Source organism: Acinetobacter sp. YH16044 (assembly GCF_013417145.1).
Lineage (GTDB): Bacteria > Pseudomonadota > Gammaproteobacteria > Pseudomonadales > Moraxellaceae > Acinetobacter > Acinetobacter amyesii.
Window position 1 is genome coordinate 57672 of sequence record NZ_VPEK01000006.1, and the last position, 57671, is coordinate 115342.

Consider the following 57671-nt stretch of genomic DNA (forward strand, 5'->3'; position numbering starts at 1 on the left):
TAATACTTACGCTGCAGAGTAGCTTCGCAATAATTTAAAAACGTACAAAATGCACAATTTTTAACGAGTTGGCAAGTAAACTTTACTTGAAAGCTTTCTTACGTCCCTGCCCGATTAAAAACACTTCTTTAGATCGAGCACGTGAAGCCGCCGGTTTTGCTGTTTTCAGCACATCAAATGTGTCTACAACTTGCTTACGGTATTCATCAAATCCAACACCTTGGAACACTTTAACAACAAATTGTCCATTTGGTCCAAGAACCTTTTGAGCAAAGTCGATTGCTAATTCACAAAGATAGATCTGACGCGGTTGATCTACAGCCTTATTACCTGATGTATTGGGGGCCATATCTGAAATTACAACGTCTACAGTACGTCCATCTAAAATTTTTAACAATTCATCGAACACTTCTTGTTCACGAAAGTCACCTTGCAAGAAGGTCACATCGGGTAAAGCATCCATGGGTAAAATATCAGAAGCAATGACCAAACCTTTGTCGCCAACAAGTTTACCGGCAATTTGCGACCAACTACCTGGTGCAGCACCTAAGTCGACAACGGTCATGCCTGGCTTGATCAATTTGTATTTTTCTTGAATTTCAAGCAATTTATAAGCGGCACGCGCACGATATCCTTCCTTTTGTGCTTTTTTCACAAAGGGGTCATCAAGATGCTCACGCATCCAGTCACGACTACTTTTGGATAATTTCTGGTTAGTAATGCGGGTAGCCATAACTCTCTAAATAAAAAAAAACTTCTCAGTCTTGATTGTACGTGAAATTCAGCACTTTTGCAGTAGACATGTGTATCTAAAAAGCATCTTAAATCATGTTTTTTTCAATAATCTTCATCGAGAAAATGCCGATTAAATACAGCGCTTCAACTTTGATTTTGCTATACTAGGTCGTTTTTAAAATTAGGTTATATTTATGGCGGCTTTATCTATTCAAGAACGTAAACGCTTACGTCAAATTGGTCACACCCTAAACCCAGTTGTAATGGTTGCGGACAAAGGCTTATCAGAAAGCGTTATTGAAGAATTAAACCGTGCGTTAAACGACCATGAGTTAATTAAAGTGAAAGTTGTGGCAGAAGACCGTGAAGCTCGTGCTGCAATGATTACTGAAATTGCGACTGTTTCAGGTTCTGAAGTTGTTCAAACGATTGGTAAGATTGCTTTGATTTACCGCAAAGCGGCAAAACAAAATGCAAAACTGTCTAACCTTGTTCGCTACGCACACCTGTCTAACTAAGCATTTATGGCAAGTTTCGAACTCAGCGCTTTTGATCGTCGCTTTCAGGCTGTATCAGTCGTTGGTGCTATCGAACAACAAAGCCCATATACTTTAAATGTGGGTTATTGGATTCGAGACCCAAACCAACTGATTCAATGGCCAGAATTGGTATCAGCTCACCCACGAATCGATTTTTTGTGGGAACAGACCTGCTTAGAAGTTTTTATTGGTGTACGCAATGAAGACTTTTATCGTGAAATCAACCTCTCCCCTTCACAAGCTTGGCAGGCTTACCAGTTTGAAGAATATCGCTATCCAGAAGATATGCCGCCACAAGCTGCTTACGATATTGAACTGAATCAGTTGAAACGGACGCACTATGGCTTAAATGTCAGTCTTGATCTGACAGAATTTATGCTGAAGTACAAACTTAAATGGGAAGATCTCTATATTGGTCTAACTGCAGTACTGAAAACCCCTCAAGGTGAACAGTACTATGCCATGCAGCATAGTAGTCCAAATGCTGACTTTCACAACAAACGTGATTGGCTACATCAGTTCTAAACTTTTTAATGTTTTGATCTTCGATAAAAAGCAAAAGTGCGATCTTTTGCTTTTTTATTGCCTGTCTATTTTTAAATAACTGCTTTGGACTTAAATGTACTATTCACAATAAGGGAGTCATTAATGACTCCCTTTTGCATATTTAGCGCTAACTTGAAGTTTAATTCGCTCTCACCTAATCCAGCTCCCTGGAATGACTGGACTTAGCTCAAGTGTTTTAAAATTCATGTCATTCACAATTAACTTTTAAGATCTGTGGTTTGATCCGTAACATCAGCTTTCACTGGTGAAACTTTTTTCCACGCTTCCAAAGTATGTTCCTTAGAACGCTTAAATGTTTCTGTTAAATGATCTTTGTGCTTTCCTGAAATTTGAGTCACATCTTCTTTCAGCTCTTTTCCAAGTTTTGAAAGATCATCGATGACCGTATTAAATTCAGTTTTCACAAACTCTTTGAGTTCAGTGAAATCTTTTTGCGATGAACCAAACTGAACTTTTAACTGATCAAGTTTATTCAATACATCTTGCTTCAACTGACGCAATTGATCTTGCACACTGGCATTCAACTGCTTTGCCTCTGCTCCGATCTTTTCTTTGCTTTCAGTAACCGCTTCTGTGGCTTGAACACTTGCTTCTTTTGCAACTTGTTCAAGCTTTTCAGCACCTTCGATAACGACTTCTTTCAGGGAGGTTTTAGCCGCTGTTTGTTTTTGTTGTGTTGCCATGACTTTGTACCTATAGTTTTTGCTGACCGACCCACATTAGCGCTTTTTGATAAATTTTAATTTATGATTTGTCTGACAATAATTAATTGGTTACATTTTTCTAAGATTTTGCAAAACCAAACTTTATTCTAAAATGCAAGCGCTTTATCTGCTTTATTCCTGATATTTACGATGGACTTTCAGTGGCTTTCTGCGTATAATGCCGTGTTAAGTTCAAGCGAGCAGATGTAAGGAGGGTAGGTTTTTAAGCAGCCTTCCTTTTTTTTCGTCTTCTCGCTTTTTTACAGCCTAAATTTCAGGAGCTTTGGTTTGAGCACCCCAGCAATTTTAGCCCTTGCCGACGGAACTATCTTTAAAGGTACTTCTATTGGCGCATCGGGTAGTACGACTGGTGAAGTCGTTTTTAATACAGCAATGACTGGCTATCAAGAAATTTTGACTGACCCTAGTTATGCACAACAACTTGTGACACTAACTTACCCACATATCGGTAACACAGGTTGTAATGATGAAGACGCTGAGTCAGGTCGAATTCATAAAGTATGGGCTAACGGATTGATCATTCGTGACCTACCTTTATTGCATAGCAACTTCCGTGCTGAGCAATCACTTGGTGATTACCTTGAACAACACAATGTTGTTGCTATTGCAGACATCGATACACGTAAATTAACGCGTATTCTGCGAGCAAAAGGTGCACAAAATGGTTGTATCCTTGCTGGCGAAAACATTACAGAAGAAGAAGCTTTAGCTAAAGCACGCGCTTTTGGTGGTTTAAATGGTTTAGACCTTGCAAAAGAATGCTGTGACCCTGAAGGCTTTGAATGGACTGAAGGTTCTTGGACATTAGGTAAAGGTTTCTCTCAGCCTGAAGCTAAATTCCATGTTGTTGCATACGATTACGGTGTCAAAACCAACATCTTACGTATGCTCGCAGACCGCGGTTGTAAATTGACTGTCGTGCCTGCGCAAACTCCTGCTGCTGACGTACTTGCATTGAATCCAGATGGCGTGTTCTTATCGAACGGCCCCGGCGATCCAGCTGCATGTGACTACGCAATTGAAGCTGTAAAAACAATTGTAGAAGATGCTCGCAATGTACCAGTATTTGGTATTTGCTTGGGTCACCAAATTCTTGCACTTGCTTCAGGTGCAAAAACTGTGAAAATGCCTCACGGCCACCACGGTGCCAACCATCCTGTTCAAAACATGGAAACTGGTATTGTGATGATTACTTCGCAAAACCATGGCTTCGCAGTGGATGCAGAAACTCTTCCTGCAAACTTGAAAGCTACGCACAAATCACTGTTCGACCAAACTCTTCAAGGGATTCATCGTACAGACAAACCTGCGTTCAGTTTCCAAGGCCACCCAGAAGCAAGCCCTGGTCCACATGACTGCGCACCACTGTTCGATCATTTCATCGAACTTATCGAAGCATCTAAGAAGTAATTAAGGAAGCATCATGGCTAAACGTACAGACATTAAAAGCATCTTAATTATTGGTGCTGGTCCGATTGTGATCGGTCAGGCATGTGAGTTTGACTACTCAGGTGCGCAAGCATGTAAAGCCCTTCGTGAAGAAGGCTACCGTGTTATTTTGGTGAACTCTAACCCAGCGACCATTATGACAGACCCTGCGATGGCAGACGCAACTTACATCGAGCCGATTACTTGGCAAACTGTAGCTGCAATCATTGAGAAAGAACGCCCAGACGCAGTTCTTCCTACAATGGGTGGTCAAACAGCATTGAACTGCGCCCTTGCACTCGATGCCAACGGTATTTTAGAAAAATACAATGTTGAATTGATTGGCGCGACGAAAGAAGCAATCGAAAAAGCGGAAGACCGTAAACTTTTCGATATCGCAATGCGCAAAATCGGTTTGGAATGCCCTCGCGCTGACGTTGCAGAAAGCATGGAACACGCACTTGAAATTCAAGCGCGTTTCGGCTTCCCTGTCATTATCCGTCCATCATTCACTATGGGTGGTTCAGGCGGCGGTATCGCATACAACCGTGAAGAATTCATTGAAATCTGTGAACGCGGTTTCGATCTTTCTCCAACTAAACAATTATTGATCGATGAATCATTAATTGGTTGGAAAGAGTACGAAATGGAAGTTGTTCGTGACAAAAACGACAACTGTATCATTGTATGTACCATTGAAAACTTTGACCCAATGGGCGTGCACACAGGTGACTCAATCACTGTTGCTCCTGCACAAACATTGACTGACAAAGAATTCCAACTTTTACGTAATGCATCTTTAGCTGTACTTCGTGAAATTGGTGTAGAAACTGGCGGTTCGAACGTTCAGTTCGGTATCAACCCGAAAGACGGCCGTATGGTTGTGATCGAGATGAACCCACGTGTTTCTCGTTCATCTGCCCTTGCTTCTAAAGCAACTGGTTTCCCAATTGCGAAAATCGCGGCGAAATTGGCTGTCGGTTATACCCTTGATGAATTGAAAAATGACATCACTGGCGGCACAACTCCTGCATCTTTCGAACCTGCGATCGACTATGTTGTAACCAAGATTCCTCGTTTCAACTTCGAGAAATTCCCGCAAGCTGACGCAACTTTGACGACTCAGATGAAATCTGTAGGTGAAGTCATGGCCATTGGCCGTAACTTCCAAGAGTCTGTGTCTAAAGCACTTCGTGGTCTTGAAGTGGGCGCATGTGGTTTTGACGAAAAAATCGCTGTGGGCACTGAAGGCGCACGTGAGAAAATTCTTGTTGAATTGAAAGTGCCAGGTCCAGAGCGTATTTGGTATGTAGGCGATGCATTCCGTCACGGTTTCACCCTTGATGAAGTATTTGAAGCAACCAAAATTGACCGTTGGTTCTTGATTCAAATCGAAGATATCATCAAAACTGAAAACCAAATCAAAACTTTAGGTTTTGGTGATTTGAATGCGGACAACATCCGTTCGTTCAAACGCAAAGGTTTATCTGACCTTCGCATTGCGGACTTGATGGGCATTTCACAAAAACAATTCCGTAAACACCGTTGGAACTTGGGCGTAACTCCAGTTTACAAACGTGTAGATACATGTGCTGCAGAATTCGAATCTGACACAGCTTACATGTACTCAACTTACGATGAAGAATGTGAAGCGAACCCATCGAACCGTGACAAAATCATGGTCATTGGTGGCGGTCCTAACCGTATTGGTCAAGGTATCGAATTCGATTACTGCTGTGTACACGCGGCTCTTGCAATGCGTGATGACGGTTATGAAACCATCATGGTGAACTGTAACCCTGAAACGGTTTCTACAGATTACGACACATCAGATCGTTTGTACTTCGAACCAATTACTTTGGAAGATGTACTTGAAATCGTTCGTATCGAGAAGCCAAAAGGCATTATCGTTCAGTACGGTGGTCAAACTCCGCTTAAATTGGCTCGTGCTTTAGAAGAAGCTGGTGCACCAATCATCGGTACATCACCAGACGCAATTGACCGTGCGGAAGACCGTGAACGTTTCCAACAAATGATTCAACGTCTGCAACTTCGTCAACCAAACAACAGCATTGTAAAATCTGCTGAAGAAGGTATGGCTGAAGCTGCAAAAGTTGGCTACCCACTTGTGGTACGTCCTTCTTATGTCCTTGGTGGCCGTGCGATGGAAATCGTGTACAACGATGACGAATTGAAACGCTACTTACGTGATGCGGTTCAAGCATCGAACGAAGCACCTGTACTTCTTGACCACTTCCTAGACGATGCGATTGAAGTTGACGTGGACTGCGTATCTGACGGTAAAGACGTTGTGATCGGCGGTATCATGCAGCACATCGAACAAGCGGGTATTCACTCAGGTGACTCAGCATGTTCTATTCCTCCGTACTCTTTATCTAAAGAAGTTCAGGACGAAATGCGCCGCCAAACCATCGCTATGGCGAAAGAGCTTGGCGTAATTGGTTTGATGAACGTACAGTTTGCGGTTAAAGGTACTGACGTATACATCTTAGAAGTGAACCCACGTGCATCACGTACAGTTCCATTCGTATCTAAGTGTATCGGCGAATCTTTAGCAAAAGTTGCTGCACGTTGTATGGCAGGTCAATCTCTAGAATCTCAAGGATTCACTACAGAGATTATTCCTGAACACTTCTCTGTAAAAGAAGCGGTGTTCCCATTCAACAAATTCCCTGGTGTTGACCCAATTCTTGGCCCTGAGATGAAATCTACAGGCGAAGTGATGGGTGTAGGTAAAACATTTGGTGAAGCGTTCTATAAAGCTGTGTTAGGCTCTAATGACCGTTTACCAGGCCTACCAACGGAAGGCGAAGTAAAACATGCATTCTTATCTGTTCGTCATTCTGACAAGCCTCGTGCTGTTGGTATTGCGAAACAGTTGACAGATCTTGGCTTCAAAGTGATCGCTACTGGCGGTACTTATGATGTGATTAAAGATGCTGGTATTGAATGTGAACGTGTGAACAAAGTGACTGAAGGCCGTCCTAATATCGTAGACCGCTTGAAAAATGGCGAAGTTCACCTCATTATCAATACAACTGAAGGCAAACAGGCTCAAGAAGATTCATTCTCGATCCGCCGCTCTGCATTACAAGGTAAAGTGTATTACACAACTACCCTTAACGGTGCTGATGCAGTATGCCAAGCTTTAGCAATCAAATTGCCAATGGATGTATACCGCTTACAAGACCTTACTAAAGGTTAATTAAGTTACCGAGAAGTCCCGCCACCTCTCGGTGGCGGGCTTTTTTTCATTTCTAGGTCAGTAAAAATTTTACTGATTTTTTCTTTTTACAAACATGAGGGACAACAATGCAACGTTATCCTATGACTCCCGAAGGCAAAATTGCCCTAGAGAAAGAATTACAGCAACTTAAAAGTGTTGATCGTCCACGTATTACTGCAGCAATTGCTGAAGCGCGTGAACATGGGGATTTGAAAGAAAACGCTGAATACCACGCTGCTCGCGAGCAACAAGGTTTCTGTGAAGGCCGTATCCAAGATATCGAAGGTAAATTGGGTGCTTGCCAAGTGATTGATGTTAAATCACTTGAGCAAAATGGCCGTGTGGTTTTCGGTGTGACTGTGACCATTGAGAACTTAGATACTGAAGAACAAAAGACTTATAAAATCGTTGGTGATGACGAAGCAGATTTTAAAATCAACAAAATCTCTGTGAACTCTCCAATTGCTCGTGGTCTTTTGGGTAAAAATGAAGGCGACGATGTAAAAATCAACACACCACAAGGTGAAGTTGAGTACGAAGTTTCTAAAGTTGAATATCTTTAATTCATTAAGATAGCAATTTTAAGCCCCTCTTTTGAGGGGTTTTTTATAATCAGATAAATAATTATTATACCCCTGCTCTATCCTTCTTTTAATAATCCTGATGCAAAAAGTTGAAAGGCATGTAATGCTTCTGACAACACCTGCTCAGGATTCTTGCTAGAAGCCACCCAAAGCGCCGCATTCATGGCTGCTCCATTTAAAAATATGGCTGCCGCTTCAGAATTCACTGCTTTAATTCGGTCTGCTGCCAATAACTGTTCTACGCATTCACGTGTAGACTTCAAGCATTTGTTTTGACTCGGCCAATGCGCAGGATCACCCAATACCGCAGGTCCGTCGCGTAATACAATTCGCTGAAACTCAGGATTCAAGGCATTTTCAATATAGGTTTTCCCCTCAAGCATCAACCCCTCCCAAAGATCTTCGGGTTGCTCCAGATACTTCTGGGCAGATAAAGCCATTTCTGAATCAATTTGATTAACCACAGCAGCAAATAAGCCCTTTTTATCGCCAAAATGATGGTACAGCGCACCACGGGTCAGCCCTGCTTCTGCCGTGAGTTTATCCATTGAGGTGTCTGCATAGCCATACTCAGCAAACGTACGGCGTGCCACTTCAATCAGTTTCTTGCGGGTTGCCGCCATTTTTTTTTCACGAACAGACATTGCTTTGATTACCTCATCATCACAAAAATTTTAATTGACATACCAGGCGTATGTCAATTATGTTGACATACGATACGTATGTCAAAAATAAAGCTGCTTTCCCCCCACTTTTAAAACCAGATATTGAATGAGAATAAACATGACTAGAATTGCAATATTTCCCCAAAATCGCCATGCCTTGTATGAACAGCATGGTTACTCTGCTGCTATTAAATCGGAAAATTTACTCTTTGTATCAGGCCAGGTCGGTAGCCGTGAAGATGGCAGTCCTGAACCTGATTTTGAGAAACAGGTAAAACTAGCATTCCAGAATCTTAGCCATACTCTCGCTGCGGCAGGCTGTACTTTCGATGAAATTGTCGATGTCACCACCTTCCATACAAACCCTGAACAGCAATTTGAAGTCATCATGAAAGTTAAAAATGAGGTGTTTACACAAAAGCCTTATCCAAACTGGACAGCAATAGGTGTTAATTGGCTTGCAGGTTTTGATTTTGAAATTAAAGTCATTGCTCGGATCCCAAACCTCCCTACAAACACTTCGGTCTAGCGATTGATTTTTAATAGGGATGAACGACGCATGACATCAGTTCAATTGGTTATAATGGTTTACCCTTTTTAAGTTGTACTGTTTATGTCTGAAAAATTGATTAATTCACCTGTAAATCATTGGTGTGAATTTGAGTTCATCTCTAAAACAGTGAAGAATCCTAATATTCACATCAAAGGTAATTATTCATATTATTCTGCATATTGGGATCAGGGTTTTGAGCGCTGTGTGGTGCGTTATTTGCACGACAAACCTGCGACCCCAGAGAGGCCGATAGACCAGCTACATATCGGTAATTTTGTCTGCTTTGGCGCAGAATGCGTGATTATGATGGGCGGTAACCAACTCCACCGAACAGACTGGATTTCAGCATTTCCGTTTGATACACGGAGTTTTGTCCCTGCGGGTGATACAATCATTGGTGATGGCTGCTGGATCGGCTCACGCGCCATGATTATGCAAGGCGTTACACTCGGTGAAGGTGCTGTGGTGGCTACAGGCGCTGTGGTAACTAAAGATGTACCACCTTATGCTGTTGTCGGCGGCGTGCCTGCTCAAATTATTAAATATCGTTTCCCTCTGGAAGATATCGAAAAACTACTTTCACTTAAGCTCTATGATTTAGATGAAAAGCAGTTTTTAAAGATGCGGGAGCAGTTGCAGACAGATGATATTGAAAAATTATTCCTGTACTTCAAATAACCCTGTTTTAATGTATTGCTTCCAAATATCCTTGAAATTCTTTCTATTTATTTTTGTACCAACACAATATTGATTTAAAATCCGACTCATAGCACTCTCTTTTTGTCCTTGTTGACCTTGAGTTTTATAATTATTTTCTAAATATTGAATTGCATCATATATTTCACAGATTATAGAATTTTTGATATTTGTGTGTTCTACAATCTTTTGATTAATAAAATAGCTTTTTGTCATATACATATCATCAGTACCTTCAAAATAATTATATAAATTATGAATTTGCTTTGTAAGATATGGATAAGTCACTTCAAATAACCCATCAAAAATAAATCCACATAAAATTAAATTTAACTTCGGATTATCAGTCCTTAAAAGTGCGTATTGGTTAATTTTTTTTATCAACTCCCTAGAATTATATTTTTTAGTCATTTGAAAATTAATAATCCAAAAATACAACTCGGAATCACCTTCCTTCGTTGAAATTTCCCCAACTCTAAACAGCTGATCTTTTATTATTTTTTCATGTGATACAGAATTATCTAAATTTGGAAATTTAAACGTAAAATCCACAAATTTTTCAAGATAATCTCCATTCATCTCTGAATCATAGCCATAGTATGATTTGACTGATTGTAATAATTGAGGCTTATTCATTACCAAAACAAAAACAATTTTTGGAATATCAAAAAAGTGCTTAATTCTTTCAATTAGACGAATTGCAAAATCAGGACGACATCGATCCAATTCATCAATAATAAAAACTAAAGGTTTATCTAATTTTCCAGCTAATACAGCAAGTTCTTTCTTAAAGTCATGAATTGTTTGTTTCTCAACCTGATGATTCTCAATTTTCTTTTCGATTTTCTCCTTAACTTTTGCAGCTATTTCCTCACTTGCTGTGTCATACAACGCTTTTCCTTCTTCATATACCTCTTTAAATGCTTCTCCAGCTCCACCCAAGCCAATCCAATGCATGCCCGCTTTAGCCGCAATCATTGGTATGACAGCCGCCAACGATATTAATACTGAAGCAGTCTTAGCATTAAAATCTTTAATTTCATCATCATCAATTTCTTCTGACTCTTTAAAAGTTTGACTTATTTCAGCTGCAATCGTTAAAAATGGATCTTCCAAATAATCATTAGCAAATGCATCCAAATAGATCACGTTATGCTGAGTATCATCTAAATGCTTCGCCCAATGACGGACAAACCACGTTTTACCCTCACCCCATCGTGCATCCAAAGCAAGAACAGCACCGCAGTTTAAGCGATCAACATACCTTGTAAGCTGCTCTCCTAAACGACGGCGATGCCAAAGATCACCTTCCCATGCAGTTTCAATATTCTCAAAATTATCTTTAGCCCAGTTCAATTGATTATCTATCATTTCTATTTATATTCATCAAGTTAACTATGTATTGAGTATAGCAGTAGCGCTATAAATTAACATTTAACCCATGAGCATCTCGTAACTTGTCATAGCCTTTTCCCCAAATAAAGACTATAAAGAACACATAAAATAAAAAGACCCACTTTTCAGGATGAATGATGACGAGAACCACTCAATTCTCAGGCATATTTATACTTGCCCTGCTGGCAGCTGTCGTCGCAACTTTTTGCGATGCGATTCATGTCTATACAAAAACACTTAGTTATCCCAACCCATTATTTTTCCATCAGGCTTGGTGGGTATTCCCCGGCTTTTTTATTGCCTTTGCTTTCATGGCATTTAGCTATATTCAACTTACACAACTACTTAAACACTATGTGATGACTCAGCTCAGTTGTCATCATGACGGCACTGCGCCCCTCGTCGAGAGCCTAATACTATTTGCCATCGTCTACATACTCAGCGGATTTGGTAATTTTCATCCCGAAGCACTTTGTTGGATTTTTTACCTGAGCTTTTTTATTCGCTGGCTATTTAGCTATGAGCGTACATGGCTACTGATATTGGCCATCATGCTTGCCATTGGTGGCATGTTCTTTGAAGGACTATTGGCTGAGTTTACTTTAGTTAAATATCACCATGAAGATATTTACAATGTGCCGTATTGGCTCGGTGGCGTATATATGCATGGCGCATTTGCCTTACGTGCAGGTATGCGTCGTTTTGTCTATCGATGATATTTAAGATCTGATGTTACGCCTTTAAAATAATGACGTATTTTTTTAAAAAATGATTTTTAAGCCTATTCGACGGAGTCTTACATCTAGGGTTTAAATAAAGGGATTAGCCTTCAGCTGGAGGTACTCTTACGAAACGTTGTTTCTCATTCGGCAAAATGAGAAGCGTGCTTCGCAAGGAAACCATATTGCGGTGCAATGCACCTCACCGACAAAACTCGTTCACTAGCGTCAAATTATTCAAAGTATCGCAAAAAATATTTTTGAATAGATATAGTCTTGTCTCAAACACTTGCGGATGACCTTACCGCGTATCGTTCTTTTATTTGAATCAAATAGCGCTTCTGATATTACTGCACAACATCATTTATGATGATAAAACTTTCGATTTTAAAACATCAAAACAAAAAAAAGACCACTCAATCGGAGTGGTCTTTTTTTGAATATGGTGGCTATGACGAGACTTGAACTTGTGACCCCCGCATTATGAGTGCGGTGCTCTAACCAACTGAGCTACATAGCCTTAAACTGTGCGCGCATTATGGAGGGATATTTAAATATCGTCAAGCCCATAATGCGCGTATTTGATCAAAATTTGTTGAAGTGAACCGATAAGCCGGGTTCTGTCGAGGACGATCATTCCTCTAGGCGTACAATCACTCATACGCTCAAGCGACCTACCCGGATCCAGCATGGGCCATGCCTAAAGGATCCCTATTTGGTCTTGCTTCCGGTGGGGTTTACCATGCCATGAACTGTTACCAGTCATGCGGTGCGCTCTTACCGCACCCTTTCACCCTTACCTCCGATTTCGATTGCTCGATACCATAATGAAGGCGGTCTACTCTCTGCTGCACTTTCCGTCGGCTCACACCGCCCAGGCGTTACCTGGCACCTTGCCCTATGAAGCCCGGACTTTCCTCCCCTGCTTTAGTCACGGAGACCTATACACAGCAGCGATCGTCTGGTTCACTTCGGGGCGCATTCTAACAAATCTGACAACTAATTGCTTGATGTTTTTTGAGCAGTTAGTTTTTCGTACTTTTGTTGAAGCTGTTCCTGAGTTTCAGGATGAGCCGGATCCAATGGAATACAATCCACCGGACAGAACAACTGACACTGCGGTTTATCGTGATGCCCAACGCATTCCGTACACAAATCAGAGTTAATCTCATAAATGAGTTCCCCCATGAAAATCGCCTCATTGGGGCATACAGGTTCACAGACATCGCAGTTGATGCATTCATCAGTGATATATAAAGACACTCTACCAACCTTGCTGTTGTTTACGCTTAAAGGCTTCCACGACAGCTTGTGGTACAAACTGAGTGACATCACCATTTAAACGTGCAATTTCACGCACGAGCGTAGATGAAATAAACGAATATTGCTCTGATGGGGTTAAGAATACCGCTTCAAATTTACTATCCAAACGGCGATTCATATTTGCCAATTGAAATTCATATTCAAAATCTGAAACTGCACGTAAACCTCGTAATACGGCTGTTGCTTTTTGCTCGTTAAAGAAATTGACCAACAGCCCATCAAAACCTACAAACTCAACATTTGACAAATGACTTAAAGACTCTTGCGCTAGTGCAACACGCTCTTCCAGACTAAACACAGGGTTTTTGTGATGTCCAATTGCAATTGCCACGACAACTTCGTCAAACATGCGTGATGCACGTGTCACTAAGTCGATATGACCATTAGTAATTGGATCGAATGTGCCCGGATAAATTACACGAGTTTTAGACATCCAGTTGTACTCTGTTATTTTGTAGATGGGTATTTTAACAAAATCTTGATTTATAGGTGAAGTCAGCTTGTAAATTTAAAAACTTCATCTTATTCAAAGTTCGGGTACAATAGTGCTAAGTTTGGAAGTTTTTGATTATGACGAAAGCAGTAGTTAAAAAAAATAGTAGCAGTACGATTGCCCTCAATAAACGTGCGCGTCACGATTATTTCATTGAAGAAAAATTTGAAGCGGGTCTTTCATTACAAGGCTGGGAAGTCAAATCAATGCGTGCAGGTCGTATGACCATCGTAGAAAGCTATATTACGTTTAAAAATGGCGAAGCATTTTTATTCGGCGCTCAAGTGCAACCTTTACTGAGTGCTTCAACGCATGTGGTGCCTGAAGCGACTCGTACTCGTAAATTATTGCTGAACCGCCGTGAAATTGAAAAACTACAAGGTGCGATTAACCAAAAAGGTTATTCATGTGTGCCTTTGGCATGTTACTGGAAAGGTCCTCATGCCAAACTTGAAATCGCCCTAGTAAAAGGTAAGCAGCTTCACGACAAGCGTGCAACGGAAAAAGACCGTGATTGGCAGCGTGATAAAGCCCGTATTTTTCATAAATAAGTTCAATAAAAAACCTCCATTTTGGAGGTTTTTTTATTGATACATTGCACATTTAGCAGAATTTCAACCCACCAAAACAGTTGGTCCGAACTTCCTGGTTCCCCAAGACTTGATTTTTTAAAGTTAAATTGGCCGCACCAGCATTGCTGAGGTTAATTGAACCGACATTTTTATAAATCGGTAAACCAAATGCAGCACCAACAGCAGAACCTAAGGGAATATAAATCGGTTCATTGGTTAAAATTTGCGATACTTTTTCTGCAACTTGTGGCAAGACGCCTGAAATATCTACTTCAGATGTTGGATTTAATTTACCAATATTGATCGGGTCTTTAAATGACATCCACCAACCTGTACGTGCAATATCATCTGCATTGGCATCTGGCCAACTGATATCTTGAGATTGAAGCGATAAATAACCGGCTGTGCCATTTAATGGAATGTTATGAATCATATTTAAGGCTTGCTCAAAGGTAATGTTCATTTTCAAACCATCAATTGACGAACCTGAATCCATAAAGAACTGCGCCCCTTCTACCCATAACAAATTACGGTCAAGTTTGACCTGTAAACTACCACTATCACGGTTGAGTTGAATCGATGGCACTGTCGCACTGATATTTTTGGCAACGGCTTGAGTTTGTCGTTTTCCGTTGATGGTAATTTCAGGGACGGTAAACGGCACATTCATTGAAGGAATTTTTAAACCCTTACTATTTTCAGGTTGGCTGACAAAGCTACGATCATTGTTCCAAATCGTATTAATCACCAAGTTACCGGATAAAGTCTCGCCACTGCTATCCCCAAAGATCGCTGCTTGGGTCTTTGCTGTCCCTGTAGTCGGTGCAATTTTCATATAACCGCTCAGTGACTTAATCCCGTCTGTCGGCGCACCCGTGTTTTGAATACCAGTGGTCAGTAAACCTGTAATTGATTCAGCACTGACACGGAAGCCTTTAACTTCTCGTAAAGCGGCTTGTTTTGGGTTTTTAATTGCAAATTCAATAAACGGATTTTTCAGTTCGGCACTTGTCGACGCTCGATCACCATTAAAGACGGGATTACCATTGGCATCGGTTGAAGTAGCATTACCACTCAGCGCTAGATGACGAATATGAATATCACAGCCATTTGACCCGTTTACCCCACCACAGCCGAGTTGCAAACTTTTGACATTGACGTTCAGATCCATAACCGCATCTAAACTGAGTTTGTAGAAACCAATATTTTCATCGACCATTTGTTGGTTGACTAAAACAGGATCGGTATAGGACATATTCATCAATGCCGCACCATTGATGGCAGATAATTCTTCATCGGCTAATCCCACCAAGCCTTCTGCTGCAAAAACAACGTCAGAAACACATAAGGTCAATGCCATTACTATTGTTTAATCCTTTTTAATATTTACCACTCATCCAGAGTGAAATTTATGAGAAGATTAAATCAATAGCTTTGGCGTAAATGAATAGCAATTTGTGACACGCATCACAACTCAATTATACAAAATGCCAATTTTCACGAATTTTAGGCCAATAAAAACCCCAGTAACATTTCCATCACTAGGGTTTTCAAAGATTTATAAATGATAGTTCAAACGATTTATTTACAAATTAATTAACTTTATTTAACAACAGCCCCAGATATTCACCAAACCAAATGGCAGTTTCTAAATCACCCGCAGGTGGCGTGACTTCAACAGGCGCATTATCCGATTGTGTCATTAAACCTAAAAAGCTCGACATCCGATTTAAATCTGTTGTGCTTCGTCCAGTTGGCATCAATGGAAGACCGCTCCACAACATGCCGTGCTGCATGGCGAATAAATTGATTTGCTGCAATACTGCCAATTTATCTCCACTTAAGCCGCCACCATTGGTAAAACCAGCGGCTAACTTGCCTTGCCATGTCCGTGCTAACCAGCGTTTAGATGATTGCTCCATGAATAATTTCATTGCCGCACTCATACTGCCCATATAGGTTGGGCATCCAAAAACGATGGCATCTGCACTGTCCAATTCATCCCAATCCACATGCTCTACATTCATGAGATGGACTTTTACACCGGCTTTTTCTGCACCTTGTACAATGAAATTCGCCACTTTGGCAGTGTGCCCATAGGGACTGTGGTAAACAACAGCAAGAGATTTAGCAGTCAAAGACATAACATTTAAAAGTCGATAGATTCAGTCAAGTTTAGCATTTTCAAAGCATAAAGACGAATGTTGCCATACGTCCTGTTTTCGCTTCTCGGCGATAAGAAAAATATTCTTCAGCTTGCAAAAAGGTACATTGGTCGCCACCGGTTACAGCTTTAACCCCATGTAATGCAAGAATATAACGCGCTATCGCATAAAGATCAGCATAATATTTGCCTTCCTTTACACCAGCTTTAAATGCACTTTCAAGTTCTGGGTATTTGGAACAAAAGGCAGCTTTGACTTCTGCGCCAATTTCAAAACTCTCTTGGCAAATGGCTGCCCCCAACCAAGCCCATGTTGGCTGAGTGTGCATGGCTGCAATGGTGTTTTCCACAATACCATTTGCCAAGCCCTTCCAACCTGCATGCAGATTGGCAACTTCAGTCCCGTCAGCATTACCCAAAACCACGGGTAAGCAATCTGCGGTCATCATCATCAGGGCATGGTGTTTAGACTGCGTGACCATACCATCGCCTTCGGGTGCAACAAAGTTGATCTGTTCATCAATGCGATGGCATAGCGTACTGTGCGTTTGGTTCATCCAGCTGATTTTATTCACGCCATATTTAGCAAAGTCTTTGAGCAATTGCATCCGGTGCTTTTGCACACGCGCTGCATCATCTCCCACATGCAATGCCAGATTAAATCCTGCCAGTTCAGGTTGTTCAGCGGGTTGCGTCTGATCATGATGAACTCGAGTTTGTCCCACAAAAACACCCTGTGGAAGTCCCTGAACAAATTGCATGTTGCCGTCCTTTTCTATCTATGGCGTGTAAATCAGTTTAAAACTTAATAAGCTTTGTTTTCGCTACGTAAAACTTCAACCAATTGGTTAAAGTCTTCAGGCCATGGTGCTTCAAACATCATGTCTTCACCTGTACGTGGATGAACGAGACCCAATTTAACCGCATGTAAAGCCTGACGTTTAAAGCCACGTAAAGTATCATCTAATAACACCGACGCGCCTGCAGGCATACGTACACGTGGTACATACACTTGATCGCCCACAAGACCATGACCGATATAAGTAAAATGCACACGAATTTGATGGGTACGACCCGTTTCTAAACGTGCTTGAACGCGGGTAAAGTTTTGGAAACGTTCTTTCACATTATAGTGAGTCACCGCATCTTTACCGCCCGGCAAGACAGCCATTTTAATGCGATCGACAGGATGACGTTTAATTGGTTCATCGACTGTACCGCCGGCAATAATGTTGCCATATACAATCAAATCGTAAATACGGTAAACCGATTTCTTCGCCAATTGCTTACTTAAAGAAAATTGAGATTCGAGGTTTTTCGCCACAACCAACAGACCTGAAGTGTCTTTATCGATACGATGCACCAAACCTGCACGGGTCAACTCTGAAGATTTTGGGTAGTGATGCAAAATTGCATTCACTAACGTTCCACTACTATTACCTGCACCCGGATGTACTACCATACCGACAGGTTTATTAATCACCATAATATCGTCATCTTCATAGACAATATTGAGTGGAATATCTTCAGGTAAGCTACGTGTTTGTGCTTCTAACTCGACCTCTAAAGTCAATAACTCTGTGCCTTCGCATTTGTACTTTGGTTTCACAGTGTTACCATTGACCAACAAATGGCCCTCTTTGAGCCACTGTTTTAGCTTTTCGCGAGAAAAATCAGTCCAAACCAGTGCTGAAACCTGATCAATACGTTGTCCTAAATAGCTTTCATCCAATTGAAATTGCAACGATAAACGTGTTGCAGTTGAGTCTGAAGTATGGTTATCTGCATCCTCAGAATCTTCAAGTAAATTGAAATCAGTTTCAGGGAAATTAGAATTGGAAGATTGTGCTTGACTCATTTGCTCATTCAGACAAAAGTGGTTTAATAGTTCAATTGTAGCTCATTGCCCGTATTAACAGAGGAATTTTTATGTCGCTACCAAAATATAAAATGACAATGCTTGCTCTAACAATAGGCATTGCATCGGCAATGGTAGGCTGTAGCAGTAATCCAAAGAAAGAAGTGGTCGACACAGGTCCACAATCAAGCGAACAGATTTATATCGAAAAAGCACAAAAAGCGCTTGAACGCAACCAATATACAGATGCAGCAAAACACCTTGAAGCTCTAGAGACCTACTACCCTACAGGTAACTATGCGCAGCAAGCACAACTTGAACTATTGTATGTAAAGTTTCAGCAAAAAGACTATGAAGGTGCGATTGCACTTGCAGACCGTTTTATTCGTATGAACCCACAACATCCGCAAGTTGATTATGCGTACTACGTGCGTGGTGTTTCAAACATGGAGCAAAACTACAACGGTTTGCTTCGCTATACTTCTTTAAAGCAATCGCATCGTGATGTGAGCTATCTCAAAGTGGCTTATCAAAACTTTGTCGACTTTATCCGTCGCTACCCATCGAGCGAATATGCAGTCGATGCCGCACAACGTATGAAGTTCATCAGTCAAGAATTGGCTGAAAGCGAAATGAATGCGGCACGTTTTAATGTGAAGCGTAAAGCATGGTTAGCTGCTGTTGAACGTTCACTTTGGGTGATCGAACATTATCCGCAAGCGCCACAAGTTCCAGAAGCTCTAGCGACTGTAGCCTATGGTTATGACAAACTTGGTGATAAAACCACGTCTCAGCAATACATTGAAGTACTTAAACTGAACTATCCAAAACTTGTGAAGTCAGACGGTACAGTCAATATGCGTGCTGCACGTAGTGAAGGCAGCTTCCTTAACCGTGCAACTTTGGGTATTTTCGGTAAAGAAGCACAGACGATGTCTGAGCAAACCTCTACAGATGTAGTTGAAAATGATGAAGAAAAACGTAGTTTAACTAATCGTTTAAGCTTTGGCTTACTCGATCGTCCAAAAGATGAAAAAACACAATCGACCGAAGCAGCTGAATAATATAGTCGCAACGAAGGTCGATTTTTCACAAAGGGCAAGTTAGAATACTTGCCCTTTTATCTTTTCAGGATCTACAGATTCGGTTAGATTAAAAGGTATACAATAGTTCGATGGACGATGCTGTACGGCATCTCCACCTGAACTTACAGCATTGCTGATTTCAACATATTTCACGAACTGCCCAAATTCAATAGATAGACAGATAAAACAGCATGGCCATTCCTCAACATACAATTGATCAAATTTTAGATCGCACCGATATTGTCGATGTGATTGGTCAATTTGTGAAATTGAAAAAGACTGGACGCACCTACTCAGGATGCTGCCCATTCCATCAGGAAAAATCGCCATCTTTCCATGTCTATCGTGATAAACAATATTTTCACTGCTTTGGTTGTCAGGCCAATGGTAATGCCATCCGTTTTTTAATGGATATTGGTAGCCGTAACTTCATCGAAGTAATGAAGGATTTATCTAGCCAAACGGGTATTGAACTACCGAAAGACAATAACGATTCCAATAAACTCAAATATAAACGCGAATCTAAACCCAAACCTGTACAAAAACCTCCAATCGAAGCAAAAGCTCTGCCACCCAAAACAGGCGAAACCGACACAAATCCTGCTGCAGTAAATTTCGAACACGACCCATTTGCTGAGTTTCAAAATAACGAAGATGCCTTTTATGGGAACGATCCGTTTGCTCACTTTGACCAAGTTACCAATGGATTTGAAGATGTGCCGCAAGACGGAAACTTATATGACTTGCTGGAAAATGTCGCACAGTTTTATGAGCAACAACTTCCGCTCAGTCCAATTGGGCAAGCTTATTTTAAACAACGGGGTCTCAGTGCAGACACCATCGCCTATTGGCGCTTAGGCTATGCCCCTGAAGATTGGCAACATCTGGAAAAAGCCTTTCCACAAGATATCGAAGGACTCAAACTTCTCGGTTTGATTCGAACTAGTGATAGTGGTCGTGACTTTGACCTACTGCGTGAGCGGGTGATTTTCCCGATTCGAGATGCGAAAGGTCGTGTGGTCGGTTTTGGTGGTCGTGCCCTAAATGATGAAATCAAACCCAAGTACATCAACTCCCCAGACTCTGAAGTTTTCCATAAAAACCAGTTACTTTATGGTTTATACGAAGGCCGTAAACAAAAAGCCCAAGATTGGTTAATGGTCGAAGGTTATATGGATGTGATTGCCCTACAGCAATATGGCATTCATGGCGCTGTAGCGACTTTAGGGACTGCCAGTAATACTGAACATTTAAACATTTTATTTAAGCAAAATAGCCGCATTACCATTGCATTTGATGGTGATGCCGCAGGTCAAAAAGCAGCTCGTCGTACGCTCGAAATTGCCCTTCCATTACTGAATGATGGACGTGAACTTAAATTTTTTGTTTTGCCGAATGACCACGACCCAGATTCATTGATCCGCCGTGAAGGTATTGAAAATTTTCGACGGTTACTGCACACCTCACCGCTTCTTTCTGAATTTGTTTTTGCACATTTAACGCAAAATCATAATGTTGCTTCACCTGAGGGTAAAAGTCAGGTGATGGGCGAACTCAGACAGCTCACTGAACTGTTGCCGAAAGGTGGTTCATATCGTTATTTGCTACAACAATATTTCCGTGAAAAATTAGGGTTTAGCCGAAAGTGGCAGCCTCAAGTTAATAATGATGCATCATTGAGCTTTAGTACAAAAATTGATGCTGAAGAATATGTGATTGCGATTTTAATCAATCATCCTTATCTTTACATTCATTTTGAGCCTTTACGCGCCTTAGTTTCACAAGATCTCTTGCTTTATCACGTTTTAAATATTTTCAATGTGATTTTTGATGAATTGCCTGATGACCCAGAGTTATCGACCTATTATGTACTCGGTGCATGTGCAGCTCATCATCATGAATTACAACATATTTTAGAACATGCCAATATCAGTGACTATACGTCATCACCTGAACAAGCAGATAAACTTGCAGCAGATTTATCGACAAAATTGCAATATCAATTCTTACAACTCAAGATCAAGTCGAATAAGTTTTCTAGCCTTGCTGAAATGCGTAATTTAAAACAACGTATTTATGATATTGATAAAAAAAGATCGCTCACCCTCCTTGAAGATTAAGTTTTAACTTCAAATTCAAGCTGTGAATGACCTTTATTTAATGAATAAGTTTATTTATTTCTTTGGTTTACGGCGATTTTCAGCCACATTAACTAAATCTTGTTCTAACATTTCAAAATAAGCAGGGTCTTCCGCCATTGCTGCATTTCGCAGCACGATAGAAGTTGGATGCAGCAACTTTTGGGTTAAACGATGTGACATTTCTTGCATAATCTTCGCAGCATCTTCGCCCTTTTGTAGACGATTCAGCGCCAAAGCCAGTTCTTCTTGACGCAATGACTCACCATGTTCACGGTATGCATGAATCGTCGAGCCAGCCAAATTCACTTTTTGCTGCGTGATTAAATCTGTCGCAAGCTGATTGACCATGACTTCGGCTTCAACTGCCGCCTGACGACGCTGAGCCAAATTTTCTTCAATGACAGTTTGCAGGTCATCGACACCATATAAATAAACGCCATCTAGACTTTCAACTTTGGCTTCAATATCACGGGGTACCGCCAAATCGACCAACAACATTTGTTTATAACGACGTTTTTTCAGTGCTGCTTTGACATCCGCAAAATAAATCACTTGATGCAAGCTTCCGGTACAACTTGAAATTACATCTGCACGATGTAAATTGTCTGCCAAATCTGCAAAATCAATAATTTCAACTTCTACACGATGAGCAATCTCTTGCGATAAAGCTTCGGCACGGGCACGTGTACGGTTACAGATAATAATTCTGCCCACACCCATTTCGGCCAAATGCTTTGCAACCAAGCTATTCATTTCACCAGCAGCAACAATCATCACCGTCAATTTTTCAGGCTGACTAAAGACCTGTAAAGCGAGCTGAGCAACAGCATAGCCCATCGACACCGCATGACTTCCAACGGCTGTTTCAGAACGCACACGTTTTGCCGCATAAAAGGCATATTCAAAAATACGGTTTAAATTTGGGGAAACGGTTTCGGCATCTTTGGCTAAGGACAAAGCCGTTTTGACTTGACCTAAAATTTGAGGCTCACCAAGCATGAGCGAATCCAAGCCGCTAGCCACACGCATGAGGTGTGTCACCGCTTGTGCATTTTCATAACGATACACATGATTTGACAATTGCTTTACATCGATACCATTTGATTGGGCGAGCCAATTCAATACCACGTCTGCATTTTCAGACATCGCATAGACTTCGGTACGATTACATGTAGACACCACCACCATGTCATTGAGTTCAGGCGTATGGCTTTGCTGTTCAAGCAGTGCAGTTAACTTTTCAGGGTTAAATGCAATCTGTTCACGCAGCTCTACAGAAGCGGTTTGATGGTTGACACCCAATGCAAAGAAAGACATATCAGATCATCATTTCGCTAAATTTATGCTATTGTGCAACATCGATGTCATAAAAAGCATTACTTGGATCAAGAAAAATTGCGTCTAACAAATAGCCGACTGAACGGCCAGACAATAAAGCAGTATTCTACCACATTCTTACTTGTTGGTAGCATGGCTTCTACTGCCCCAATTCGGGCCGTGGGAGAAGTTTACCATGCAAATTCAGGATATGATGCAATTAAACAAAGTATGATTGCGGAATTTGCCTTAGCCTATAACGACATTCCAACCGCGCTTCATAACTACACCGTGCTTGCAATCAAAAGTAAATCCACCATGGTCAAACAACGTGCTTTAAACGTTGCAATTGAGCAAAATGATCTACAAGCAGCTTTAGACATTGCCACACATTGGGTCGTCCAAGAACCTGAAGATGTCCCGGCATTATTTTATTTATCACATATTGCCCTGAAAGCCCATGAATATGAGCTTGCCGCAGAAACACTTGATAAAATTTTAATCATTGACCCGAATGCAGATTTAGAACAAATTTTGGCGGGTATTTCCCCTGAATCAGAGGAAGATCGCGCTTATCTGATTCAAGCACTGACCGCTAGCAAGGAAAAAACCAACCCTTCTATTTTGGTCTTAGTCGCAGGTTTACAAGCTCAAAATGGTGCCTTTGCTGATGCCTTAGACACCATTAATTTAGCACTGAAAAAACGCCCGAAAGTGACTGGCTATATCTTAATGAAAGCCAATTTACTTATGTCGTTAGGTGATGAAGAAGAAACCTTAAAATGGTTCGAAAAATCCAGCCGTAAACACCGCAACAATATGGAAGTTCGCTTAGCAGAAGCAAAATATTTAATTAAAATCAATCAGTCAGAATTAGGTCTAGAAAAACTCGAAGATATACTAAAGAAATGGCCATCTGCTGAAGAACCGCTATTTATGGCAGGTTTGACCAGTATTGACTTAGAGCTTTATGAAAAAGCCGAAAAGTATTTGGTGGAGTTACGTTATTCGAGCAAATACCAAAATGAAGCGTATTACTATCTCGCAGTAAATGCTGAACGCAAACAGCATTATGAAACGGCAAAAGCCTATTATCGCCTTGTTGATGGCAGTCTTTATACAGTTTCACGGCGCAATATGATCAGCATTTTTAGCCAGCAAAATAAGCTGCATGATGCACTGCGCTTTTTAACCCAAGAGCGGGTTAATTATCCTCAACATGCCAGTTTTTTATATCTTGCTCAGGCAGATATTTTAAAACGCATGAACAATAAAAAAGCAGCAGTCCGTTTGCTTGATGAAGCGGTAAGAAACTTACCTGAAGATCCTGAGCTCATTTATGCCGAAGTTCTACTGCTCGACGCCCATCAAGATAAAGATAGACTCGACCAATTACTAAAACAATTACTTGAAATTGAACCCAATAGCCCGACCTATTTAAATGCATATGCCTATACCTTGGCGGTACAAAATAGACGCTTAGATGAAGCCCGAAAATACGTCGAACATGCCTTAGAATATGCTCCTGAGCAAGCCTCAATTTTAGATACGTTCGGTTATATTTGTTATTTGCAAAATGATTTTAGTACATCTGCATCTGTTTTGGCCAAAGCGTATGAACTGAGTAATAGTTTAAAAATTGGCATTCGCTATGCACGATCAGTCTTCATGCAAGGTGATATGAATAAATTTGACGCGTTGTTACAACAACTCCAACAAAAACATCCGAATGATCCGCAATTAGAGCAACTACATTCGTTATTGTTACCCCAACCCATGAAAAAGAGTTAGAAAGACTTTATGCAAATATCTTCAAAATTTGGGGTATCTGCCCTGACCTGCTGCGCTTTATTTTTTACCGGTTGTCAGCAATATGTTAAAACACCCGATCAACCCAGCCCTGAAGAAGTCGCTGCAAATCAATTCAACTTACAAGGTAAGATTGGTGTGCGCACGCCACAACAGTCAGGAAGTGCTTTTTTTACTTGGGTTCAAGACCGCAATGAATATGATATCGAACTGAGTGGCATATTAGGTGTTGGAAAAACTCAAATCAGCGGTAAACCCGGTCAAGTTCAACTCAATAGTGCAAAAACCGGTTTGATTGAAGCAGCAACACCAGAAGAATTACTCGAACGTGCTACCGGTTGGCAAGCTCCCATTACCCACCTCATCGACTGGGTACAGGCGCGCCCTGCAACCACACAAGCAAAAATTCAACGCGATACTGCGCAGCGCCCACAACAGATTATTGAAGATGGTTGGACGGTTGACCTAAGCTATAACGAGACTGCGACGGTACCGAACAAGTTAATTTTAAAACAAGCACTTGAATCCGGTCAGGAAAACCGTATTACAATGGTGATTCAAAATCGTTAATTTGCCTAAAAGCTGAGCTATGACTTCTGTGATTCGTGTACCTTCTCCTGCAAAACTCAATTTGTTTTTGCACATTACTGGCCGACGTCCTAATGGATATCACGAATTGCAGACGATTTTTCAGCTCATCGATTTATCTGATTGGATGGAATTTCACCCACTTGCAAATTCTGCTGATGAAAATTTTATTCAAATTGAGGGCTTAAACAGCGTCAATCTAGAGCAAAATTTAATTTATCGTGCTGCTCAAATACTCAAACCGTTTGCTAAAGCACTGACTGCACAAAAAATCCACATCGAAAAAAATATTCCGATGGGTGCAGGGCTCGGTGGTGGTTCATCCAATGCAGCCACCACCCTAATCGTGCTCAATCAATTATGGAAATGTGGTCTAAATACTGAACAACTAGCAGAACTCGGCTTACAACTTGGGGCAGATGTTCCCGTGTTTGTACATGGTCTAAATGCATGGGCTGAAGGCATCGGTGAACACTTAACATTCATAGATTTAGCTCAAAAACAGTACATTGTGTTAAAACCTGACTGTTTTATCAGCACTCAACTGCTTTTTTCACAAAAAACGTTGACAAGAGACTCAAAGCCCACTAAATTTTGCGGCTATCAGGAAACGCCATCTGATTTTGGAAATAACTTTGAGCCTGTGGCACGAAGCTTATATCCCGAAGTCGATGAAGCAATGCGGTACTTAGATCAGTTCGGTATAGCAAAGCTTACAGGTACAGGTGCTTGTGTATTTACTGAAGTGACTGAAAATATGAATATTGATGACATATTGAAAAATGCACCATGTAAATCTTACTTGGTTCGCAGTTTGCAAGAATCACCATTACGTCATTTTGAAGTTTGATATAGGGGCGTCGCCAAGTGGTAAGGCACCGGGTTTTGATCTCGGCATCCGTTGGTTCGAATCCAGCCGCCCCTGCCATCATTTTTCACCTGTAGATGTAATTGCTGTAAAGTATTAGGGGCGTCGCCAAGTGGTAAGGCACCGGGTTTTGATCTCGGCATCCGTTGGTTCGAATCCAGCCGCCCCTGCCATTTACTTTATTCGCTATTTCATCAATTTAGGGGCGTCGCCAAGTGGTAAGGCACCGGGTTTTGATCTCGGCATCCGTTGGTTCGAATCCAGCCGCCCCTGCCATTTACTTCAAAAAAGACAGAGCATAATTTGCAGTATCTTTGTTGTTTCAACTTGACAAAATACCGTAAAAATATTAAAGTTCTGCCGCATTAGGGGCGTCGCCAAGTGGTAAGGCACCGGGTTTTGATCTCGGCATCCGTTGGTTCGAATCCAGCCGCCCCTGCCATCTAATTCTCCAATTTGCCAACCGCCAAGGGTGCTTCATGCCCAATCTTGTCGTTTTTAGTGGATCTGCACATCCACAATTCGCCCAAAAAGTCGTTAGCCACCTTCACATCCCTCTAGGTGCTGCATCTGTAGGTCAATTTTCTGACGGTGAAATCGCTGTCGAAATTACTGAAAATGTTCGTGGTAAAGACGTATTCATCGTACAACCAACTTGTGCTCCAACTAACGATAACCTTATGGAAATCTTAGTTATGGCTGATGCTTTGCGTCGAGCAAGTGCTGGTCGTATCACTGCTGTCATTCCTTATTTTGGTTATGCTCGTCAAGACCGTCGTCCACGTTCAAGCCGCGTGCCAATTACAGCAAAAGTTGTTGCAGATATGCTCACAACTGTTGGTATTGACCGCGTTGTCATGATCGACCTTCATGCTGACCAAATCCAAGGTTTCTTCGATATTCCTGTAGACAACATCTACGGTACTCCTGCACTTTTAGCAGATCTTCGTCAACAGTCACACGACAACTTAATGGTTGTTTCTCCTGACGTTGGTGGTGTAGTACGTGCGCGTGCTGTTGCTAAGCAAATGGGTGATATCGATCTTGCGATCATCGACAAACGCCGTCAAAAAGCGAATGAATCTCAAGTAATGCACTTGATCGGTGACGTTAAAGGCCGTGACTGTGTCATCGTTGATGATATGGTGGATACAGCAGGTACATTGTGTAAAGCTGCTGACGCACTAAAAACTTTTGGTGCTCGCAAAGTTGTTGCTTACGCAACTCACCCAGTACTTTCTGGTAAAGCTTTAGAAAACTTGAAAAACTCTGTGATTGACGAATTGGTTGTAACAGACACCATTCCGCTTTCAGAAGAAGCTCAAGCTCTTGGTAAGATTCGCCAAGTTTCAGTTGCAAGTATGGTTGCTGAAACAATTCGTCGTATTAACAACGAAGAATCTATTAGCGCAATGTTCGATTCTTATCTATAATATAGCGCTAAATTTAAAAGCCCTGCCTTTTGGTGGGGCTTTCTATCACTAGACTGGTCGAAGGTCTAGTCAATTAAACTTAAATAGGAATGTCTATCATGGCAAACTTCGTATTAAATGCAGTAGCACGTGAAGAAGCAGTACAAGGGAAAGGTTCGAGCCGCCGCCTTCGTCTTCAAAATAAAGTACCAGCAATCATCTACGGTGGTGCAGCTGAACCTGTAGCAGTTACTTTAGAACTTCGCGAACTTGTTAAAGCTTTAGAAAGCAACGCGTTCTTTGAAGAAGTTGTTGAAATCAACATCGACGGTAAAGCTGAAAGCGTTAAAATCCAAGCTTTACAACGTCACCCAGCTAAAAACACTCCTATGCACGCTGACTTCAAACGCGCATAAGTGTTAAATGGTGTAAATGAGTGAGCAAACTTTCACTGATTGTTGGTTTGGGTAACCCAGGTTCTGAGTATGCCCAAACCCGCCATAATGCAGGCTTCTGGTTTGTAGAACGCCTTGCAGAACAATATGGCATCCAACTTAAAGCTGATCCTAAATATAAAGGCATCAGTGGTCGTGGTAATATCGAAGGTCAAGACGTTCGTCTGCTGTTACCCACAACCTTTATGAACCTCTCAGGTCAAAGTGTTGTTCCCTTCGCCAAATTCTATCAAATTGCTCCTGAAGCAATGCTTATCGCACACGATGAACTCGATATGAACCCGGGTGTCATTCGCCTGAAAACGGGCGGTGGTCATGGTGGTCATAATGGTTTACGCGATATCGTCCCGCATATTGGTCCAAATTTCCATCGTTTACGTATTGGTATTGGTCATCCTGGTTCTAAAGAACGTGTCTCAGGCCATGTTTTAGGTAAAGCACCAAGTAGTGAACAAGGTTTAATGGATGATGCAATTGCACATGCCTTATCACGTACTAAATTGTTGGTAAGTGGTGAGATTCAGCAAGCCATGAACCAGATCAATGCTTACAAATAGAACTGACAATTCCACAAATTGTTGAACAATACTTATTGCCATCTGAATGATTTCAGAGCAAAATGCGCTTGCATTTGACTGCTCACCCAGCATTCAAGAGATTGTTCCACCATAAGATACGATCTTAGGTCTACCAAGGAGACGCTAGCCATGCTATCTCGTTTATTAAAAGCTAAAATCCACCGTTGCGTCGTTACACAAGCAGAATTACATTATGAAGGTTCTTGTGCAATTGACGGTATTCTTCTAGATTTAGCCGGTATCCGTGAATATGAAGAAATTCATATGTGGAACGTGACTAATGGTAAGCGTTTTACCACTTATGCCATTCGTGGTGAAGAAGGTTCTGGCATTATCTCTGTAAATGGCGGTGCTGCTCACCAAGCAGATATTGGTGATTTGATGATTATTGCAACTTTTGGCGATTTCACAGAAGCTGAAGCAAATGTACATAAGCCACGTTTAGTCTATGCGAACCCAAATAACACAGTGAACCACACAGCGAACTGTATTCCAGTTCAAGTTGCTTAATTCAAGCATTCAAAGATTCTAAATGCCCGCAAATTTGCGGGCTTTTTTATGCGATCAATCACATAATCCGCTTTTATTCACTTCGTGGCCCCTTCCACCAAACTTTCTTCTGCTCACACAGAAGTGACTGCAGGTTTTCACCCACTAGACCCACCAATAAGGGCTGACCATTTTCCTGTACTTTCAGCTCTGCAAATTGCGCATCGCGATAGCACGGTTCCAAGCCTTCGGCAAACAAAAAGCTGCTTGCAGCGGGATATAAACCCTCAAATCTATTGTCAGGATTTTTGAGCACCAGTTTTGTAGATGAGCTTGGATACTGCACTAATAACTTTGGATTGAAACTGGTTCGAATCACTCTACGCTGTGCATCAAGCTGCACATAACTCACAATACTTTTTTGATCTACAAAATAGTCACGGTGTACATTTTCTTCTTTGTTCGCTTTGGCAGCCTGCCCATTAGCAGATTGCTCTTCAGAAGGCTGACCACCAAAATAGAGCTGATAATTCAAGGCCATATAATCTCCTTGAATCAAAGAGCGAGGATCGACCGGTTGCAGCTTTACATAAATACTCTGACTGTTTGCCAGATGCCATTCATGCCGTGCAATCATCAGTACAAATAAAAGAATACTGAGTACAGCCAAACCAATAGGAAGCATTTTTTTATTGAGTATGTTCATCATGCTCCTTCCCCTTGTTTATGCTGTATCGCAGTTAACATTTTGGTGATGCCAAGCAGCAAAAGACCAGAGATCAAAATCGTTAAACTTTTCAGTAAAAAGCTCAACCCTAAATTGTAATACAGCATCCATAAGCTAAAAATGATCAACACGATGCAAAGGGCTTTAACCAAAGATTGCTGATAGACCTGCGCCCATGCCAATAAAACCAATAACAAGAAAATTTCAAAATAGCCCATCGCAATCAGCACAAGGCCCAATAGCAGTAACAGCCATTTTTCGCGCCCCGTCTGTTTTTGCTGATTTGCGATGTAAAGGCCAAGCCAAACCACAGGCAGTAGATAAACGATAAACAGGTCAAGAACACCATGTTGGGTCTGTTCAAAATGTAGAACGTTATTTGACAAGGTCTGCAACACCACACCCGCCAATACGATGCATAACATCCACAACACAACACTTTTTCGATACATCGAGTGCAACCAAGCTGTTGCACTCCCGAGCAAGAAAATCAGTAGAATATAATTCAATCCAATCACAGCTAAGATGACATGTTCATCGCTCATAAAAAGATCGGCATCAAATAGTGTGGCCACTGCAAGGCCATATCCTGCAATGAGTTGAATAAAAACAATAAACCAATGCATTCGACTAAACAAACAGAGCAAGATAACGCCAATTTGTAATACTAAAATAAACCCAATGCTATCGGTCAAGCTCTCTGTATGTATGAAGACCGCAGATTGGCCACATACCCATAAGCAGTAAGCAAATTGGCGACTAAAGATACTTTTAGCTCGTCGAATCAACCACCAAGCCACAGCCACAAAAACTAAGCCCATGACGATTGAAAACGCCTTCCAATAGGTCAGCAATAAGCTCGATAAAATAATGCCTGCGAACCATGCCCCAATCGCTAAAGGAATAACCGCAAATTTAGTCTGTGGCAGAAATTTCATCAGTGCCCAACTGATCACCGCAAACCAAGCAAATATCAGCAAGGCAAAAACCAACAATCCTGCACTCGAGTCAGATAAAATATGTTCTGCCCATTGGAAAATCAAAATACTGAAACTCGCGGCGAGACCTGCAGCTTGTAAACTGGTTTCTAATGCACGATGTTGTCGATAAAAATAGATAATCAGATAAATTGGAAGCAACAATGCAAAAATTAAATATTGCCATTGATACTGCTCTGCCCCATTTCCGCAGTATAAAAACATGCAATACATCGACATTAGTGTAATAAATGCAACAAATACAAAGCGCAGTGCAGCATAATATTTCAAACACAAGGTCACACATATTGCGGTCAATACATTCATGCAGAGTAAATACCACCATGAATGATCAACGATTAAATAGCTTTGTTTAAAATATAAAAATAATGCCAATTGACTGATCAAACACAGTAACGCAAAGACTCCAATATTCGGTCGAGATAACCAAGGTAAAAGCAGCAAAGCCCAGACCAAAAATAACAGATAACTGTCTGCTCCTGTTTGATAGACCTGCCCAATCACAGCTAAACTTAATCCGAGCAACAAAGCACTTAAAGCATCTAAGCTTTGCTGAATCCAAGCATGCCTTACAAAATATACACTCGTCACAGCACTCAGTACCAACAGCAACATTGGAATTGCCAATTGAATAAATTTGGGTAACATCAGCCAGTTTGCCGCGATCAAATACACGAAACTGGCTGCTATCAGTGCAACACCGATCACTTGCAGATACCGAATGACCTGTACATCTTGGAACAGATCTGTTGAAAACTCTTGATCTAACTGTGAACGATGCAGCTTTATATTCTGCTGCTGAGAATGCTGAGGAAGCGTCATTTTTTATCATTATGCAATCATGGTTGATTTATCGGCACGATAGCATGCTTTGGCACACTTTATAAAAATGCTTACAAATCCAATCTTATAACTTTACTTATCTAAAATTTTGCAAATGATTCTACGCAATAATTCCCCATCACCACACAAACAGGTCTATACTCAAGACACATCGCTTCAGGGCGGGGTGAAACTCCCCACCGGTGGTAAATTTGCTGGGTTGAACGCCCTGCAAAAAGCCCACGAGCCAATCGTTTAAACGCGATTCGCAGATCAGGTGCAATGCCTGAGCCGACGGTATAGTCCGGATGAAAGAAGACGACGTCACATCTCTATATCATTGATCATTTTCAATATATATCGTAACGCCACTATTTCACATGTCCTGAAATGTTCAACCGTATCTAAAATTTACGCGAGCGTTTCAATGTCTAGTTTAATTCAACCCGAAATTTTCTTTTCTGCCCTTCCACCTGCAGAACAGCGCATGCTGCAAGCCTTAGAAGACATTCGTCAAGGCAAGCCTGTTTTAGTCATGGACGATTTTGACCGTGAAAATGAAGCCGACCTGATTGTTGCAGCAGAAACACTGACTGTAGAAACCATGGCACGTATGATTCGTGACGGTTCAGGGATTGTCTGCCTGTGTTTAACCGATGCTCAGGCTAATCATTTAGAACTTCCACCCATGGTGTCTGATAACTCTAGCCATTTTAAAACTGCCTTTACCGTCACCATTGAAGCTGCGGAAGGTGTTACTACTGGAGTTTCAGCAAAAGACCGAACAACTACAGTCAAAGCCGCAATTAAAGATGGTGCTGTTGCTAGTGACTTAAACCGTCCGGGTCATGTTTTTCCTTTACGTGCGCGTGAAGGCGGCGTATTGACCCGTCGTGGACATACTGAAGGGACTATTGATTTGGCACGTCTGGCCGGTTTAAAACCTGCAGGTGTTTTGTGTGAATTAACCAACCCAGACGGCACAATGGCCAATGGCGTACAAGTTTTAGCGTATGCACAAACCCATCATTTGACTGTACTCACCATTGACGAAATTGTGCAATATCGTTTACAGCACAATCTCTAGTGCGAATTAATTAAAGCTCTACACATTCATAAAAAGGCTGATTGAATCAGCCTTTTTTATTTTTTACTGCACATTTCAAGTTAAGAATTAAACCGTGAATATGCTATAGATCCCGTAGATGGCAACTACCACTAAAATCAGCCCACACAGTGCCAACAATTTTTTATACCAGCGTGATTTCGACAATCGATGAAAAGACAAATACACCAAAGACAAAGTTGCGAAATCTAAAACGATCCAACTCAGGGTCAACACAATTAAACTCAGATCAAGATGAGGAGTAATTCCTACAAACTGCGGAAAAAATGAAGCAAAGAAAATAATATCCTTAGGATTTGAAATCCCCACGATCAGTCCTTGCTTAAAGCCCCCTTGTGCTGCTTTTAACTGCAGAGATTGTGCAGTGGGCTGTATAGTTACTTCTTTTAAAATATCAAACCCAATATAAGCAATATATATACAACCCAGTATTTTGATGCCATCGAGCCAGTGCGCATTCACATTTAAAATGCCTTTTAAAATACACACCGACAGTACGATCAAAATCAGTGAAGCAAAATTCGTCCCGACAATGGTTTGAAATGCCTTTTTATAGCCGCCTTGTAAGCCTGCACTTGCGACCAACAGCATGACAGGTCCAGGCGTTGCAATCATCACGATGACTGCCACACAATATAAAAAGTACTCCGAATAATTCACGCTGAGATTCCTTCACTTATTTTTTAGATCACGATAAATTTCATACATAAAAAAAGAGGACTTAGTCCTCTTCATCCATGTTTTGCAATAAATGCAAGCGAATGGCATCTGCTCTTAAGAATGCCAAATCATAGCTGGCTGTGGCGAGTGCCAAAACGCGACGCTCAAATTCATCCCACAACGGTCGCACCTGTTTGTAATGTATCCCGAGTCCACTTTCATCTGTGAAATGACGGTTTTTTTCGCAGAGCTTGAGTGCGTGATACAGTTTACGGCCTTTGCTTGCATCTGGACGTAAGCGAACTCGCTTAGACAAGACAAAGCCTTCGACATGGATGAGATCTGCTTGCGGCAACATCGGTATTAAAATTTGATCTAATTGTGCATCTAAACGACACCAAATGGCCGTGTGTTGCTCTGCTGTATAGGTATTCCATTTTATGACTTCATGGTTAAAGCGGCGGCAACCACGACAGACTGAATCACCAAATACCGTAGAACAACGCCCTGCACATGGGGTTAACGAGGCAATTCGACGATCAGTACTCAAAACCGGCTCCATTCAATCAATATTTATGGGATAAAAACAACTCGGCATGACTATACACGCTAAAACTACTGAAATGAAGCTATGATCAAATGTGTGGTTAAAAGCCATCGCTTTACTCGCTTATTCATCCAAATCACGGTAGAATGTGTGCCTTAATTTTTATCCTGTTTATTCATTTGGAGTACTCCATGAACGCTACTGTAGAACAGCTTGCACCTGTAGAACAGCAAGCGACCTCTGGTTGGGTTGTTGCCGCACTTTATCAATTCAAAGAAGTTCAAGATCCTGCCGATCTTCAACAACGTCTTTTAGACTTGGTAAAAACCATCAACCTTTGCGGTACTCTAATTGTGGCAGGTGAAGGTATTAACGGTACTGTTGCCGGTGACCGTAAATCTGTAGATATCATCCATCAATTCCTTCTCAATGAAGGCTTCAATGCGATGGAATACAAAGAATCGCATAGTACGGATAAACCATTCCGTAAAATGAAGATCAAACTGAAAAAAGAAATCGTGACTTTAGGTGTGGAAGTGAAACCACGTGATTTAGTCGGTCACTATCTTGATCCTAAAGAATGGAATGAACTAATTACACGTGATGACGTAATCCTAATTGATACACGTAACGACTATGAGTACAAAGCAGGTACATTTAAGGGTGCGATTGACCCGAAAACTGAGACTTTCCGTGAATTCCCTGAATACGTGAAAAAAGAGCTTGAGCAACATAAAGATAAGAAAATTGCCATGTTCTGTACAGGCGGTATTCGCTGTGAAAAATCAACCTCACTTTTACTTCAAGAAGGCTTTAATGAGGTTTATCACCTTAAAGGCGGTATCTTAAAATATTTAGAAGAAACCCCTGCTTCCGACAGCATGTGGGAAGGTGAATGTTTCGTATTTGACGGTCGTACTGCTGTCACTCACGGTATGGAAGAAGGCGAAAATATCAAATGTCACGCATGCGGTTGGCCACTGGCTCCTGCTGAAGTTGAACTTCCGAGCTACGAACACGGCGTATCATGCAAATACTGTATCGACAAAACTACTGAACAGCAAAAAGCAGGCTTCCGTATGCGTCAATCACAAATTGTGGCAGCAAAACGTAAGCGTCTCTAAGGAAAATTTGTTGTAACGATATATAAATAAAAGCCCTATTTTTAGGGCTTTTTTTACGCATTCTCAACAGTGACTTAATTTTTTTGACAAAATAACTATATCTGGTTATTTACGAGAATCAGTTCGCGCATTTATGCTTATTCTGATCAATTGATCCGAGAAAATCATTATAGATAATTGAAAAGGAAAGCATTATGCCAAAATTAATCAACTCTCCAATTGCAACCTCAAGGCGCCTTGCTTTACCCGCTCCCCGTGTAAAAGAAAGTGTAGGAGAATTAAAACACCTCCTTAACCAACAGTCGCATATTTTGATAGTCAGTATTGCTACATGCATTGGTGCAATTTTTGCCTTATTTATTGCTTATACATTGCACTTACAACCCACTATGCTCAACATTCTTGGACTGTGTGTGATTCCATTTGCTTTATCTCTAAGCTTACGCCAAGTCTATATTCACACACTGTTAAATATGGAACATGATGATTAATTTACGCACCTTGCAACGTCATTTATTGCAACCTAGTCCTACGCTGTTCAGTATATAAAACAATTTTTTAAAGCTGCTAAAGCTCCGACATCAAAATAAAATCCAAACTGAACAGCGTACACTCGATACTATAAAAACTATGATCCAAGCCTTTCAATTATTCAGCCTTATATCATTCAGCATTGCTTAATGCCCTCACGCATTGATACATTTTCCTTCTAATTCAGCCTACGTGCTACTTAATACAAGATGAACTCAATATTTGTTGTTTTACTTAGGTGGTTTCAGGAATATTTAAAACGGAACTTTACCCACTGCGCTTTTCAACATAGGATAAATACACCTTTTCTCTGCCTTAGCTACCATGACTTTAACTGAATGGATCATTTCAATCATGGAACAATTGGGTTATCTCGGTATTGCCCTGCTCATGTTTCTTGACAATGTCTTCCCCCCAATCCCCTCAGAAATCATTATGCCCTCGGCTGGCTATTCTGCCTCCCAAGGTCAACTACTCCTCATTGGTGTCATTATTTCAGGTTGTGTCGGTTCTTTACTGGCGGCTGCATTGCTATATTGGATTGGCTATAAATTTAAGCATGAATCCATCTTTCACTTCGTCGATCGCTATGGAAAGTATTTATTTATCAAATCGGCAGATGTAAAAAAATCTCTAGCATGGTTTGAGCAATACGGTCACCGCATTGTATTTTTCGGACGAATGATTCCAGCTGTGCGTTCTCTCATTAGTATTCCTGCTGGAATGAGCCGCATGCCATTTTGGAAGTTTATGTTTTATAGTGGTTTAGGTACGATTATTTGGACCACTTTTTTAGCTTGTATGGGTTTTTATTTAGGTGAAAATCAGCAGTTAATGCAGCAAATATTTAGTAAAGTTGGCCATGTGATTATTCTGATCACAGTCATCATTATTGCTTGGATTTTGTACCGTCGACATCAACGTCGACCTCGTTAATTTTTTGTTTTGGGGCTTAAATGAAACACTATCTCCTACACTTTGCTGCTGTTTATAGCATCGCCTTGGTGCTTTTGATTACCGTATTAATTTTTGGATTAAATCTTGGTGGTATTACATTAATTCCTACATTGGTGGCATGTGCATTAATCAGCGTTGGGCATTTTGTAAAGAAAGAACAACGTGTGCCTAGCAACCATGAAAAGATCCAACTGGTTTGGGGCTCCAGTGCCGTTGCAATCATCATTGGTAGCTTTTTTGTGCTGTTCTTGGTGCTGATGAATCCCAATGCCGAAAGCATTATGAAGTCTGTGGATAATGCAGGCATTGGGCTAACTGCTGTAATTATGCTCTGCATGGTCGCCATTCATGGCACGATATTTCATATTGCCTACGGTTGGTATGCAGACTACTGCGCTAAAAAATTATAAATTTTTTTAACTTATTCCGTTAGAATTTGAATCAATACCCTTCACTGAAACTTAAAATTGAGTGAAGAAACTTCGGGCAAGCTATACTCGCTCTTTATAAAACGAAAACATGAACATTAAATAATGAAAAAATACATTATCACATTTAGCATTGCTTATGCCCTCGCCATGGTCGCTGTCGCAGCCATAGAGTCTTTCTTTGATTTACCCGGTGGTTCATCCATTACCTGTCTCATCGTGGGCGGTTTTGCTGCGGCATCCAGCTTTGTTAAAGACCATCAGCGAGTGCCAAATAAGTTAGAAAAGCGAACTTTGATTTGGAGCTGTATTTTAGCTTCGGTTCTCATCAGTGTCGTTGCTACAGTCATTTGTCTCTTGATCTTCCCTGAAACCCAAGCCTTTATTCAAATGGCGCTAACGCAATTACCCGCTTGGGTCTGGCTGCTTGCTATCAGCTTTACGCTACTGATCCATTATCTTGTGTTGGCTTTATCTTTTGGATGGATGGCGAAAAGCTTTTTAAAAGCCAAACGCAGTTAAGCATTAAGATTGATTTTGAATTAAAAAAGTACGGCGCTAAAAAAAGCACCCCAAGGTGCTTTTTTTAAATTTCGTCGAAATTAATTTGGTGTGTGATACATCAAATATAATTCGTTCAAATTGGTTGGGATTTCTTCTGCAAGTTCATCCATCAACTGACCATTGCGACGGAAAGATTCCATTTGTGGATCTTCTTCATCAATGCCGCTGAACACCATGATTGGCAAAGTTAAATCAACCAATTGTTCTTCAAACTCGTCGGTGAACCATGCATCTTCGTTTAGGAACATGGCATCAACGAAGCCAACACTCCAGTCACCAAGACTTGATTCAACATCGGCTTCTTCAATTTCAAATGGAAATTCAATACCATCTTCATTGGCAAGATTCTGACGAATCGATTCGAGCCATGCTTTTACTTGCGCAATAATTTCAGCAGGTACTTTTTTCTGATTGTTATCAAAAAGTTCGTCTAGCCATTTATCAAAAGCTGGGCCTACTGCAATTGCACACAAAAAACCATGAGTCGCTGCAAAATCTAGACCATGCTCGTTGTCATCGCCGTCTAGATAGTCACTCAAAAGGTCTAAATCTAAAGCACTCATTTCAAATCCAGAGTTAGAAACTTAATGCGTAAGCATAGCATTTTCAAGCGCTATGCTAAATCGCTATTTAGTCTTCTTCGTCATCAAAATCATCGTCATCGTCGATGTCGTAATCAAAATCTTTAAGCTCACGTTCAAGACGGCGCTGAGCCAGAAGGTCATCAATAAGTCGGCGCTTTTCTAACGATTCTTTCGCGCTAGTTTTTGCACTGGCCTCATCGAAATTCACATCATCATCACCGTAGTTATCATCTAGTTCAAAATCTGTAGAAGACACCAAAACTACCTCATAATGAAAAAAATTGAAGGGGTCTAGCCGCTATTTATATGGGATATAAAATATTGTCAAGTTTTATTTGTTTTTTTAACAACTAAACTTTAAAAATAGGTCTTTTTTTCTTACCAAAACCTGTGGCATGATATAATCCACCCTGCGTCCTTCATTTTTATGACAGTCAAAGATGACTCGTAAAATAATCGATGCATGGGATGAACTTGAAAACAACAATTTCAGCCCCACCTAAATTACTGAATTTAAATTTTTAATATCTCATTGGACAGCTTGATGCTGTACCGTCCTAATGGGATAAGCCAGCTATTAACAAGATTTAATGAGACGATCGTGCTAAAATGCACGGTTTTTTACTGCCACAGATTCAACGAAGAGTAAGCAAAGATGAGCGATATGACTTCCCCTACTTCTCAAGTAGCGGCTCTGATTAGCCGAGGCAAAGAGCAAGGTTACCTAACTTTCGCCGAGGTTAACGATCATCTCCCGGACTCAATCACTGAAAGTGAACAGATTGAAGACATCATTCAGATGTTGAATGACGTGGGTATTCCGGTACATGATCGTGCACCAGAAACTGACGATACAATGTTTGAAGGTGGCAGCGAAGCGACTGACGAAGTTGCTGAAGAAGAAGCCGCTGCTGTACTTGCATCTGTTGAAAATGAACCCGGTCGTACCACTGACCCTGTGCGTATGTATATGCGCGAAATGGGTACAGTTGAGCTTTTGACACGTGAAGGCGAAATTAGCATTGCAAAACGCATCGAAGAAGGTATTCGTGACGTTTTACATTCTATTGCTTATTGGCCAAATGCAGTCGAAGTTGTATTGCAAGAATATAAAGATTATGAAGCGGGTGAACGCCGTTTAGCTGATATTCTTTCTGGTTATTTAGATCCAGAATCTGACGAAGCCATCCCTGAAGTGATCGACGAAGATGATTCTGAGATCGATGAAGATGAAGCGTCAACCAACAAGCCAACTAAAGATGTCAAACTTGATGATGACGATGAAGAAGAAGAGTCTGAAGGTGATGATGATTCTGAAGGCGAATCTGGTCCAGATCCTGAAATTGCTAAAGCACGTTTCACTGAGCTTGAACAAGCATGGTTAGTCACTAAAGCTGCAATTGAAAAACATGGGCGTAACAGTAAAGAAGCTGCTGCTGCACTTGAAGCACTTGCAACTGTGTTCATGATGTTCAAATTCACACCACGTTTATTCGACATCATCTCTGATTTGATTCGTAATACCCATGACCAAATCCGTACTTCTGAACGTGAAGTTATGCGCTATGCAGTACGTCGTGGTCGTATGGACCGTACTCAATTCCGTACGTCTTTCCCAGGTCAAGAATCTAACTTTGCTTGGTTAGATGAACAAATTGCTAAAGCACCTGCAGAAATGAAAGGCTATCTTGAAAAAGTCCGCCCTGACGTTCTGGCATTCCAACAAAAAATCGCTGACATCGAGAAAGAACTTGGTTTAGATGTTAAAGGCATCAAAGACATTTCTAAACGTATGTCGATTGGTGAAGCGAAAGCTCGCCGTGCGAAAAAGGAAATGGTTGAAGCTAACTTACGTTTGGTAATTTCGATTGCGAAAAAATACACCAACCGTGGTTTGCAATTCCTCGACTTGATCCAAGAAGGTAACATTGGCTTGATGAAAGCGGTGGATAAATTCGAGTATCGTCGTGGTTATAAATTCTCTACTTATGCAACTTGGTGGATTCGTCAGGCGATTACGCGTTCGATTGCCGACCAAGCACGTACTATTCGTATTCCAGTACACATGATCGAAACCATTAACAAGATCAACCGTGTATCTCGCCAACTTCTTCAAGAAATGGGTCGTGAACCTACACCAGAAGAATTAGGTGAACGTCTAGAAATGGACGAAGTGAAAGTTCGTAAAGTGCTTAAAATCGCGAAAGAACCAATTTCAATGGAAACACCAATTGGTGATGATGAAGATTCGCATCTTGGTGACTTCATTGAAGACGGTAATATCACCTCTCCTATTGACGCTGCAACGTCAGAAGGCTTAAAAGAAGCAACACGTGAAGTTCTTGAAAACTTGACTGAACGTGAAGCGAAAGTCTTGAAAATGCGTTTCGGTATCGATATGCCAACCGACCATACCTTGGAAGAAGTGGGTAAACAGTTTGACGTAACACGTGAACGTATTCGTCAGATTGAAGCGAAAGCATTGCGTAAATTACGTCATCCTTCACGCTCAGAACATCTGCGTTCATTCCTTGAGAATGATTAACCTATAACTAGGACAATGCAGGCTTGAATATGGGGTTTTCCGCCCCATATTATGAGCATGTAGCAAATAATTCCAAATACCTGCTCATTGCAGGTATTTTTAAATAATGAGGTGTCCCATGACTGATATGACTAATCGCGCTCCTTCACGTGAATTGCAAGAGCATCTTTGGGTCTTCCCTATGGACTACCCTATTAAATTGATTGGTAATGCAGGTGAAGAACTTCGCCTTGCAGTGAATGAAATTTTTGTTAAACATTTTCCTGATTTTGATGGCAGTAAAATGACTGTGACTCCATCTCGTACAGGTAAATATCATTCAATTACTGCTCAATTACGTTTCGAAGAGTTAGAACAAGTACATGCGGTCTATGCGGATTTAGCAGCTTGTAAACACATTCGTACCGCGCTGTAATTCTGTTGATTTAAATAAAAAAGCACGCTTTCGAGCGTGTTTTTTATGTCTAAGTATAATAGTAATACCCTCAAGTAATTCAGTATTTAACCCCCCTTTTGTACGTCTAATTCATTATAATCCATACATGACTTTGATAGAAAAGGACACGAAATACGTGACTGAAACTGTTCAAAAACCCGAATTAATCATTCGTCAATATAACCACCTTACCCCTTATGCAGACCGCTTTTTAGAGATGAAAACTCTCACTGAACAGCGAGATGAAAACTCACCTGATGAGCTGTGGATATTGCAACATCCCGATGTATTAACTCAGGGGCAAGCTGGCAAACCTGAACATATTTTGGTGCAAAGTAACATCCCTGTGGTACAAACAGACCGTGGTGGACAAGTCACTTGGCATGGACCGGGTCAGTTGGTCGCTTATTTCATGTTTGACTTAAATCGCTTAGGTTGGAACGTGCGTACGCTGGTTTCCTATGCAGAAAACTTGATGATCGAACTGCTGAAAAAGTACGGCATCGACGCTTATGCCAAGCCTGATGCACCCGGTGTTTATGTTGCAGAACGCAAAATTGGTTCTCTCGGTTTTAAAATTCGTAAAGGCCGCAGTTATCACGGTTTGGCACTGAATATCGATTGTGATCTATTTGGTTTTCATACCATTAATCCATGTGGCTATGCTGGATTAGAAATGGTTCGTATACAAGATTTGGTGCAAGATTACCCTAAATTTGAAAACTTATGCGTCGATATCATTGATACTTTGAAAAACAGTGGTTACTTTAAAGACGTAACAGTCAAACAACTATAAAAGACTTTGCTTTCTCAAATAAAATAATTTAGAGTAAAAGCTCTAAATTAATAATTATAGATAAGGGATGTACACGTGATTGCAACTAAATCCGTTAAACCCGCGCTCCAGCAGGCCTATGTCAAACTCATGATGGATGTGATTGGCAGAGGTCTGGTCATGGCGAGCCAGGTCGATGAAGAAATTAAACAAGAAGTTGCTAAATTTCCAGTTAATTTTATTTTATCTATGAATGTTTTTCCTAATGGTGCTGCATTTGTCGCGCAAGTCACGGAAGACCATCAACTCAAACTCCTCACACCCGGCACTCAAAAGCCTGACTTAACCATTACGTTTAAGCATTTGAATCATGCCTTTTTGGTCTTCTCATTTCAAGAAAGTACCGCACAAGCCTTTGCCAATGACCGCATGATCGCCGATGGTGATTTGTCTTATGCCATCCGACTGGTGCGTTGTCTCAACAAAATGGAAGCGTTAATTTTACCTAAATTGGTGGCTGAATTGGCTGTCAAAGAATATCCAACACATTTAAGCCTAAAAGAAAAACTGAGCGGTGCTGCAAATATTTATTTAAAAGTAGCCCAGTCTTATTTAAAACGGAGCGCATAACACATGGCTAAACCATATTACGAATTTTTCTGTCCTGTAAAAGTGATTGCTGGCCATGCTGCTTTAGAACACATTCCATTCGAACTGTCTACTTTAGGTGCTAAACGCCCCATGATCATTACTGACAAAGGCGTTCGCAGTAATCAATTACTTGCACCGATTGAAGCGGCATTTGAAAGTACCGAGACGGTGATTGGCTATATTTTTGATGATGTTCCGCCAGACTCAAGTCTAGAAACCGTACGTAAAGCGGCTCAACTTTACCGCGACAACCAATGTGATGCCATTATTGCCGTCGGTGGCGGTTCAGTGATTGATACCTCTAAAGCAACCAACATCTTGGTATCTGAAGGTGGTGATGACTTACTGAAATACTCAGGTGCGCACAACTTACCTAAACCTTTAAAACCATTTTTTGTGATTCCAACAACCTCAGGGACAGGTTCAGAAGTGACTATGGTCGCTGTGGTTTCTGACCCTGAAAAGAATGTTAAAATGGCTTTTGCATCGAATTATTTGATGCCACATGCAGCAATTCTTGACCCACGTATGACGCAAACTTTGCCGCCTCATCTTACAGCAATGACAGCGATGGATGCGATGACGCATGCCATTGAAGCCTATACGTGCATGGCGGCGAACCCGATTTCAGATGCCTATGCAACTGCCGCAATCAAGAAAATTAGCAATAGCTTATTTGGTGTATTAGATAATACCAGCGATGCACATGGGCGCTTAGAACTTGCACAAGCCTCTACGATGGCAGGAATTGCATTTTCGAACTCAATGGTCGGTTTAGTGCATTCATTAGGTCATGCGCTGGGTGCAGTCGCTCACCTGCCCCACGGCTTATGCATGAACTTATTCTTGCCGTATGTGTTGGAATACAACAAAGAAGTGAATGGCGATAAGATTGCTGAATTGCTATTACCACTGGCTGGTCCTGATATTTATGCACAAACACCGGCCAACCTCCGCGCTGAAAAAGCTATTTCAACGCTTTTAGCCATGCGTGACCGCTTGTTTAGTTTGACCAAATTACCACGTACTTTGAGTGAAACAGGTAAAGTGACTGAAGCTCAATTAGATGAAGTGGCAGAGAAAGCACTGAATGATGGATCGATTATTTATAATCCTAAAGAAGCCAGCTTAGAAGACCTCAAAACTATTCTAAAAAAAGCTTGGTAATTGCTGAAAAATAAGCGAATATAGCGAAAAATTAAGCCTGATGTTTTTTTAAACATCGGGCTTTTCACTTGCAGAACGCAATATCAGTTATTTTTTAATCAAACTGGCATAATTTCTGCTAAAAATAATTTCAAAGTTACTGACAAAATGTACCAATTTGGAGTAGATTGGCGCACTTTTGTTTTAAAACGTAGGGGGGATCGTTCGTCTCAAACGATCCTTAGAATATGACTGATCCTTGATCAACGATAAGAGGATAACGCCGTTGACAAATTACTCTGGGACTCAATCTGCAGCAAAACTGAAAAAAAATCTTGTGCTGTGGCATATCATCATTATTGGTCTGGCATATATTCAGCCTCTAACCTTATTTGATACTTTTGGCTTGGTATCAGACGGAAGTCAAGGACATGTCCCAACTTCTTATATTTTTGCACTTGTGGCCATTCTTTTAACATCAATCAGTTATGGACATATGATCCGCCGCTATCCATCATCGGGTTCGGCGTATACCTATGCTCAAAAATCCATTCACCCAAACGTTGGCTTCATGGTTGGCTGGTCATCTTGGCTAGATTATTTACTTTCACCTCTCGTCAACATTATCTTGGCAGATATTTATCTAAGAGCCTTATTCCCAGATGTAAATAACTGGATTTGGGTAATTGGATTGACTGTAATTATGACGGTCATCAATTTATTTGGTTCACGTTTTGTCGCTCGCTTTAACAGTACTATAGTGTTCGTACAGTTAGGGGTAATCTTCTACTTTGTTTATGAAGTTTACTTACTCCTTACCCAAGGTGTTTATGCAGATGGCACTTTAAATCCAGATAAAGCTGGACTTTGGTCACTTGCTCCTTTTTGGAATGAAATGACCACGATTGGTGCTTTAATTGGCGGTGCGACAATTTTGTGTTTTTCTTTCACAGGTTTTGACGCATTAAGTTCATTGGCAGAAGAAACCAAAGATGCTGAAAAAACCTTGCCTAAAGCAATTTTCTCAACCGCATTAATTGCCGGCATTATATTTATTGTCAGCACATATTTTATCCAGCTATTTTTCCCTAGCAATGCAAATTTGTATTTTAATCCATTGGATGAATCACAACCGGTAATGCTGGAAGCGCTTGGCAACACAACAATTTTAACCGCAATTACTGGTATTGCATTCAAAAATCTAGTGCTCTATTTTGCAGTTATCGCCGTTCTTGCTTCAGGTATTTCGGCACATGCGGGTGTATCACGCTTAATGTATGTCATGGGCCGTGATGGTGTGATTAACAAAAAGATTTTTGGTCATATTAGCCCTAAACTCCACACACCAACTTATAATATTTTAATTGTTGGTGTAGTTGCACTTACTGCGGGTTTCCTTGATCTTGAGCATATTGTTAACCTAATCAGCTTTGGTGCATTAACTGCATTCAGTTTTGTCAATTTTTCTGTAATTTCACGTTATGCATTACGTGATGGAAGAACTAAATCATTAAAGGAAATCATTAACTATGTGATTATTCCTACACTTGGTTTTGCCAGTGTATTCCTAATGTGGTTAGAAATTGATGAGATGGCACTTAAACTAGGACTAGCTTGGGCTGTTATTGGTGTTGGTTATTTAGCATACAAAACCAAAGGTTTTAAACACCCTGCGCCGCAACATAACGAATTTGATGATAAATTCTAATCAAGTTTATCTCTAAACAAAAAAGGCGCTTAAAGCGCCTTTTTTGTTTTAAATATACCAATTAAGGTTGTATGGATTTTCTAGATTGCTGAAATTGAATTGAAATTTCTTCACACTTGTCTGGTGTATTGCCTTTTAATTCAACCGATGCTCCATCACCGTGTGACCATATACCATCTTCAACAGTCTCTAAATTTACAGCTGCTTCAAATATATGCTGTTGTTGTGGATAGAGTTTGATATCTATAGGTGTATCACATACTTGTTTTGGAAAATATGGTCTAACCTGCTCGAATAATTGCATGGTTAATGGCATATCACATTGCAAATGAATGGTGACTGGTACGCTATTGGTATTTTTTAAGATCAATTGAACATTTTGCGAATTAAGATCCGCTTGGGCAGCAGGTATTTCTACATACGTTTTTGTGTCAATCGACTGACGATCAAATGGATTGAGGAAGGCTAATTTACGTTCCACGCCATAACAAGAATCCTGCACGGAAGCTGAAAACTCTAAATATCGTGTCCCCAAGATAATTGTTCCGCGGCCATCCCCTGCATGACCGATATCAATGATTGGATCACCTGTACCTTCAATTGTAACCCCACCACTTCGAAAAAACTCTATGTCACAACCCGCTAAAACGCTGATCAAGCCACAAAGGGTTAAAGTCTTAAAATTTAATTTTCGCATCATGTTGATAAACTCCAAAGCGAAATGCACGATTTGCTTCAGGATTCCCGTCATCCATTGCGCAACGCTCCGCGGCAAGTTTTAAAAGTTGTAGTGAGTATTTCTGCCAAAGCTCTAAGCTCATTTCATGTAATTTATTAATCGATTCTTCTGTTAATTCGTCAGCACAAATGGCTTGTTCTAAGTAAGGTATTTCATCAGGATTCAATAAATTATGCAAACCCGCTTCTAAATGCGCTTGAACATTTCGTGTTAAAATTTTACGTGCTTCTAACTGCGAAGGATCAGGAATAAAACGACGCTGTTGTAAATATATCTGCCCATCTTTTTCTGTCGCAATTTCAAGCCTTATAAGCTCGTTGAGTACTGAACGCGGATGACGTTCTGTTGAAATTCTTTTCACCAGCATTTCAAAGCTATTTTCTGACTCACTGCTAAATGGTAAAGAATCCCCCCAACCTTCTGCAAGCCACAAACCCATCACACGTGATGGCACACTAATCGGCTCCGAAACAGTCGCTTCGGTCAAATCCTTACCTTCAGAAATCACTTCTTTATAAGCAGTCACGTCTTTACGGTGTAGGCCAGAAAGTAAACTGATCGCGGAAATCGTCGGTTTTTGATCGATACGCTCTAACTCTTGTACAGCTTGTTGGAAAAAAACCGGTTTCAATGCAGCAGTAAACTCGGTATATCCCACACCTGAGCGAATCAGCCATTGGCTCAGCTCATTCATCAGCACCAATACTTGCTGTAAATTTTGATCTGCCTCATTAGTGAGAAGTTTGCTCATTGAATTGCCATGAAAATTAGACTGCATAAGTGAAATTTTCGCATTGTTTAATCTACTTCACAATTTTTATCTGATGAGATCTTGAGGATATTCAGTAAAAAAATGATTATTTACATTAAAATGCGTAAAAGAAACACTGATCGACATATCTAAACTTTCAACACTATGCCACCAACCAATTGGGATAAATAAGGTTTCCCCTGGCTGCAAAATGCACTCAAACGGCGTCACGTTTTCTAACAGTGGATAGGCTGCTAGATCAGCCTTTACGACGTCTGAAACCTGACTGAATACCCAATGATCGTTATACATATACGGCATTTGCCATGCAGGAATCAAAGTCACTTTCTTACGTCCATAGATTTGTGCCAACATATTATTGGTTAAGTCATAATGCAGTGGCGTAAATGTGCCTGCAGGACCAAACCATAAAAAATGTCGATCTTTGATCTCTTTTTGACAATAACCTTTGGCGAAGTCACCTAGATCTTCACTTATCTTTTGCATGAACTGCTTATTTTGAGCGGCGTTATTCGCAGTTAAATAAATGTCATTGCTACGCTTAGTGGCTTTGATTTGTGCGACAAAATCTTGCATCAAAATAATGCGTTTCAGCTGTACCGATTTTTTTTCAAAATCTTGATACTGCTCACGATGCATCTGGACTTCAACCAACTCATTTTCAAAATGCTGTGCAAAATATTCAGGACTCCATTTATGCAATGCAGGCCAATGTTGCATCCCACCTTTTAAAATGACCGGTCGCATCTGGCTATAATACCGCTCTATAAATGTTTCAAAATCAGGTGTTTCTATGCTATCGATTGTGGATGTACTGTGGTTGTTCAATTGATTTAATTGACCCATCACTTGCAATAGCCAACGCTGTTTATTCTGCTGTTGCTGTAGTTGCTTCAGTTTTTTAAAAATTACGTTATTGTTTACATGCTTTAAAAACTGAATGATCAAATGATTTGAAATATTTTTTTGCTTAATTTTTTCTAAAATTTCAACTGTCTCTAAGCCCTCAAGACTGTAGTCCAAAAGTTCATTTTGCAGCTGTTCTGAAAGTTGTTCATCTTCAGAAAATAAGTATTGATCCACCCTTGGGCTTAATCCATGTGATTGTAAAATTAGACTTATTTTCTGTACATCGCAACCATTTTCAATATTTTCATTCAACCAATTTTGCCATTCCGCCGGTAAGGACTGATACCAATTTTTACTTTGCTTTAGATGTTCACTCTGGCTTTCTACATTCATCTTCACCACTCCACCCTCTTTACAAGTGAAGTATAAATGATCTATTTTAAAAATGCTAAATTTTCGCATTTTATAATTATTTAAACACCGCGAATGTTATGAATCCGACAAAACTCATGCGGAATGACATAACAAAGTAAAGGAGAAAGTTCATGAAAATTCGTCATTTAGTCATCGTTAGCAGTCTGTCTTTAGCTTCAATACCGGTATATGCAGGTTTTGCCGATACCATGCGTGATTTAAGAAATACGCTGAATCAATTTAATGAAACATCCAAAGAAGTATCGAATACCGCAAAAGAATGGACAGGTAGTCGGGCCACGACTAACTCAAGTTATGCTGCAAATGGTTTCAGCATGGGACAGCAACTCCGACCTAAAATTAATAATCTACCGCTTTATCAAACTGCCGATAAATCGAGCCAAGTCATTAATAAACTGTCAAAAAATGCAGATATTATTTTTGCGGGAAACATGACTAAAACAGGTTTGATCGAAGTCACTACAGAACATGGCAATGGCTGGATTGAGTCACACCTTGTTCAATAAATCTAGATTTTAAAAGTTTATACAACTGCATCAGCCGTACATAACAACTTCACTCTATTGAGCACTAGTCATGAATAATAATCACAAAATCAGCATTATCGCTGCTGTATTTACGACATTGGTGGGCTGTGGTGGATCAAGCTCCAATGATGGTGGCGCGACACCTACACCTACACCTACACCTACACCTACGCCAACGCCAACGCCAACGCCAACGCCAACGCCAACGCCAACGCCAACGCCAACAACTGTAGCGGATAAATTCACAGGTGAATGGATTCAAGGGAACTCTGCCCTCGGTAACAGTAATTGCGATTTACCACAAATTTCAATTCATAAAACCAGTGAAAATTCAGTCAGTACACTGAACGAAGAACTAAAATATGCGGTACACAATAGTTCAAGCAAAACCTGCAGCGGTGAATTTATTTCCAAACGCTATCAATTACTTCATGACATGGTTATGAGTGAAATACAGCCTGCTGCAGCTCTAAATAACTTTGAATATCATGCGATTAAGTTTCAACCAGTCAGAGGTGGCGCGACGAGCAACCGTGTCTTAACTTTTTTAAATAATCATTCTTTCTGCGTGATCAACGCGACGATTTCAAATCCAAGCTATATCATCATGCAACGCGGTCTAATTACTGACCCACTCAAGGACAGCCGCTGCTATACAAAAAACTCCAATGAATTCTTCACTAATTTAAAACCGAAAGCCAAAATCACAACTGCAGACTTTAAGTCTGAGAGTTTTATTAATACCACCGACACAGTGAACTTCTTGGCTCAGCTTAATACAATGGGACAAAGTGGTTATAAGTTAATTGGTTATGATTCTAAAACTTTGGACAATGGCAATGTTAATAGCTACATGAAACTTGCCAATGAAAATACGCGTTTCAATCATGTTGTGGCAGATCGTACAGCACCCTCTACCGCTGACATTTATTTTACATGGCGTAATCAGTTAAACGAAAAAGGCAAATCAGGCTATCAATACCTGCATAGCGTCAGACCAACCAATGCCCTGAATTTCAAAGATTATTTTATTAAGAAGGAAAATGATACCGCAACATACACCTATGACAGCGGCTATGTTTCCCCGCTCGTAGACCCAGTGCAACTGGAAACTATGCTCAATACACTGGGTGCCCAAGGCTGCCGTATTATTCAATTCAAAAGCTATTTCACAGGTTTTCGTCCTGAAATTCTGAACGGCAATCAAAACAGTCCTAAAGTTGCAACCTGTATAAATAGCAGCGCACACCATGGCACTTACAGCTATCGCTATAAAACTTACCCAACCGGCAGCAATAGTGTAGAGCGCAGCTTAAAATTACAGGAGTTGATTGATGAGCAAGCTAAAGACGGTTACCGCTTAGTCAGCCGTGCTTTAGATATGAGTTCAACCACCAAAAACGGCATGCTGTTTATGAAAGACAGCGAAAACACTAATGTCGGTGAGTTTAAAGTCTTTAGTGAAACTGTCTTTGCAACGTCGACATTTAACGACGTCTTACTGAAACGTCTTCAGCAGCAAGGTCAACTCGGTTGGTTATACACCAGCGGTCAACTGCTGTTTGCAAATAATCCAAAACATCTACAAACAGAACTGAGTGACTTTAATTTAATTGATTAATTCATGAGGTATCTCGAGCTTTTCCATGTCCTTGATGTTTCGGAATCAAGGACATTGATCATTCAGATAGATCAAAAGGGTTTCAACAAACCACTTATTTTAAGCGGCAGTTAAAACCCATCTTGGTATCTACGATATTTTTTTCATATCCCAAACTTTGAATAAATTGATTTCTATCTGCTACTAGCTGTTGATCAGCAACGCTAAGACGCGCTTTATTTTTTTGAGCCAAGCTGTATGTTTCATTGACTAAGCCTTGATATAGTCCACATACTTCCTGACGCTTTGCTTTTTTCAATTGGCGACCACCATACCAAGTACGCTCAAAATCGTCGGCTTTTAGTGTTTTTCCCCATTCCTCAATACGCTGATTTTGTCTTTGCTGCATTTCCAGCATGCCCTGTTGTACTTCAGCCTTAGTAAAAGGCTTAATCACCTCAACCTTCGGTACAACTGGAACATTTTCTGTAGTTGCAGTGACGGTGACTGGTGTCTGTTCCGTTGTGTTTGATACGGTTGGATTAGCCCAACTCACTGATGAAATGAATCCGGTCGCAATCACGACACCAAAAGCTTTTAAATTTATAGATTTCAAGTTTTAAGTACCCGTTTTATTTCTTCACAGTGTTCTTATACACATTTTTATATTGATGCTGAAGTTATTAAGCCCTTATTTTACAAAACTTCATTGCTGTAAATGGTTCACTGTGCTCACTCCCAATAAAAAACCTCTCGACAGAGCGGCTTTTTGAACAGATCACACTTAGACCAATTCTTTAAAGTTTTGCTGACGCCAAGCTTCATATAAAATCACAGCAGTAGCATTAGACAAGTTTAAACTGCGTGAATTTGGTGCCATCGGTAGGCGAATCCAATGTTCTTTCGGGAACATCATACGGACATCTTCTGGCAAACCACGTGTTTCTGGCCCCATCAACAATGCTACAGGACGGTTTAAATCAGAGGTATGCGGTGTTTCAAAACCTTTGGTGGTTAATGGATAAATGGCATCCATCTCAATACCTTGCGCTTTTAAGCCCGCAAGGCATTCTTCAAAGTTTTCCCACACTTTCATGTGTGCCCATTCATGATAATCCAAACCTGCGCGGCGAAGTTTTTTATCATCCAGCTCAAAACCTAATGGCTTGACCAAATGCAACTGCGCTCCAGTATTGGCACATAAACGAATGATATTCCCTGTATTTGCAGGAATTTCTGGCTCGTATAAAACAACATGTATCACGTATTTTCTCTATATTAAATTGTTTGATAAATACATATTTACCAAGATTTGACCAACTTCACTTTTGCAATCCCCCATGGGACTGCTTCAAGTCCTGACGATTCATCATTTAGAAAATCTTCAATTTCAGACTGTCTTGAAGAATCATCAAATAAATTATTGTAATTAAGTTCTAAATTGAATTTCTCACAAAGCCTATCTGCAAGATGGTGACAATGAAAACTGTGAAAATCTCCACAAGGTTCTATGCCAATATAGTCATAGCCTAAAAGTAATTCATTTGTATCTTCAGGTTCAACAATTACCTTCTTCAAACATGCATAAAGGCCGACCTCTCCTATATTAGGAAAAGCAGGTTTATAAATTTCAAGAATATCCTGTCTATATTCTTCATCAATATACATTGATAATAAGTGAACATTTTGACAATGCTCAAAGAATTTATGCTTATATTCTAAAGCAGTTTCAATATCGTAAAAGAGGCTGATCCAACCAACCTGATCTTGCAAACTATGTTGATCAGCCCACTTCCGCAAGTTACTCAATTGCAAATTAGACAAATTAAACTGGCTTTGTACATCTTCTATTTTAAAATGTGCATTTTTAACGCATGAATAAGACCAATCGCTAATCAAATGATCATTAATGCAAGAACTGCAAGTACGAATAAATTGATTAGCCCTGTTCAATAATGCATGCTGTTTAAGCCGCAACAAATAATAGCCAGCAAAATAATAGGCCATCCATCAATCCAGCCATTGAAGCTGTTCACGCAGACTCACCACATCACCAATAATCGTCAATGTAGGCGCCTGAATTTGGTATTCACTGACTTTAGATGCAATATCTGCCAATGTCCCGACCACGACTGTTTGTTCAGGTGTCGTCCCTTTAGAAACCAATGCGACAGGCATGTCTGAACGCTGCCCATGCGCGATGAGTTTCTCACAAATTTTTTCTAGACCGACCAAGCCCATATACAGCACAAGCGTTTGATTTTGATAAACCAACTCATTCCAAGGCAGCTCAGGCGAACCTTCTTTCAGATGGCCTGTCAGGAAGCGTACACTTTGCGCATAATCACGATGCGTTAAAGGAATCCCTGCATAAGCCGAACAACCAGATGCAGCAGTAATCCCTGGAACGACTTGGAAGGCAACGCCTGCCGCAAAAAGTTCCTGAATTTCTTCACCGCCGCGGCCAAAGATGAATGGATCTCCGCCTTTTAAACGGCAGACACGTTTGCCTTCACTTGCATATTTCACCAGTAAGGCATTGATGCCTTCTTGCGGAACAGCATGATTAGATCGTGCTTTACCTACGTAAATTTTTTCAGCGTCACGGCGGCAGAGGTCCATAATCGGCTGAGAAACCAAACGGTCATAGATCACCACATCCGCTTGCTGCATTAAACGCAGGGCTTTTAAGGTCAGCAGTTCAGGATCACCCGGCCCTGCACCCACCAAATACACCTCGCCTTTCGGCTGTTTCCATTCCAATATGGCCTGTTCAATCAAACGATTGGCTTCGGTCAAATTGTCATTAAATACCTGCTCTTTGAGCGGACTTGCATACAAGTCTTCCCAAAAAATACGGCGTTCATCTGGATTGACGATTTTGGATTTAACGGCTGCGCGCCACTTACCTGAGAACTCAGCCAGTTTGCCCATGCCATGCGGTATTGAGCTTTCTAACTGGGTGCGTATTTGACGCGAGAGTACTGGCGATGTGCCATTGGATGCAACGGAGATGACCAGCGGAGAACGGTTAATAATCGCAGGAACCATAAAACGGCAATGCGGCGGATCATCAACACTATTGACCAAGACATTTTCAGCTTCGCAGGCTTCAAATACCGCCTGATTGACAGCTTTGTCATTGGTTGCTGCAATCACTAAACGAAACTGACGCAGCGCAATGGCATTTTCTTGATAAACCGATTCGTGATAAATCGAGTTGAGATATTGACCTTGGGTTTTATTAACCAAGCTCAATAAATCATCTTCAATTTCAGGTGAGCAAACTGTCAGCTGAGCGCCCGCTTTTGCAAGCAGCACAGCCTTTCGATATGCAATTCGACCACCACCAACAATCAGACAAGGTTGCTGCTGCAACTTCAAAGAGATTGGAAAGATATCCACACACGACCTCAATAGTTTAAATCTGATTGTCTTAAGCAATTTTTGTGCACAAATATATGCACTTTATCGACTATTAATCGATAAATTCAGCACCGCCCATATATGGACGAAGTACTGCTGGAATTTCAATTGAACCGTCTGCACGTTGATAGTTTTCCATCACGGCAAGTAAAGTACGGCCAACGGCCAAACCTGAGCCATTCAGCGTGTGCACAAACTCAGTTTTCTTTTGGTCAGCACGGTAACGCGCTTTCATGCGGCGTGCTTGGAAGTCACCCATGCATGAGCAAGATGAAATTTCACGGTAGGTATTTTGACTTGGTACCCAAACTTCTAAATCATACGTTTTGATTGCACCAAAGCCCATGTCGCCGCCGCAAAGCACGACTTTACGGTATGGTAAACCAAGCGCTTGCAAGATTCCTTCAGCATGACCTGTTAACTGTTCCAATGCTTCCATTGACGTTTCAGGTTTTACAATTTGAACCATTTCAACTTTGTCGAATTGATGCTGACGAATTAAGCCACGCGTATCACGACCATACGAACCTGCTTCACTACGGAAACATGGTGTATGCGCTGCATATTTTAATGGCAAACGTTCTGGGTCAATGATTTCGTCACGCACGAAGTTGGTTACAGGCACTTCTGCAGTAGGAATCAGGTAGTATTCTTTTTCGCCTTGAAGTTTAAATAAATCTTCTTCAAATTTAGGCAATTGGCCTGTACCACGTAAAGAGTCTGCATTAACCAAATAAGGTACATAAGCTTCGGTATAGCCATTTTCCAAGGTATGTGTATTTAACATAAATTGGGTAATTGCACGTTGTAAACGCGCCAATGGGCCTTTGAGTACGCTAAAACGAGTACCTGTCAATTTAGTTGCGGTTTCAAATTCTAAACCACCCATCATTTCACCAAGATCAGTATGGTCTTTGACTTCAAAATCAAACTGACGTGGTGTACCCCATTTTAGAACTTCAACATTGTCATTTTCGTCTTTACCTTCTGGCACAGACTCATGAGGTAAATTTGGAATCGATAAAGATTTGGCTTCGAGTTCAGCCTGAAGGTCAGAAAGTGCGAGTTCTGCCGCTTTAATTTCATCACCAATGGCAGACATACGTGCCATGATTTCAGATGCATCACCGCCAGCTTTTTTAATTTGACCAACTTGTTTTGCACCAGCATTACGTTCAGCTTGTAACGACTCAGTTTTAGACTGAATTTCCTTACGGCGAGCTTCAAGGTCTGCCCACTCTGCTACGTTGAGTTGAACACCACGTTTTGCTAAGGCTAAGTTTACAGCCTCAATATTATTTCTGAGTAATTTCGGGTCGATCATAGCCAATCTTAAGTAAAGAAAAAAACTGGCTATAGTGTAAGCTCTTAACACTCAAAAATACAGTGACCGAGCTTACAGCTGCCCCTTATTAGACCAATAATCTTGCTGCAAATTGTCTTATTTGGTTTCGTAATTTGGCAAACTTGGTAAATATTCAGGTTTAAATAGCCCTTTAGCCATAAAATATGGAAGTTTTAGCTCAGGCATGCCCTCTGCGTAGCTCGCCAATTCATACAGCGGATAAGCAAATACGATCCCGTTCGCGCCATAATAAAAATTATCGCTTAATTGTAGTTTTGAACGTTCAATATCGTGACTATCTAACCACATATAGTTGGCATCAAATAATGCGCTAATCACTTTCGCATCTGCACCTTTGACCAAGACATCTTGTAAAGCCAAACGTTTTTTGGCTTTTAAATCAAAATTGACATATTCGACATGAGACATGCCGTGAGCAGCATGCGCTGCATAGGTATAGCTTTCGATCGCAAAAGTTGCAATATGCCCCCACTGACTAATGTATCGAACAGAAGTGGTACTTTGACTTAAGCCTGCATCCGTCTTGTCCGATAAATCAATTTTTTGATTCGGCTCAGTTGAAAATGCAATCGGATCTGCCTTTTTAATTCGGTCAGTAAAATATTGATTAATCCAATCAACATTGGTTTCAACCGTTTGAATCGTATATTGGGTACAACCTTCCGCATCGCAAGCTTGTGCTTTCGGCAATTGCATCGCAACAGATTTCGATTGAATAAGTGGAATCGCATCAGCGACGACCACTGGCTTCTGTTCCGTCGTTGCACCTTCAACAGGTTCATTTCGAGGATGACAGGCCGTTAATGACCCAATTAAAACCACAGCTGAAACAGCCCAAGCTATATTATTCATATGATTTTTTTTCATCCCAAAATTCCCTATAGCAACAGTCAAAACCACAAGTCACTTCATTTAAGCAACCTGCGAATATCAGCATACTACTAAATTTCACTTAAATTCAGCTTGCTTGCTTTACATTTCTCCATAAAAAAAGCAGACCGATGTCTGCTTTTTTTCGTTCATGAGAATTATTGATCAATAATGTCCGTACCTTTTGGAGGTACAAAGTTAAAGGTTGACGCTGGAATAGACGCATTCACCTTCACATTATTGAAACGTACATTTGTTGTTTGACCTAATGAGTCTTGGAGAATCATTAAGGTTGGTGCATTTTTCGCACCAAAACTAATGGTTAAGCTTTGAAATACGCCATCATCACTTTTTGGATATAAGGTGTAATAAGTTTTTGTCTTATTTGGCTGTGTAATACGATAAGACTTCATGATTTGAGCCGTATTACCCGACAATAATAATGCAGGCGTATTCGCAACTTGGTCATCTAAGCTTTGGCGTACTGCTTGTTGTAGGTCTGGGTCATAGATCCAAACTGTTTTACCTGTAGTCGCAATGGTTTGCTTAGATGGGCTGGTTGTTTCCCAATAGAATTTACCCGGACGCTGAACTTTCATTACCCCAGTAAAAGTCTGGTTCATATGCTGCGCACTTAAACCTTTCTTTTGAGTGGCTTTCGGGTTGGTCACTTTTGTAGTTTGCTGAAAGTTAGCAGTAAAACTTTTAATACCCGATAATTGTTTCACCAAATTGGCAGTTGCCTGCTGCTCCGACGCTGCAACTGGTGCCGCGAATACTGTCGTACTCATAACCGGTGCCAGTGTCGCTGCACCTAATGCCATAGCACAGATGGTTTTACGAAGCATTTTCATAGATTCACCTTTTATATTTGCATCAACGCAATTTGTTAGATGGCTCCATCTTAAACCACTTTCATTGACTAAATTTAGAGAAAATAAGAAGTTTTGTATGGTTATTAATGCAAATTGCTGTTTTTTATTCATCATGATGGAGAAATATAAAGTAAAAAGGCACTTGATTTGACTCAAATGCCTTTCAAATAATTAAACTATGATTTAGCAATTTTAACATTCCAATATTGAGTTATTTCCATTGCCAACCGATCGATGCACCAGCGCCAAAGTCACCTTCAGAGTTTCCTGTTGCAGCCAATTTATAAACATATTTATTGCTCTCAGTTACTCCACTAAAACCTACTGCATAGCCTTGTGAACCTTCCCAAGTCCCCATACCTACGCTAAACATGTTGTATCCAGCATCTGTGGGTTGTGGTAAGGAGGCGATTGCAATACTTGAAGCAACAGCACCATAAACATTATCTTTAAATTTATTGAAATTATGGTTCAATTCATTCACACGTTGGTTGGTATAGCTATTGGCTTGATTGAGTACATTTGCCCCATGCTGATCTGTATATGCTTTTGAACTATTTAGCACTTCTAGATCTGCTTGACGCATTTGTTTCACATTCACTGCATCGGTGTCTGCCGTACCAGCTGCCACATGGATAATTTGCCGCTCTGCACCAGCCGAGCCAACGGAAACCGTATTATTGCGGTCAGAGCTTGAACCATTGCCTAGTACAACAGCATTATTTGCCGATGTGTTGATATTGTTACCAACCACATAGGTATTATTACCTGTGACTGTGTTATTTGAACCTACAGCACCAGATCCATCACCACTGACTGTATTGTTTACACCGAGGGCAATAGACTGATTACCATCAGCTTTATTACCTGCACCGACT

General features: G+C 40.8%; 60 protein-coding genes, 5 tRNA genes, 1 other RNA gene and 1 riboswitch (1 of these 67 only partly in view). Of the genes, 36 read left to right on the forward strand and 30 right to left on the reverse strand.

Annotated features, from left to right (window positions below; all coding sequences use genetic code 11):
- Positions 1 to 82: 82 nt before the first annotated feature.
- On the reverse strand, positions 83 to 733 hold the full coding sequence (gene rlmE / locus FTV38_RS05990; RefSeq protein WP_078192159.1) for a 23S rRNA (uridine(2552)-2'-O)-methyltransferase RlmE: 651 nt from the start codon (positions 731 to 733) through the stop codon (positions 83 to 85).
- Positions 734 to 929: 196 nt separating this feature from the next.
- Between rlmE and FTV38_RS05995 the strand changes: the two genes are divergently transcribed.
- Both FTV38_RS05995 and FTV38_RS06000 read left to right on the forward strand, forming a co-directional pair.
- On the forward strand, positions 930 to 1253 hold the full coding sequence (locus FTV38_RS05995) for a YhbY family RNA-binding protein (RefSeq protein ID WP_168378090.1): 324 nt from the start codon (positions 930 to 932) through the stop codon (positions 1251 to 1253).
- Positions 1254 to 1259: 6 nt separating this feature from the next.
- On the forward strand, positions 1260 to 1799 hold the full coding sequence (locus FTV38_RS06000) for a DOMON-like domain-containing protein (RefSeq protein ID WP_078191341.1): 540 nt from the start codon (positions 1260 to 1262) through the stop codon (positions 1797 to 1799).
- Between the two features lie 239 nt (positions 1800 to 2038).
- On the opposite strand, the gene FTV38_RS06005 is transcribed toward FTV38_RS06000, so the two are convergent.
- Positions 2039 to 2524: a hypothetical protein gene (locus FTV38_RS06005; protein WP_180021941.1), complete on the reverse strand. Its 486-nt coding sequence runs from the start codon at positions 2522 to 2524 to the stop codon at positions 2039 to 2041.
- A gap of 309 nt (positions 2525 to 2833) precedes the next feature.
- Between FTV38_RS06005 and carA the strand changes: the two genes are divergently transcribed.
- From carA to greA, 3 genes are all read left to right on the forward strand, one after another.
- Positions 2834 to 3976 (forward strand): glutamine-hydrolyzing carbamoyl-phosphate synthase small subunit, encoded by a 1143-nt coding sequence (gene carA / locus FTV38_RS06010; protein WP_168378093.1) that lies wholly within the window; start codon positions 2834 to 2836, stop codon positions 3974 to 3976.
- Between the two features lie 13 nt (positions 3977 to 3989).
- A complete protein-coding gene (gene carB / locus FTV38_RS06015) occupies positions 3990 to 7220 on the forward strand; it encodes a carbamoyl-phosphate synthase large subunit (protein WP_168378094.1) in 3231 nt (1076 codons plus the stop codon).
- Between the two features lie 107 nt (positions 7221 to 7327).
- Positions 7328 to 7804 (forward strand): transcription elongation factor GreA, encoded by a 477-nt coding sequence (gene greA / locus FTV38_RS06020; protein WP_078191345.1) that lies wholly within the window; start codon positions 7328 to 7330, stop codon positions 7802 to 7804.
- A 77-nt stretch (positions 7805 to 7881) separates the two neighbouring features.
- Here the strand turns inward: greA and FTV38_RS06025 are convergent, their stop codons facing one another.
- Positions 7882 to 8469, reverse strand: a complete 588-nt coding sequence (locus tag FTV38_RS06025) for a TetR/AcrR family transcriptional regulator (RefSeq protein ID WP_180021942.1) — start codon at positions 8467 to 8469, stop codon at positions 7882 to 7884.
- A gap of 139 nt (positions 8470 to 8608) precedes the next feature.
- On the opposite strand from FTV38_RS06025, the gene FTV38_RS06030 reads away from it, so the two are divergent.
- Both FTV38_RS06030 and FTV38_RS06035 read left to right on the forward strand, forming a co-directional pair.
- Complete coding sequence (locus FTV38_RS06030) at positions 8609 to 9019, forward strand: RidA family protein (protein WP_180021943.1); 411 nt, start codon at positions 8609 to 8611, stop codon at positions 9017 to 9019.
- Between the two features lie 84 nt (positions 9020 to 9103).
- Positions 9104 to 9721: a CatB-related O-acetyltransferase gene (locus FTV38_RS06035; RefSeq protein WP_180005421.1), complete on the forward strand. Its 618-nt coding sequence runs from the start codon at positions 9104 to 9106 to the stop codon at positions 9719 to 9721.
- On the opposite strand, the gene FTV38_RS06040 is transcribed toward FTV38_RS06035, so the two are convergent.
- Positions 9701 to 11110, reverse strand: a complete 1410-nt coding sequence (locus FTV38_RS06040) for a P-loop NTPase fold protein (RefSeq protein ID WP_180005420.1) — start codon at positions 11108 to 11110, stop codon at positions 9701 to 9703. The genes FTV38_RS06035 and FTV38_RS06040 overlap by 21 nt on opposite strands.
- A 161-nt stretch (positions 11111 to 11271) precedes the next feature.
- Here FTV38_RS06040 and FTV38_RS06045 point away from each other — a divergent pair, with 161 nt between their 5' ends.
- A complete protein-coding gene (locus FTV38_RS06045) occupies positions 11272 to 11850 on the forward strand; it encodes a hypothetical protein (protein ID WP_180021944.1) in 579 nt (192 codons plus the stop codon).
- 446 nt (positions 11851 to 12296) lie between these two features.
- Here FTV38_RS06045 and FTV38_RS06050 read toward each other — a convergent pair.
- The 4 genes from FTV38_RS06050 to coaD all read right to left on the reverse strand — a co-directional run bounded on the left by FTV38_RS06050 (position 12297) and on the right by coaD (position 13609).
- Positions 12297 to 12373 (reverse strand) — tRNA-Met (locus FTV38_RS06050).
- A gap of 73 nt (positions 12374 to 12446) precedes the next feature.
- Positions 12447 to 12826, reverse strand: an RNA gene (gene rnpB / locus FTV38_RS06055) — RNase P RNA component class A.
- A gap of 26 nt (positions 12827 to 12852) precedes the next feature.
- Positions 12853 to 13116: a YfhL family 4Fe-4S dicluster ferredoxin gene (locus FTV38_RS06060; protein ID WP_180021945.1), complete on the reverse strand. Its 264-nt coding sequence runs from the start codon at positions 13114 to 13116 to the stop codon at positions 12853 to 12855.
- A 1-nt stretch (position 13117) separates the two neighbouring features.
- Positions 13118 to 13609: a pantetheine-phosphate adenylyltransferase gene (gene coaD, locus FTV38_RS06065; RefSeq protein WP_078191350.1), complete on the reverse strand. Its 492-nt coding sequence runs from the start codon at positions 13607 to 13609 to the stop codon at positions 13118 to 13120.
- A 137-nt stretch (positions 13610 to 13746) separates the two neighbouring features.
- On the opposite strand from coaD, the gene smpB reads away from it, so the two are divergent.
- Positions 13747 to 14220 (forward strand): SsrA-binding protein SmpB, encoded by a 474-nt coding sequence (gene smpB / locus FTV38_RS06070; RefSeq protein WP_078191351.1) that lies wholly within the window; start codon positions 13747 to 13749, stop codon positions 14218 to 14220.
- Between the two features lie 52 nt (positions 14221 to 14272).
- Here the strand turns inward: smpB and FTV38_RS06075 are convergent, their stop codons facing one another.
- The 4 genes from FTV38_RS06075 to rluD all read right to left on the reverse strand — a co-directional run bounded on the left by FTV38_RS06075 (position 14273) and on the right by rluD (position 18263).
- Positions 14273 to 15601, reverse strand: a complete 1329-nt coding sequence (locus FTV38_RS06075) for a hypothetical protein (RefSeq protein WP_180021946.1) — start codon at positions 15599 to 15601, stop codon at positions 14273 to 14275.
- A gap of 232 nt (positions 15602 to 15833) precedes the next feature.
- On the reverse strand, positions 15834 to 16385 hold the full coding sequence (locus FTV38_RS06080) for a flavodoxin family protein (protein ID WP_078192171.1): 552 nt from the start codon (positions 16383 to 16385) through the stop codon (positions 15834 to 15836).
- A 40-nt stretch (positions 16386 to 16425) separates the two neighbouring features.
- Entirely contained in the window at positions 16426 to 17166 is a 741-nt protein-coding gene (gene pgeF / locus FTV38_RS06085) for a peptidoglycan editing factor PgeF (protein WP_180005456.1), read from the reverse strand.
- A gap of 44 nt (positions 17167 to 17210) precedes the next feature.
- On the reverse strand, positions 17211 to 18263 hold the full coding sequence (gene rluD, locus FTV38_RS06090; protein ID WP_180021947.1) for a 23S rRNA pseudouridine(1911/1915/1917) synthase RluD: 1053 nt from the start codon (positions 18261 to 18263) through the stop codon (positions 17211 to 17213).
- Positions 18264 to 18334: 71 nt separating this feature from the next.
- On the opposite strand from rluD, the gene FTV38_RS06095 reads away from it, so the two are divergent.
- Together FTV38_RS06095 and FTV38_RS06100 are read left to right on the forward strand one after the other, a co-directional pair.
- Complete coding sequence (locus tag FTV38_RS06095; protein WP_180021948.1) at positions 18335 to 19327, forward strand: outer membrane protein assembly factor BamD; 993 nt, start codon at positions 18335 to 18337, stop codon at positions 19325 to 19327.
- Between the two features lie 212 nt (positions 19328 to 19539).
- Positions 19540 to 21468, forward strand: coding sequence for a DNA primase (locus FTV38_RS06100; protein ID WP_180021949.1), 1929 nt, complete (start codon positions 19540 to 19542; stop codon positions 21466 to 21468).
- A 54-nt stretch (positions 21469 to 21522) separates the two neighbouring features.
- Here FTV38_RS06100 and hemA read toward each other — a convergent pair whose 3' ends face one another.
- The gene (gene hemA / locus FTV38_RS06105; protein ID WP_180021950.1) at positions 21523 to 22806 is read right to left on the reverse strand and encodes a glutamyl-tRNA reductase; all 1284 of its coding nucleotides are present in this window, start codon (positions 22804 to 22806) and stop codon (positions 21523 to 21525) included.
- A 78-nt stretch (positions 22807 to 22884) separates the two neighbouring features.
- On the opposite strand from hemA, the gene FTV38_RS06110 reads away from it, so the two are divergent.
- From FTV38_RS06110 to panD, 11 genes are all read left to right on the forward strand, one after another.
- Positions 22885 to 24597, forward strand: a complete 1713-nt coding sequence (locus tag FTV38_RS06110) for a hypothetical protein (RefSeq protein ID WP_180021951.1) — start codon at positions 22885 to 22887, stop codon at positions 24595 to 24597.
- Positions 24598 to 24606: 9 nt separating this feature from the next.
- A complete protein-coding gene (gene lolB, locus FTV38_RS06115; protein WP_180021952.1) occupies positions 24607 to 25185 on the forward strand; it encodes a lipoprotein insertase outer membrane protein LolB in 579 nt (192 codons plus the stop codon).
- A gap of 28 nt (positions 25186 to 25213) precedes the next feature.
- Complete coding sequence (gene ispE / locus FTV38_RS06120) at positions 25214 to 26053, forward strand: 4-(cytidine 5'-diphospho)-2-C-methyl-D-erythritol kinase (RefSeq protein WP_180021977.1); 840 nt, start codon at positions 25214 to 25216, stop codon at positions 26051 to 26053.
- Between the two features lie 3 nt (positions 26054 to 26056).
- Positions 26057 to 26131: transfer RNA gene (locus tag FTV38_RS06125), tRNA-Gln, on the forward strand.
- 38 nt (positions 26132 to 26169) lie between these two features.
- A tRNA-Gln gene (locus FTV38_RS06130) sits at positions 26170 to 26244 on the forward strand.
- Positions 26245 to 26272: 28 nt separating this feature from the next.
- Positions 26273 to 26347 (forward strand) — tRNA-Gln (locus tag FTV38_RS06135).
- Between the two features lie 91 nt (positions 26348 to 26438).
- A tRNA-Gln gene (locus FTV38_RS06140) sits at positions 26439 to 26513 on the forward strand.
- A gap of 37 nt (positions 26514 to 26550) precedes the next feature.
- Complete coding sequence (locus tag FTV38_RS06145; RefSeq protein ID WP_078191360.1) at positions 26551 to 27504, forward strand: ribose-phosphate pyrophosphokinase; 954 nt, start codon at positions 26551 to 26553, stop codon at positions 27502 to 27504.
- 98 nt (positions 27505 to 27602) lie between these two features.
- Entirely contained in the window at positions 27603 to 27899 is a 297-nt protein-coding gene (gene rplY, locus FTV38_RS06150) for a 50S ribosomal protein L25 (RefSeq protein ID WP_168378105.1), read from the forward strand.
- Between the two features lie 20 nt (positions 27900 to 27919).
- Complete coding sequence (gene pth, locus FTV38_RS06155) at positions 27920 to 28495, forward strand: aminoacyl-tRNA hydrolase (protein ID WP_168378106.1); 576 nt, start codon at positions 27920 to 27922, stop codon at positions 28493 to 28495.
- 150 nt (positions 28496 to 28645) lie between these two features.
- On the forward strand, positions 28646 to 29026 hold the full coding sequence (panD, locus tag FTV38_RS06160; RefSeq protein ID WP_180021953.1) for an aspartate 1-decarboxylase: 381 nt from the start codon (positions 28646 to 28648) through the stop codon (positions 29024 to 29026).
- A 73-nt stretch (positions 29027 to 29099) separates the two neighbouring features.
- Here panD and FTV38_RS06165 read toward each other — a convergent pair whose 3' ends face one another.
- Complete coding sequence (locus FTV38_RS06165; RefSeq protein ID WP_257220650.1) at positions 29100 to 29714, reverse strand: GDYXXLXY domain-containing protein; 615 nt, start codon at positions 29712 to 29714, stop codon at positions 29100 to 29102.
- A complete protein-coding gene (locus FTV38_RS06170; RefSeq protein ID WP_180021954.1) occupies positions 29711 to 31552 on the reverse strand; it encodes a DUF2157 domain-containing protein in 1842 nt (613 codons plus the stop codon). The genes FTV38_RS06165 and FTV38_RS06170 overlap by 4 nt, the downstream gene beginning before the upstream one ends.
- 170 nt (positions 31553 to 31722) lie before the next feature.
- A riboswitch (FMN riboswitch) is annotated at positions 31723 to 31876 on the forward strand.
- Between the two features lie 103 nt (positions 31877 to 31979).
- On the opposite strand from FTV38_RS06170, the gene ribB reads away from it, so the two are divergent.
- A complete protein-coding gene (gene ribB / locus FTV38_RS06175; protein ID WP_180021955.1) occupies positions 31980 to 32639 on the forward strand; it encodes a 3,4-dihydroxy-2-butanone-4-phosphate synthase in 660 nt (219 codons plus the stop codon).
- A gap of 87 nt (positions 32640 to 32726) precedes the next feature.
- Here ribB and FTV38_RS06180 read toward each other — a convergent pair whose 3' ends face one another.
- Together FTV38_RS06180 and FTV38_RS06185 are read right to left on the reverse strand one after the other, a co-directional pair.
- Positions 32727 to 33338 (reverse strand): LysE family translocator, encoded by a 612-nt coding sequence (locus tag FTV38_RS06180; RefSeq protein ID WP_180021956.1) that lies wholly within the window; start codon positions 33336 to 33338, stop codon positions 32727 to 32729.
- Positions 33339 to 33399: 61 nt separating this feature from the next.
- Entirely contained in the window at positions 33400 to 33888 is a 489-nt protein-coding gene (locus FTV38_RS06185) for a DUF1289 domain-containing protein (protein ID WP_180021957.1), read from the reverse strand.
- Positions 33889 to 34076: 188 nt separating this feature from the next.
- On the opposite strand from FTV38_RS06185, the gene FTV38_RS06190 reads away from it, so the two are divergent.
- The 5 genes from FTV38_RS06190 to FTV38_RS06210 all read left to right on the forward strand — a co-directional run bounded on the left by FTV38_RS06190 (position 34077) and on the right by FTV38_RS06210 (position 37447).
- Entirely contained in the window at positions 34077 to 35009 is a 933-nt protein-coding gene (locus tag FTV38_RS06190) for a rhodanese-related sulfurtransferase (RefSeq protein ID WP_180005054.1), read from the forward strand.
- A gap of 194 nt (positions 35010 to 35203) precedes the next feature.
- Positions 35204 to 35500, forward strand: a complete 297-nt coding sequence (locus FTV38_RS06195) for a hypothetical protein (protein WP_078192186.1) — start codon at positions 35204 to 35206, stop codon at positions 35498 to 35500.
- 364 nt (positions 35501 to 35864) lie between these two features.
- Positions 35865 to 36476: a DedA family protein gene (locus tag FTV38_RS06200; RefSeq protein ID WP_111885305.1), complete on the forward strand. Its 612-nt coding sequence runs from the start codon at positions 35865 to 35867 to the stop codon at positions 36474 to 36476.
- A gap of 20 nt (positions 36477 to 36496) precedes the next feature.
- Positions 36497 to 36907 carry an ABZJ_00895 family protein gene (locus tag FTV38_RS06205; RefSeq protein ID WP_180021958.1) on the forward strand — a complete coding sequence of 137 codons (411 nt, stop codon included), beginning with the start codon at positions 36497 to 36499 and terminating at the stop codon, positions 36905 to 36907.
- Positions 36908 to 37030: 123 nt separating this feature from the next.
- Positions 37031 to 37447 (forward strand): ABZJ_00895 family protein, encoded by a 417-nt coding sequence (locus FTV38_RS06210; RefSeq protein ID WP_180021959.1) that lies wholly within the window; start codon positions 37031 to 37033, stop codon positions 37445 to 37447.
- 80 nt (positions 37448 to 37527) lie between these two features.
- On the opposite strand, the gene FTV38_RS06215 is transcribed toward FTV38_RS06210, so the two are convergent.
- Both FTV38_RS06215 and FTV38_RS06220 read right to left on the reverse strand, forming a co-directional pair.
- On the reverse strand, positions 37528 to 38052 hold the full coding sequence (locus FTV38_RS06215; RefSeq protein WP_078191372.1) for a YecA family protein: 525 nt from the start codon (positions 38050 to 38052) through the stop codon (positions 37528 to 37530).
- Between the two features lie 67 nt (positions 38053 to 38119).
- The gene (locus FTV38_RS06220) at positions 38120 to 38329 is read right to left on the reverse strand and encodes a PA3496 family putative envelope integrity protein (RefSeq protein WP_078191373.1); all 210 of its coding nucleotides are present in this window, start codon (positions 38327 to 38329) and stop codon (positions 38120 to 38122) included.
- Between the two features lie 399 nt (positions 38330 to 38728).
- Here FTV38_RS06220 and rpoD point away from each other — a divergent pair, with 399 nt between their 5' ends.
- From rpoD to FTV38_RS06250, 6 genes are all read left to right on the forward strand, one after another.
- Positions 38729 to 40618: an RNA polymerase sigma factor RpoD gene (rpoD, locus tag FTV38_RS06225; RefSeq protein ID WP_078192191.1), complete on the forward strand. Its 1890-nt coding sequence runs from the start codon at positions 38729 to 38731 to the stop codon at positions 40616 to 40618.
- A gap of 127 nt (positions 40619 to 40745) precedes the next feature.
- A complete protein-coding gene (locus FTV38_RS06230; protein WP_078191448.1) occupies positions 40746 to 41033 on the forward strand; it encodes a YbeD family protein in 288 nt (95 codons plus the stop codon).
- A gap of 157 nt (positions 41034 to 41190) precedes the next feature.
- Complete coding sequence (lipB, locus tag FTV38_RS06235; RefSeq protein WP_180183115.1) at positions 41191 to 41850, forward strand: lipoyl(octanoyl) transferase LipB; 660 nt, start codon at positions 41191 to 41193, stop codon at positions 41848 to 41850.
- A gap of 75 nt (positions 41851 to 41925) precedes the next feature.
- Positions 41926 to 42459, forward strand: a complete 534-nt coding sequence (locus FTV38_RS06240) for a hypothetical protein (protein WP_180011534.1) — start codon at positions 41926 to 41928, stop codon at positions 42457 to 42459.
- Positions 42460 to 42462: 3 nt separating this feature from the next.
- Positions 42463 to 43647, forward strand: a complete 1185-nt coding sequence (locus tag FTV38_RS06245) for an iron-containing alcohol dehydrogenase (protein WP_111885299.1) — start codon at positions 42463 to 42465, stop codon at positions 43645 to 43647.
- 265 nt (positions 43648 to 43912) lie between these two features.
- Complete coding sequence (locus FTV38_RS06250) at positions 43913 to 45334, forward strand: APC family permease (protein ID WP_180005059.1); 1422 nt, start codon at positions 43913 to 43915, stop codon at positions 45332 to 45334.
- A gap of 61 nt (positions 45335 to 45395) precedes the next feature.
- On the opposite strand, the gene FTV38_RS06255 is transcribed toward FTV38_RS06250, so the two are convergent.
- From FTV38_RS06255 to FTV38_RS06265, 3 genes are all read right to left on the reverse strand, one after another.
- Positions 45396 to 46034: a hypothetical protein gene (locus tag FTV38_RS06255; protein WP_180005060.1), complete on the reverse strand. Its 639-nt coding sequence runs from the start codon at positions 46032 to 46034 to the stop codon at positions 45396 to 45398.
- The gene (locus FTV38_RS06260; RefSeq protein WP_180005061.1) at positions 46012 to 46824 is read right to left on the reverse strand and encodes a DUF6502 family protein; all 813 of its coding nucleotides are present in this window, start codon (positions 46822 to 46824) and stop codon (positions 46012 to 46014) included. The genes FTV38_RS06255 and FTV38_RS06260 overlap by 23 nt, the downstream gene beginning before the upstream one ends.
- 66 nt (positions 46825 to 46890) lie before the next feature.
- A complete protein-coding gene (locus FTV38_RS06265) occupies positions 46891 to 48087 on the reverse strand; it encodes a cupin-like domain-containing protein (protein ID WP_180021961.1) in 1197 nt (398 codons plus the stop codon).
- 152 nt (positions 48088 to 48239) lie between these two features.
- On the opposite strand from FTV38_RS06265, the gene FTV38_RS06270 reads away from it, so the two are divergent.
- Positions 48240 to 48635, forward strand: coding sequence for a hypothetical protein (locus FTV38_RS06270; protein WP_078191381.1), 396 nt, complete (start codon positions 48240 to 48242; stop codon positions 48633 to 48635).
- Positions 48636 to 48705: 70 nt separating this feature from the next.
- Complete coding sequence (locus tag FTV38_RS06275) at positions 48706 to 50277, forward strand: PT dipeptide repeat lipoprotein (RefSeq protein ID WP_180021962.1); 1572 nt, start codon at positions 48706 to 48708, stop codon at positions 50275 to 50277.
- A 94-nt stretch (positions 50278 to 50371) separates the two neighbouring features.
- Here FTV38_RS06275 and FTV38_RS06280 read toward each other — a convergent pair whose 3' ends face one another.
- The 8 genes from FTV38_RS06280 to FTV38_RS06315 all read right to left on the reverse strand — a co-directional run.
- Positions 50372 to 50872, reverse strand: a complete 501-nt coding sequence (locus FTV38_RS06280; RefSeq protein ID WP_218950253.1) for a hypothetical protein — start codon at positions 50870 to 50872, stop codon at positions 50372 to 50374.
- Positions 50873 to 51040: 168 nt separating this feature from the next.
- Entirely contained in the window at positions 51041 to 51520 is a 480-nt protein-coding gene (locus FTV38_RS06285) for a tRNA (cytidine(34)-2'-O)-methyltransferase (RefSeq protein WP_180021963.1), read from the reverse strand.
- 38 nt (positions 51521 to 51558) lie between these two features.
- On the reverse strand, positions 51559 to 52263 hold the full coding sequence (locus FTV38_RS06290) for a hypothetical protein (protein WP_180007575.1): 705 nt from the start codon (positions 52261 to 52263) through the stop codon (positions 51559 to 51561).
- Positions 52264 to 52266: 3 nt separating this feature from the next.
- On the reverse strand, positions 52267 to 53661 hold the full coding sequence (cysG, locus tag FTV38_RS06295; RefSeq protein WP_180021964.1) for a siroheme synthase CysG: 1395 nt from the start codon (positions 53659 to 53661) through the stop codon (positions 52267 to 52269).
- A gap of 73 nt (positions 53662 to 53734) precedes the next feature.
- Positions 53735 to 55006: a serine--tRNA ligase gene (gene serS, locus FTV38_RS06300; protein ID WP_168378122.1), complete on the reverse strand. Its 1272-nt coding sequence runs from the start codon at positions 55004 to 55006 to the stop codon at positions 53735 to 53737.
- 117 nt (positions 55007 to 55123) lie between these two features.
- Positions 55124 to 55915 (reverse strand): RsiV family protein, encoded by a 792-nt coding sequence (locus tag FTV38_RS06305; protein WP_180021965.1) that lies wholly within the window; start codon positions 55913 to 55915, stop codon positions 55124 to 55126.
- 161 nt (positions 55916 to 56076) lie between these two features.
- Positions 56077 to 56772, reverse strand: a complete 696-nt coding sequence (gene lolA / locus FTV38_RS06310; RefSeq protein WP_180011509.1) for an outer membrane lipoprotein chaperone LolA — start codon at positions 56770 to 56772, stop codon at positions 56077 to 56079.
- 232 nt (positions 56773 to 57004) lie between these two features.
- Positions 57005 to 57671, reverse strand: the 3' portion of a protein-coding gene (locus tag FTV38_RS06315) for a YadA-like family protein (RefSeq protein WP_218950255.1). The gene runs 680 nt beyond the window's last position; 667 of the gene's 1347 nt are visible here — the last part of the coding sequence; its start codon lies off the right edge, out of view; its stop codon occupies positions 57005 to 57007.

Bases quoted from the DNA above. Each gene is read 5' to 3' on its own strand.
- FTV38_RS06000 (WP_078191341.1), top strand. From the start codon at position 1,260: ATGGCAAGTTTCGAACTCAGCGCTTTTGATCGTCGCTTTCAGGCTGTA.
- FTV38_RS06040 (WP_180005420.1), bottom strand. From the start codon at position 11,110: ATGATAGATAATCAATTGAACTGGGCTAAAGATAATTTTGAGAATATT.
- FTV38_RS06095 (WP_180021948.1), top strand. From the start codon at position 18,335: ATGTCGCTACCAAAATATAAAATGACAATGCTTGCTCTAACAATAGGC.
- FTV38_RS06270 (WP_078191381.1), top strand. From the start codon at position 48,240: ATGAAAATTCGTCATTTAGTCATCGTTAGCAGTCTGTCTTTAGCTTCA.
- panD (WP_180021953.1), top strand. From the start codon at position 28,646: ATGCTATCTCGTTTATTAAAAGCTAAAATCCACCGTTGCGTCGTTACA.
- FTV38_RS06255 (WP_180005060.1), bottom strand. From the start codon at position 46,034: ATGATGCGAAAATTAAATTTTAAGACTTTAACCCTTTGTGGCTTGATC.
- FTV38_RS06260 (WP_180005061.1), bottom strand. From the start codon at position 46,824: ATGAGCAAACTTCTCACTAATGAGGCAGATCAAAATTTACAGCAAGTA.
- FTV38_RS05995 (WP_168378090.1), top strand. From the start codon at position 930: ATGGCGGCTTTATCTATTCAAGAACGTAAACGCTTACGTCAAATTGGT.
- rlmE (WP_078192159.1), bottom strand. From the start codon at position 733: ATGGCTACCCGCATTACTAACCAGAAATTATCCAAAAGTAGTCGTGAC.
- rpoD (WP_078192191.1), top strand. From the start codon at position 38,729: ATGAGCGATATGACTTCCCCTACTTCTCAAGTAGCGGCTCTGATTAGC.
- serS (WP_168378122.1), bottom strand. From the start codon at position 55,006: ATGATCGACCCGAAATTACTCAGAAATAATATTGAGGCTGTAAACTTA.
- FTV38_RS06230 (WP_078191448.1), top strand. From the start codon at position 40,746: ATGACTAATCGCGCTCCTTCACGTGAATTGCAAGAGCATCTTTGGGTC.
- FTV38_RS06025 (WP_180021942.1), bottom strand. From the start codon at position 8,469: ATGTCTGTTCGTGAAAAAAAAATGGCGGCAACCCGCAAGAAACTGATT.
- FTV38_RS06030 (WP_180021943.1), top strand. From the start codon at position 8,609: ATGACTAGAATTGCAATATTTCCCCAAAATCGCCATGCCTTGTATGAA.
- carB (WP_168378094.1), top strand. From the start codon at position 3,990: ATGGCTAAACGTACAGACATTAAAAGCATCTTAATTATTGGTGCTGGT.
- FTV38_RS06215 (WP_078191372.1), bottom strand. From the start codon at position 38,052: ATGAGTGCTTTAGATTTAGACCTTTTGAGTGACTATCTAGACGGCGAT.
- ribB (WP_180021955.1), top strand. From the start codon at position 31,980: ATGTCTAGTTTAATTCAACCCGAAATTTTCTTTTCTGCCCTTCCACCT.
- FTV38_RS06275 (WP_180021962.1), top strand. From the start codon at position 48,706: ATGAATAATAATCACAAAATCAGCATTATCGCTGCTGTATTTACGACA.
- pgeF (WP_180005456.1), bottom strand. From the start codon at position 17,166: ATGCAATTTGTTCAGGGACTTCCACAGGGTGTTTTTGTGGGACAAACT.
- FTV38_RS06205 (WP_180021958.1), top strand. From the start codon at position 36,497: ATGAAACACTATCTCCTACACTTTGCTGCTGTTTATAGCATCGCCTTG.
- FTV38_RS06035 (WP_180005421.1), top strand. From the start codon at position 9,104: ATGTCTGAAAAATTGATTAATTCACCTGTAAATCATTGGTGTGAATTT.
- FTV38_RS06245 (WP_111885299.1), top strand. From the start codon at position 42,463: ATGGCTAAACCATATTACGAATTTTTCTGTCCTGTAAAAGTGATTGCT.
- greA (WP_078191345.1), top strand. From the start codon at position 7,328: ATGCAACGTTATCCTATGACTCCCGAAGGCAAAATTGCCCTAGAGAAA.
- FTV38_RS06200 (WP_111885305.1), top strand. From the start codon at position 35,865: ATGACTTTAACTGAATGGATCATTTCAATCATGGAACAATTGGGTTAT.
- lolA (WP_180011509.1), bottom strand. From the start codon at position 56,772: ATGAAAATGCTTCGTAAAACCATCTGTGCTATGGCATTAGGTGCAGCG.
- smpB (WP_078191351.1), top strand. From the start codon at position 13,747: ATGACGAAAGCAGTAGTTAAAAAAAATAGTAGCAGTACGATTGCCCTC.
- FTV38_RS06045 (WP_180021944.1), top strand. From the start codon at position 11,272: ATGACGAGAACCACTCAATTCTCAGGCATATTTATACTTGCCCTGCTG.
- FTV38_RS06145 (WP_078191360.1), top strand. From the start codon at position 26,551: ATGCCCAATCTTGTCGTTTTTAGTGGATCTGCACATCCACAATTCGCC.
- FTV38_RS06170 (WP_180021954.1), bottom strand. From the start codon at position 31,552: ATGACGCTTCCTCAGCATTCTCAGCAGCAGAATATAAAGCTGCATCGT.
- FTV38_RS06165 (WP_257220650.1), bottom strand. From the start codon at position 29,714: ATGATGAACATACTCAATAAAAAAATGCTTCCTATTGGTTTGGCTGTA.
- FTV38_RS06210 (WP_180021959.1), top strand. From the start codon at position 37,031: ATGAAAAAATACATTATCACATTTAGCATTGCTTATGCCCTCGCCATG.
- rluD (WP_180021947.1), bottom strand. From the start codon at position 18,263: ATGAGTCAAGCACAATCTTCCAATTCTAATTTCCCTGAAACTGATTTC.
- FTV38_RS06075 (WP_180021946.1), bottom strand. From the start codon at position 15,601: ATGGCATTGACCTTATGTGTTTCTGACGTTGTTTTTGCAGCAGAAGGC.
- hemA (WP_180021950.1), bottom strand. From the start codon at position 22,806: ATGTCTTTCTTTGCATTGGGTGTCAACCATCAAACCGCTTCTGTAGAG.
- FTV38_RS06190 (WP_180005054.1), top strand. From the start codon at position 34,077: ATGAACGCTACTGTAGAACAGCTTGCACCTGTAGAACAGCAAGCGACC.
- coaD (WP_078191350.1), bottom strand. From the start codon at position 13,609: ATGTCTAAAACTCGTGTAATTTATCCGGGCACATTCGATCCAATTACT.
- FTV38_RS06290 (WP_180007575.1), bottom strand. From the start codon at position 52,263: ATGGCCTATTATTTTGCTGGCTATTATTTGTTGCGGCTTAAACAGCAT.
- lolB (WP_180021952.1), top strand. From the start codon at position 24,607: ATGCAAATATCTTCAAAATTTGGGGTATCTGCCCTGACCTGCTGCGCT.
- FTV38_RS06195 (WP_078192186.1), top strand. From the start codon at position 35,204: ATGCCAAAATTAATCAACTCTCCAATTGCAACCTCAAGGCGCCTTGCT.
- FTV38_RS06080 (WP_078192171.1), bottom strand. From the start codon at position 16,385: ATGTCTTTGACTGCTAAATCTCTTGCTGTTGTTTACCACAGTCCCTAT.
- rplY (WP_168378105.1), top strand. From the start codon at position 27,603: ATGGCAAACTTCGTATTAAATGCAGTAGCACGTGAAGAAGCAGTACAA.
- FTV38_RS06265 (WP_180021961.1), bottom strand. From the start codon at position 48,087: ATGAATGTAGAAAGCCAGAGTGAACATCTAAAGCAAAGTAAAAATTGG.
- FTV38_RS06005 (WP_180021941.1), bottom strand. From the start codon at position 2,524: ATGGCAACACAACAAAAACAAACAGCGGCTAAAACCTCCCTGAAAGAA.
- FTV38_RS06100 (WP_180021949.1), top strand. From the start codon at position 19,540: ATGGCCATTCCTCAACATACAATTGATCAAATTTTAGATCGCACCGAT.
- FTV38_RS06305 (WP_180021965.1), bottom strand. From the start codon at position 55,915: ATGAAAAAAAATCATATGAATAATATAGCTTGGGCTGTTTCAGCTGTG.